At 71.8% G+C, this 54,448-nt stretch carries 56 protein-coding genes and 1 pseudogene (1 of these 57 cut by a window edge); 39 read left to right on the top strand and 18 right to left on the bottom strand.

Features of this window, described 5'->3' with window-relative positions; translation table 11 throughout:
• The 4 genes from Q7L65_RS17310 to Q7L65_RS17295 form a co-directional block, all read right to left on the bottom strand.
• Positions 1 to 2,580, bottom strand: partial view of an HtaA domain-containing protein gene (locus tag Q7L65_RS17310; RefSeq protein WP_304722942.1) — the 5' portion only. 795 nt of this gene lie to the left of the window's left edge; 2,580 of the gene's 3,375 nt are visible here — the first part of the coding sequence; it begins with the start codon at positions 2,578 to 2,580; the stop codon falls past the left edge of the window.
• 100 nt (positions 2,581 to 2,680) lie between these two features.
• Positions 2,681 to 3,175 (bottom strand): hypothetical protein, encoded by a 495-nt coding sequence (locus Q7L65_RS17305; protein ID WP_304722940.1) that lies wholly within the window; start codon positions 3,173 to 3,175, stop codon positions 2,681 to 2,683.
• An 80-nt stretch (positions 3,176 to 3,255) separates the two neighbouring features.
• Positions 3,256 to 3,780 carry an SRPBCC family protein gene (locus Q7L65_RS17300; protein WP_304722938.1) on the bottom strand — a complete coding sequence of 175 codons (525 nt, stop codon included), beginning with the start codon at positions 3,778 to 3,780 and terminating at the stop codon, positions 3,256 to 3,258.
• 50 nt (positions 3,781 to 3,830) lie between these two features.
• Positions 3,831 to 5,288 carry a SpoIIE family protein phosphatase gene (locus Q7L65_RS17295; RefSeq protein ID WP_304722936.1) on the bottom strand — a complete coding sequence of 486 codons (1,458 nt, stop codon included), beginning with the start codon at positions 5,286 to 5,288 and terminating at the stop codon, positions 3,831 to 3,833.
• A 246-nt stretch (positions 5,289 to 5,534) separates the two neighbouring features.
• On the opposite strand from Q7L65_RS17295, the gene Q7L65_RS17290 reads away from it, so the two are divergent.
• The 10 genes from Q7L65_RS17290 to Q7L65_RS17245 are packed head-to-tail and all read left to right on the top strand — an operon-like array spanning position 5,535 to position 10,929.
• Positions 5,535 to 6,293 (top strand): PRC and DUF2382 domain-containing protein, encoded by a 759-nt coding sequence (locus Q7L65_RS17290; protein WP_304722934.1) that lies wholly within the window; start codon positions 5,535 to 5,537, stop codon positions 6,291 to 6,293.
• Between the two features lie 3 nt (positions 6,294 to 6,296).
• Complete coding sequence (locus Q7L65_RS17285) at positions 6,297 to 6,767, top strand: Asp23/Gls24 family envelope stress response protein (protein WP_304722933.1); 471 nt, start codon at positions 6,297 to 6,299, stop codon at positions 6,765 to 6,767.
• A gap of 28 nt (positions 6,768 to 6,795) precedes the next feature.
• On the top strand, positions 6,796 to 7,188 hold the full coding sequence (locus tag Q7L65_RS17280) for a hypothetical protein (RefSeq protein WP_304722932.1): 393 nt from the start codon (positions 6,796 to 6,798) through the stop codon (positions 7,186 to 7,188).
• Complete coding sequence (locus Q7L65_RS17275; RefSeq protein ID WP_304722930.1) at positions 7,185 to 7,775, top strand: hypothetical protein; 591 nt, start codon at positions 7,185 to 7,187, stop codon at positions 7,773 to 7,775. The genes Q7L65_RS17280 and Q7L65_RS17275 overlap by 4 nt, the downstream gene beginning before the upstream one ends.
• Positions 7,775 to 8,377 carry a hypothetical protein gene (locus tag Q7L65_RS17270; protein WP_304722928.1) on the top strand — a complete coding sequence of 201 codons (603 nt, stop codon included), beginning with the start codon at positions 7,775 to 7,777 and terminating at the stop codon, positions 8,375 to 8,377. The genes Q7L65_RS17275 and Q7L65_RS17270 overlap by 1 nt, the downstream gene beginning before the upstream one ends.
• A complete protein-coding gene (locus Q7L65_RS17265; protein ID WP_304722927.1) occupies positions 8,377 to 8,592 on the top strand; it encodes a hypothetical protein in 216 nt (71 codons plus the stop codon). The genes Q7L65_RS17270 and Q7L65_RS17265 overlap by 1 nt, the downstream gene beginning before the upstream one ends.
• Positions 8,592 to 9,554, top strand: coding sequence for a YihY/virulence factor BrkB family protein (locus Q7L65_RS17260; protein ID WP_304722925.1), 963 nt, complete (start codon positions 8,592 to 8,594; stop codon positions 9,552 to 9,554). The genes Q7L65_RS17265 and Q7L65_RS17260 overlap by 1 nt, the downstream gene beginning before the upstream one ends.
• Before the next feature lie 54 nt (positions 9,555 to 9,608).
• Positions 9,609 to 10,040 (top strand): hypothetical protein, encoded by a 432-nt coding sequence (locus tag Q7L65_RS17255; RefSeq protein WP_304722923.1) that lies wholly within the window; start codon positions 9,609 to 9,611, stop codon positions 10,038 to 10,040.
• Positions 10,037 to 10,459, top strand: a complete 423-nt coding sequence (locus Q7L65_RS17250; protein WP_304722921.1) for a phage holin family protein — start codon at positions 10,037 to 10,039, stop codon at positions 10,457 to 10,459. The genes Q7L65_RS17255 and Q7L65_RS17250 overlap by 4 nt, the downstream gene beginning before the upstream one ends.
• Positions 10,423 to 10,929 (top strand): DUF3618 domain-containing protein, encoded by a 507-nt coding sequence (locus Q7L65_RS17245; protein ID WP_304722919.1) that lies wholly within the window; start codon positions 10,423 to 10,425, stop codon positions 10,927 to 10,929. Before Q7L65_RS17250 ends, Q7L65_RS17245 begins: the two co-directional genes overlap by 37 nt.
• A gap of 69 nt (positions 10,930 to 10,998) precedes the next feature.
• Here Q7L65_RS17245 and Q7L65_RS17240 read toward each other — a convergent pair whose 3' ends face one another.
• Positions 10,999 to 12,132, bottom strand: coding sequence for a YbdK family carboxylate-amine ligase (locus Q7L65_RS17240; protein WP_304722917.1), 1,134 nt, complete (start codon positions 12,130 to 12,132; stop codon positions 10,999 to 11,001).
• A 192-nt stretch (positions 12,133 to 12,324) separates the two neighbouring features.
• Here Q7L65_RS17240 and Q7L65_RS17235 point away from each other — a divergent pair, with 192 nt between their 5' ends.
• Positions 12,325 to 13,512: a zinc-dependent alcohol dehydrogenase gene (locus Q7L65_RS17235; protein WP_304722915.1), complete on the top strand. Its 1,188-nt coding sequence runs from the start codon at positions 12,325 to 12,327 to the stop codon at positions 13,510 to 13,512.
• Between the two features lie 8 nt (positions 13,513 to 13,520).
• On the opposite strand, the gene Q7L65_RS17230 is transcribed toward Q7L65_RS17235, so the two are convergent.
• Positions 13,521 to 14,474: a TIGR03557 family F420-dependent LLM class oxidoreductase gene (locus tag Q7L65_RS17230; protein ID WP_370552585.1), complete on the bottom strand. Its 954-nt coding sequence runs from the start codon at positions 14,472 to 14,474 to the stop codon at positions 13,521 to 13,523.
• Here Q7L65_RS17230 and Q7L65_RS17225 point away from each other — a divergent pair.
• Positions 14,470 to 14,667, top strand: a complete 198-nt coding sequence (locus Q7L65_RS17225) for a hypothetical protein (RefSeq protein ID WP_304722912.1) — start codon at positions 14,470 to 14,472, stop codon at positions 14,665 to 14,667. The genes Q7L65_RS17230 and Q7L65_RS17225 overlap by 5 nt on opposite strands.
• 33 nt (positions 14,668 to 14,700) lie before the next feature.
• Entirely contained in the window at positions 14,701 to 15,495 is a 795-nt protein-coding gene (locus tag Q7L65_RS17220) for an SDR family oxidoreductase (RefSeq protein WP_304722908.1), read from the top strand.
• A gap of 31 nt (positions 15,496 to 15,526) precedes the next feature.
• Here Q7L65_RS17220 and Q7L65_RS17215 read toward each other — a convergent pair whose 3' ends face one another.
• Positions 15,527 to 16,942: a DUF2252 domain-containing protein gene (locus Q7L65_RS17215; RefSeq protein WP_304722905.1), complete on the bottom strand. Its 1,416-nt coding sequence runs from the start codon at positions 16,940 to 16,942 to the stop codon at positions 15,527 to 15,529.
• A gap of 152 nt (positions 16,943 to 17,094) precedes the next feature.
• Between Q7L65_RS17215 and Q7L65_RS17210 the strand changes: the two genes are divergently transcribed.
• The 6 genes from Q7L65_RS17210 to Q7L65_RS17185 all read left to right on the top strand — a co-directional run bounded on the left by Q7L65_RS17210 (position 17,095) and on the right by Q7L65_RS17185 (position 24,186).
• Entirely contained in the window at positions 17,095 to 20,124 is a 3,030-nt protein-coding gene (locus Q7L65_RS17210; RefSeq protein ID WP_304722903.1) for a hypothetical protein, read from the top strand.
• Between the two features lie 159 nt (positions 20,125 to 20,283).
• Positions 20,284 to 20,703 carry a YciI family protein gene (locus Q7L65_RS17205; RefSeq protein ID WP_304722901.1) on the top strand — a complete coding sequence of 140 codons (420 nt, stop codon included), beginning with the start codon at positions 20,284 to 20,286 and terminating at the stop codon, positions 20,701 to 20,703.
• Positions 20,700 to 21,929, top strand: a complete 1,230-nt coding sequence (locus tag Q7L65_RS17200) for an RNA polymerase sigma factor (RefSeq protein WP_304722899.1) — start codon at positions 20,700 to 20,702, stop codon at positions 21,927 to 21,929. The genes Q7L65_RS17205 and Q7L65_RS17200 overlap by 4 nt, the downstream gene beginning before the upstream one ends.
• Positions 21,926 to 22,075: a hypothetical protein gene (locus tag Q7L65_RS17195; protein ID WP_304722898.1), complete on the top strand. Its 150-nt coding sequence runs from the start codon at positions 21,926 to 21,928 to the stop codon at positions 22,073 to 22,075. The genes Q7L65_RS17200 and Q7L65_RS17195 overlap by 4 nt, the downstream gene beginning before the upstream one ends.
• Before the next feature lie 90 nt (positions 22,076 to 22,165).
• A complete protein-coding gene (locus Q7L65_RS17190; protein ID WP_304722896.1) occupies positions 22,166 to 23,827 on the top strand; it encodes a SpoIIE family protein phosphatase in 1,662 nt (553 codons plus the stop codon).
• Complete coding sequence (locus Q7L65_RS17185) at positions 23,824 to 24,186, top strand: STAS domain-containing protein (RefSeq protein WP_304722894.1); 363 nt, start codon at positions 23,824 to 23,826, stop codon at positions 24,184 to 24,186. The genes Q7L65_RS17190 and Q7L65_RS17185 overlap by 4 nt, the downstream gene beginning before the upstream one ends.
• A gap of 188 nt (positions 24,187 to 24,374) precedes the next feature.
• On the opposite strand, the gene Q7L65_RS17180 is transcribed toward Q7L65_RS17185, so the two are convergent.
• From Q7L65_RS17180 to Q7L65_RS17160, 5 genes are all read right to left on the bottom strand, one after another.
• The gene (locus Q7L65_RS17180) at positions 24,375 to 25,832 is read right to left on the bottom strand and encodes a flotillin family protein (RefSeq protein WP_304722892.1); all 1,458 of its coding nucleotides are present in this window, start codon (positions 25,830 to 25,832) and stop codon (positions 24,375 to 24,377) included.
• A 51-nt stretch (positions 25,833 to 25,883) separates the two neighbouring features.
• Positions 25,884 to 26,114 carry a hypothetical protein gene (locus Q7L65_RS17175; protein ID WP_304722890.1) on the bottom strand — a complete coding sequence of 77 codons (231 nt, stop codon included), beginning with the start codon at positions 26,112 to 26,114 and terminating at the stop codon, positions 25,884 to 25,886.
• 72 nt (positions 26,115 to 26,186) lie between these two features.
• A complete protein-coding gene (locus tag Q7L65_RS17170; protein WP_304722888.1) occupies positions 26,187 to 27,563 on the bottom strand; it encodes an NAD-dependent succinate-semialdehyde dehydrogenase in 1,377 nt (458 codons plus the stop codon).
• 89 nt (positions 27,564 to 27,652) lie between these two features.
• Positions 27,653 to 28,051, bottom strand: coding sequence for a VOC family protein (locus Q7L65_RS17165; protein ID WP_304722886.1), 399 nt, complete (start codon positions 28,049 to 28,051; stop codon positions 27,653 to 27,655).
• Between the two features lie 72 nt (positions 28,052 to 28,123).
• Positions 28,124 to 28,705, bottom strand: a complete 582-nt coding sequence (locus Q7L65_RS17160; RefSeq protein WP_304722884.1) for a TetR/AcrR family transcriptional regulator — start codon at positions 28,703 to 28,705, stop codon at positions 28,124 to 28,126.
• 215 nt (positions 28,706 to 28,920) lie between these two features.
• Between Q7L65_RS17160 and Q7L65_RS17155 the strand changes: the two genes are divergently transcribed.
• Entirely contained in the window at positions 28,921 to 30,408 is a 1,488-nt protein-coding gene (locus Q7L65_RS17155; protein ID WP_304722882.1) for an MFS transporter, read from the top strand.
• Position 30,409: 1 nt separating this feature from the next.
• Entirely contained in the window at positions 30,410 to 30,898 is a 489-nt protein-coding gene (locus Q7L65_RS17150; protein ID WP_304722880.1) for a universal stress protein, read from the top strand.
• 46 nt (positions 30,899 to 30,944) lie between these two features.
• Here the strand turns inward: Q7L65_RS17150 and Q7L65_RS17145 are convergent, their stop codons facing one another.
• The gene (locus Q7L65_RS17145; protein ID WP_304722879.1) at positions 30,945 to 31,382 is read right to left on the bottom strand and encodes a MarR family winged helix-turn-helix transcriptional regulator; all 438 of its coding nucleotides are present in this window, start codon (positions 31,380 to 31,382) and stop codon (positions 30,945 to 30,947) included.
• A 154-nt stretch (positions 31,383 to 31,536) separates the two neighbouring features.
• Between Q7L65_RS17145 and Q7L65_RS17140 the strand changes: the two genes are divergently transcribed.
• Positions 31,537 to 31,950 carry a DUF1398 family protein gene (locus Q7L65_RS17140; protein WP_304722878.1) on the top strand — a complete coding sequence of 138 codons (414 nt, stop codon included), beginning with the start codon at positions 31,537 to 31,539 and terminating at the stop codon, positions 31,948 to 31,950.
• Between the two features lie 35 nt (positions 31,951 to 31,985).
• Entirely contained in the window at positions 31,986 to 32,492 is a 507-nt protein-coding gene (locus tag Q7L65_RS17135; RefSeq protein ID WP_304722876.1) for a hypothetical protein, read from the top strand.
• Positions 32,493 to 32,589: 97 nt separating this feature from the next.
• Here Q7L65_RS17135 and Q7L65_RS17130 read toward each other — a convergent pair whose 3' ends face one another.
• Complete coding sequence (locus tag Q7L65_RS17130) at positions 32,590 to 33,408, bottom strand: hypothetical protein (protein ID WP_304722875.1); 819 nt, start codon at positions 33,406 to 33,408, stop codon at positions 32,590 to 32,592.
• Between the two features lie 1,119 nt (positions 33,409 to 34,527).
• Positions 34,528 to 35,541, bottom strand: a complete 1,014-nt coding sequence (locus Q7L65_RS17125; protein WP_304722874.1) for a LysR family transcriptional regulator — start codon at positions 35,539 to 35,541, stop codon at positions 34,528 to 34,530.
• A 144-nt stretch (positions 35,542 to 35,685) separates the two neighbouring features.
• Between Q7L65_RS17125 and Q7L65_RS17120 the strand changes: the two genes are divergently transcribed.
• The 5 genes from Q7L65_RS17120 to Q7L65_RS17100 are packed head-to-tail and all read left to right on the top strand — an operon-like array spanning position 35,686 to position 42,460.
• The gene (locus Q7L65_RS17120) at positions 35,686 to 37,467 is read left to right on the top strand and encodes an ABC transporter substrate-binding protein (protein ID WP_304722872.1); all 1,782 of its coding nucleotides are present in this window, start codon (positions 35,686 to 35,688) and stop codon (positions 37,465 to 37,467) included.
• Positions 37,464 to 38,459: an ABC transporter permease gene (locus Q7L65_RS17115; RefSeq protein WP_304722871.1), complete on the top strand. Its 996-nt coding sequence runs from the start codon at positions 37,464 to 37,466 to the stop codon at positions 38,457 to 38,459. The genes Q7L65_RS17120 and Q7L65_RS17115 overlap by 4 nt, the downstream gene beginning before the upstream one ends.
• Entirely contained in the window at positions 38,456 to 39,337 is an 882-nt protein-coding gene (locus Q7L65_RS17110; protein ID WP_304722869.1) for an ABC transporter permease, read from the top strand. The genes Q7L65_RS17115 and Q7L65_RS17110 overlap by 4 nt, the downstream gene beginning before the upstream one ends.
• Complete coding sequence (locus tag Q7L65_RS17105; RefSeq protein WP_304722867.1) at positions 39,334 to 41,016, top strand: ABC transporter ATP-binding protein; 1,683 nt, start codon at positions 39,334 to 39,336, stop codon at positions 41,014 to 41,016. Before Q7L65_RS17110 ends, Q7L65_RS17105 begins: the two co-directional genes overlap by 4 nt.
• Positions 41,017 to 41,074: 58 nt before the next feature.
• Positions 41,075 to 42,460 (top strand): LLM class flavin-dependent oxidoreductase, encoded by a 1,386-nt coding sequence (locus tag Q7L65_RS17100; RefSeq protein WP_304722865.1) that lies wholly within the window; start codon positions 41,075 to 41,077, stop codon positions 42,458 to 42,460.
• Here the strand turns inward: Q7L65_RS17100 and Q7L65_RS17095 are convergent.
• Positions 42,436 to 42,594 (bottom strand): hypothetical protein, encoded by a 159-nt coding sequence (locus Q7L65_RS17095; RefSeq protein WP_304722864.1) that lies wholly within the window; start codon positions 42,592 to 42,594, stop codon positions 42,436 to 42,438. The genes Q7L65_RS17100 and Q7L65_RS17095 overlap by 25 nt on opposite strands.
• 336 nt (positions 42,595 to 42,930) lie before the next feature.
• On the opposite strand from Q7L65_RS17095, the gene Q7L65_RS17090 reads away from it, so the two are divergent.
• The gene (locus Q7L65_RS17090; protein ID WP_304722863.1) at positions 42,931 to 44,157 is read left to right on the top strand and encodes a hypothetical protein; all 1,227 of its coding nucleotides are present in this window, start codon (positions 42,931 to 42,933) and stop codon (positions 44,155 to 44,157) included.
• A gap of 60 nt (positions 44,158 to 44,217) precedes the next feature.
• Here Q7L65_RS17090 and Q7L65_RS17085 read toward each other — a convergent pair whose 3' ends face one another.
• Positions 44,218 to 45,036, bottom strand: a complete 819-nt coding sequence (locus tag Q7L65_RS17085; protein ID WP_304722861.1) for an IclR family transcriptional regulator — start codon at positions 45,034 to 45,036, stop codon at positions 44,218 to 44,220.
• 121 nt (positions 45,037 to 45,157) lie between these two features.
• Between Q7L65_RS17085 and Q7L65_RS17080 the strand changes: the two genes are divergently transcribed.
• The 10 genes from Q7L65_RS17080 to Q7L65_RS17035 all read left to right on the top strand — a co-directional run bounded on the left by Q7L65_RS17080 (position 45,158) and on the right by Q7L65_RS17035 (position 53,872).
• On the top strand, positions 45,158 to 46,021 hold the full coding sequence (locus Q7L65_RS17080) for an ABC transporter permease (RefSeq protein ID WP_304722859.1): 864 nt from the start codon (positions 45,158 to 45,160) through the stop codon (positions 46,019 to 46,021).
• Positions 46,018 to 46,773, top strand: coding sequence for an ABC transporter ATP-binding protein (locus Q7L65_RS17075; protein ID WP_304722858.1), 756 nt, complete (start codon positions 46,018 to 46,020; stop codon positions 46,771 to 46,773). Before Q7L65_RS17080 ends, Q7L65_RS17075 begins: the two co-directional genes overlap by 4 nt.
• On the top strand, positions 46,770 to 47,810 hold the full coding sequence (locus Q7L65_RS17070; protein ID WP_304722857.1) for an aliphatic sulfonate ABC transporter substrate-binding protein: 1,041 nt from the start codon (positions 46,770 to 46,772) through the stop codon (positions 47,808 to 47,810). Before Q7L65_RS17075 ends, Q7L65_RS17070 begins: the two co-directional genes overlap by 4 nt.
• A 23-nt stretch (positions 47,811 to 47,833) precedes the next feature.
• Positions 47,834 to 48,706, top strand: coding sequence for an ABC transporter substrate-binding protein (locus Q7L65_RS17065; RefSeq protein WP_304722856.1), 873 nt, complete (start codon positions 47,834 to 47,836; stop codon positions 48,704 to 48,706).
• Between the two features lie 50 nt (positions 48,707 to 48,756).
• On the top strand, positions 48,757 to 49,692 hold the full coding sequence (locus tag Q7L65_RS17060) for an NAD(P)-dependent oxidoreductase (protein WP_304722855.1): 936 nt from the start codon (positions 48,757 to 48,759) through the stop codon (positions 49,690 to 49,692).
• Between the two features lies 1 nt (position 49,693).
• Positions 49,694 to 50,503, top strand: coding sequence for an SDR family NAD(P)-dependent oxidoreductase (locus Q7L65_RS17055; RefSeq protein WP_304722854.1), 810 nt, complete (start codon positions 49,694 to 49,696; stop codon positions 50,501 to 50,503).
• 153 nt (positions 50,504 to 50,656) lie between these two features.
• On the top strand, positions 50,657 to 50,968 hold the full coding sequence (locus Q7L65_RS17050) for an antibiotic biosynthesis monooxygenase (protein WP_304722853.1): 312 nt from the start codon (positions 50,657 to 50,659) through the stop codon (positions 50,966 to 50,968).
• Positions 50,965 to 51,972 carry an ABC transporter substrate-binding protein gene (locus Q7L65_RS17045; protein ID WP_304722852.1) on the top strand — a complete coding sequence of 336 codons (1,008 nt, stop codon included), beginning with the start codon at positions 50,965 to 50,967 and terminating at the stop codon, positions 51,970 to 51,972. The genes Q7L65_RS17050 and Q7L65_RS17045 overlap by 4 nt, the downstream gene beginning before the upstream one ends.
• Complete coding sequence (locus Q7L65_RS17040) at positions 51,969 to 53,030, top strand: iron ABC transporter permease (RefSeq protein WP_304722850.1); 1,062 nt, start codon at positions 51,969 to 51,971, stop codon at positions 53,028 to 53,030. The genes Q7L65_RS17045 and Q7L65_RS17040 overlap by 4 nt, the downstream gene beginning before the upstream one ends.
• The gene (locus Q7L65_RS17035; protein ID WP_304722848.1) at positions 53,030 to 53,872 is read left to right on the top strand and encodes an ABC transporter ATP-binding protein; all 843 of its coding nucleotides are present in this window, start codon (positions 53,030 to 53,032) and stop codon (positions 53,870 to 53,872) included. The genes Q7L65_RS17040 and Q7L65_RS17035 overlap by 1 nt, the downstream gene beginning before the upstream one ends.
• A gap of 27 nt (positions 53,873 to 53,899) precedes the next feature.
• Here the strand turns inward: Q7L65_RS17035 and Q7L65_RS17030 are convergent.
• Positions 53,900 to 54,448: pseudogene (locus tag Q7L65_RS17030) on the bottom strand (hypothetical protein); the annotation flags it as partial.

Raw genomic sequence — 54,448 nt, 5'->3', positions numbered from 1 at the left:
GAAGGTCGTGTCGAGCTGCGGCGTCGTGTCGCCCGGCACGTGGTAGTCGTGGCCCCAGAAGCGCACGCTGCCGCGCAGTCTCAGCTCGAGCGCGCCGCTGGCCGGGTCGTAGCTGCCGCCGCGGATGCCGAAGCGGACGATCTCCGAGCCGGCGTCGCGGCCGTTGCAGAGCGCGCCCGTCGCGAGCGTGCCGGGGACCTGGCTGGCGCCGTCGGAGACGACGATTCCGCCGCGCGCGACGTTGCCGACGACGTAGCAGCGCCAGCGGTTGGCGAAGCCCCAGTCGAGCTGACCGCCGCCGAACGTCACAGCGGTGCTCACCGGCGGTGAGACGTTCAGCCTCACCGTGCGCGTGAAGACCGTGCTCCACGCATCGGAGCCGGGCGTGATGCGGTTGCGCAGGCGGGCGCGGAACTGCGCGCCGTCCATCTCGACGGAGGCGTTCGGCACGCGCAGGAAGCCGCCGTCGACGTCGAAGTCGCCTGATTCCGGGTCGACGTCGGCCCAGAAGCCGCCGACCTTGCGCTGCCACTGGATCTGCGGTGCCGGGTTGCCGACCGGCATCACCTTCAGCTCGGCGGTCGCGCCGGCTGTGACGGCGACGTCGGAGGGCTGCACGGCGATCGTGGCGGCGGTGTTCACCGTGATCGTCGCGGGCACCGCGACCTGGCCGGCGACGTTGGTGAAGATCGCCCGCACCTGGCGACCGTTGTCGTCGGCGGTGACCGGGAGCGTCAGCGTGCCGGTGGTCGCGTCCGGAATGTCAGTGAAGCGACCGCTGCCGCCGGCGCGCGTCTGCCAGCGCACCGTCGGCGTCGCCGTGCTGCCGTTCCAGCCTCTGCCGGTCGCCGCCGCGGTGAAGCTCGCGGTGCCGCTGTCGACGCCCGCGGCAAGCGGGACGACGACGTCGTCCGGCGCGTCGGTGACGTCCGCCGCGTAGGCGACGCGCGCGTACTTGATCAGCGTGCCGTTGGAGGCGACATAGACGGTGCCGCCGGTGCCGGCGGCGATGCCGACGGGGTTCAGCACGCCTGCGCCGAGCTGGCTGCCGGGCGCGAGCGTTCCGACCGCCCGCGATCTCTCGACCAAGCCGATTCTGTTCGTGGCCGTGTCGACCGCCATGAAGGTGCGGTTCTCGAGGTCGACGGCGCTCGCCAGCACCGTGCCGAGCCCGAGGCTGACGCGCTCGCCGACCTGTCTGATGACGCCGTCCGCGTCGCGCTGGGCGGTGAAGACCTGGCCGTTGTAGTTGGTCAGGTAGAAGCCGCCCTGACCCGGGATCGCCTGCACCGTGGTCGGCTGGTTGAACGTCGCCTGGACCGCGTCCGGGTTGCTGTAGTCGCCGGGCAGGAAGGAGGCGGTCGCGGTCGTGCCGTCGAGCGTCAGGCGCACCGGCCGCGTGCTGGCGGCGGTCACGACGATGTCGCCGAAGCCGTCGACGGCGATCACCGCGCGCGCGTCGGCGTTCATCGCGACGCCTCTGCGGATGTATCTCGTCTGCACCCAGTCGCCGTTGCCGTCACGCTTCCAGCTGACGAGGACGTCGCCGTTGGCGGCGTACAGCGTGCTGCCGTTGAAGACGAGCGTGCTGGCGCCGAAGCCGCCGGGCAGCGTCGTCTGTCTGTAGGTCTGTGTGTCGCCGTCCCACGCGAACGCGTAGGTGTTGCCGGCGGCCGAGTCGAAGACGGTCCCGGTGTTGGGATCGCCGGCCGGTGCCGGGTAGTTCTCGAAGATCGCGTTCGGGCTGGAGCCGAGCGGGGTGCCGACCGGCGCGAGCGTGTCGGGGTCGAGCGCGACGATCCCGGCGCTGCCGCTGACGACCGTGTGCATCAGGTTGTGGCCGTAGTCGTAGAAGAGGCCGTACGTGCGGCGCTCGGGGTCGGGCGTCACGCGCGCGACCTCTCTCAGCGCCAGCGCGCCGTTGCCGACGAGCGGCTCCTCGGTCGCTCTCGGCAGGCCGCCGGGACCCGTGTAGGTCGTCGAGAGCGGATCCATCGTCGTTCCCGCCGGGTAGTTGCCGCTGAACGCCTCGCGGCCCTCGGCGGTCAGCGTCGTGGTCAGCGCTCTCCAGCTCGTTCTGCCGCTGGCGACGGTCAGCGCGTCCGCTCTCAGCGCGACGGTGACGATCGGGATCTCGCCGTAGTCGACCAGCTGACCGCCGACCTCGTCGCGGCTGACGGTCTTGACGATCAGCCGCGCGTCGTCGCCGTCGACGACCAGGCGCGGATCGCTCATCGTCATGTCGAGCGCGCCCTCGTGGCCCGTCCAGTGGACGGAGCCGCCGAACTGCAGCTCGGCTCTGTGCGTGTCGGGGTCGTAGCTGCCCGATCTGAACGGCCAGCGGTAGCCGTCGGCGCCGCCGACGTAGTCGACCCCGCCGGACCAGGTGCCGATCCCCGTGTAGTCACGCCACGACTGCTTCATGCCCCACAGCAGCCCCTCCCCCTCGGTGATCGCCACCGGATCGGCCGCGTCGGCGCGTGCCGCCGCCGTCGCCGAGGCCGCGAAGAGCGCCGCAAGCAGGCAGAAGAAGACGATCAGCGCGTGCCACGCCGATCGCCGGAGGATCTGTCGGAACATCTGTACCTCAGGTGTTAGGGAACCTTTATTAGGTTACCCTAAGTCTGCTTACGCGCCAGCTCAGAGTCGTCTCTTCGCGGATGCTCGGCGTCTCCTGTCGCTACGCCGGCTCGCTCGGATCCTCGTCGGCCGCCAGCCGCAGTGACGAGTCGCGCACCGCGGCGACGTGGCGCTGCTGCAGTGGCAGGACCGCCTCGACCAGTCTCGCCACCTCGGGCAGCTGCGCTCTTCTGTTGAGCGTCCCGAGGATCTCCCAGTGCGCCAGCTCGCCGGCCTCGGCCATGCTGAGGAACTCCAGCCCGTCGAGCGCCTCGGCGTCCTCCAGGTAGGTCCGCATGAACTCGGCGACCTCTCTCTTCGTCTCGCGCGCCTTGTCACGGATCGCGGTCTTGAGCCCGTCGCGCGAGTCGGCGACCTGCTGGCAGCGCTGCTCCGTGTCGGCCGCCTCCGTGCTCATTCTCTGCAGCAACTCCAGCAGCTCCGTCTCCTGCTCTCTTCTGGCCAGCCCGGCGACCTTTCTCGTCGCCTGCTGCGCCGCCTGCGCCAAGCCCAGCACCTCCGCCAGCTTCTCGTCCAGCACGGTCAGCTCAGCCATCGATCCTCCTCAGGGTCGTTGCGGTTCGTCACCGTCGTCGACCGAGCTACCCGCGCATGAGCGCGCTCATGCGAAGGCAGCTAGCCGGCCGGCGGCGCCGGTCTGCTGCTGGCCTCGACGAACGCCTCGGCGTCGCTCTCACGTGCTGGCAGCGTGCCGGTGGGGATCGGCTCGCGTCTCTCCGCCAGTGCCTTCAGCCGCCGCAGCGACTCGCGGTTGCGCAGCCGCACGAGCGGGTCGCTGAGCGGGTTGAGGAAGATGCGGGAGCGCATGTCCGCGGGGTGCTCGTCCATCGTGATGCGGGTCCGTTTGCGGTCGAGCTGCGTCATTCTGAGCGTCACCCAGGCAACGGTCAGCGGCCGTGCCTTCACGCGCAGTCTCAGCAGCCGCGGCGGCTCGCACTCGACGGCCTCGGAATGGTCCTTCAGCCGCAGCGGGCCGATCCCGACGGTGTGGTCGAAGGCGGTTCCGGGGTTCGGCCAACCGCGGTCCGCGCGGCGGATCGCGCGCGAGCCGACGACCCAGCGCGCATAGGAGCGTGGGTCGGCCAGCACGCCGAAGACGGCTTCGGGCGCGGCATCGACGTCGATCTCGTTGTGAGCCATGACCCACAACTGCCCGCTCGACGTGGCGGCGACTCATTCCCGGCGCAACGTCAGTCGACGGCGAGGACGAGCAGTGTGGCGTCGTCCTGTAATGGCTGGGTCCACGAGTCGGTCACTGCCTGAAGGATCGCCATCGCGGTCGCTGCGGCAGTGGGAGCGGCTGCACCGGCGACGGCGTCGCGGACGCCGTCGAGGCCGAAGGTCCCGCCGTCTCTGACGATGCGCTCGGTGATTCCGTCAGTGAGCAGGATCAGTCGCTCGCCCGGGTCGAGCTGGACCACGCTCGTGTCGTAGCGCGGTGCGGCCGCGGTACTGCCGAGCGGTGGGTGACTCGGGCCCGCGAGCGCGGTGAAGGCGCCGTCGGCGCTGACGAGCTGACCCGGCGGGTGGCCGCAGTTGATCCATGCGAGCGTCGCCGTCGGAGCGTGCCAGCGCGCGAGGATCGCGGTGACGTAGAAGTCGGGGTTGCCGAGCGTGCGCACGACGTCGTCCATCGCGGTCGCGGCGCCGACGAGGTCCTGGCCGCTGCGACGTGCGGCGCGCAGCGCCCCGAGCGCGGCGGCGCTGAGGCCGGCGGCGGTCGCGCCGTTGCCGGCGGCGTCGGCGATCACCAGCCATGAGCCGTCGCGGTTCTCGACGAAGTCGAACCAGTCGCCGCCGACGTCGTAGGTCGGCAGCAGCCCGCCGGCGATCTGCGCGCCGGTGACGCGCGCGATGCGCGGCGGCAGCAGGTGGTGCTGCACCTCGGCGGCGGCGCTCGTGGGCTTGCGCCGGCGGGCCGCCTCGATGTGGTCGGTGTAGTCGTTGACCAGCTCCAGCGCCGCGGCGCCCTGCTTGGCGATGTCCTCCAGCCCGACGACCGGTTGCCCGACGCAGAGCAGCAGTCCCAGCACGCGACCACGCAGCCACAGCGGCTCGGCGACGCAGCGCGGCAACTGCTGCGCGAGGCGCTCGTAGAACTGCGGCAGTCCTTCGGGAACGATCTCGGGACCGAGCGCGGGCGGGGCCTCGAGTCGCTCGGGAAAGTCTTCTGAGCCGGCGAGACGAACCAGCTCGGAGCCGTCGATGTCGACGACGTAGAGCGCGACGGCGACGCCGGCCGTCCGGCGTGCCTCGGCGACGAGCTGGTCGGCGATCAGATGCGGCGGGACCTCGTCGAGGACGTGGGTGACCTCGAGCGCGAGCGGGCTCACACGGCCGAGGCGGCCGGGCGGTTGAAACGGCAGCGTCGCGACCGTCCGCGGCGGGACGGTCGGCGTTGGGATGGCTGCATCCTCTTGACGCTGCGCGAGCGCGTCGGCGAGGTCCTTGCGCGTGGGGAAGTGCCGATAGAGCGTCGAGCGGCTGACCTCGGCGGCTGCGGCGACCTGCGCCATGCTCGCGCGCCGATCCCCGGCCAAGCTCGCGGCCGCTACGAGGATCCGCTCCCGCCGGGCGACGGCGTCGGCCCGCAGCGGCGGTTGCTCGTGATCGTCCGGATGCGGCGGACTCTGCTCGTTCGAGGCCACGTCACGGAACCTATCCGACGCGCTGCTCCTTCGTGCCGCAGGTTTGGCGATCCGTCTCTCCATGCGTCCCGTATAGCTGCCCGCTTGAGTTCATCTGAGACACCCGCCCAGCGTATCGTCCCTCATTTTGTCCCAAATGCTGGCACATGCCCGGTCAGAAATGCAGTTTCTGCTCCATTTCACCGGGTACTTGGGACACACAGGCTGTGGAAGCAGCATGCACATGTCCCACGTAGAGGAGCAGAGATGACGGGCATCACAGACAGCTATGACGTCGCCGGCCGCACGTTGCTCGATCGCGACGGCGACAAGCTCGGCAAGGTCGACGAGGTCTACACCGACAGCCAGGGCGGCCAGCCGGAGTGGGCGCTGGTGCAGTCGGGGCTGTTCGGCACGAAGAAGACCTTCGTCCCGCTGAATGGCGCAGAGCCCGACGGCGAGGACCTGCGCGTGCCGATCGACAAGTCGCAGATGAAGGACGCCCCGCACGTCGACGCCGGCGACGAGCTGAGCGAGGCGGAGGAGCGTCAGCTGTTCGAGCACTACGGCGTCGCCTACGGACCGTCCACGACGGCCGCCACCGGCGACACCTCCGGCCAGACCACCGGCCACGACACCTCCGGCCAGACCACCGACGACGCGATGACGCGCTCTGAAGAGGAGCTGCGCGTCGGCACGCGCGAGGTCGAGCGCGGACGGGTGCGCCTGCGCAAGTACGTCGTCACCGAGCAGGTCACGAAGACCGTGCCGGTGAGCCACGAGGAGGTGCGGATCGAGCGCGAGCCGATCACCGACCAGAACGCCGGCGCCGCGACGGACGGCCCCGAGATCTCCGAGGAGGAGCACGAGGTCGTGCTGCACGCCGAGGAACCGGTCGTCGACAAGACGGTCGTGGCGAAGGAGCGGGTGCGGCTCGGCACGGAGACCGTCACCGGCGAGGAGGAGATCTCCGAAGAGGTCCGCAGCGAGCGGATCGAGACCGACGGCGCGGACGAGCGGCGCTAGACGATGTCCGCCACCCCGCAGGACCAGAAGACGCAGTCTGGCGTCAGCGGCGCGGCGCTCGCACGCAGCGGCTCTGACGATTCGCCGCTGGCGTCTGAGCAGGGCTCGACGTCGATCGCGGAGGGCGTCGTCACGAAGGTCGCCGGGATCGCCACGCGCGAGGTGCCGGGCGTCTATGCGCTGGGCGGCGGCGCCGCCCGCGCGCTCGGTTCGGTGACGCAGCGCGTCGGCATCGGCGACGAGCGCACGCAGGGGGTGTCGGTCGAGGTCGGCGAGCGCGAGGCCGCGGTCGACCTGACGCTCGTGGTCGAGTACGGCGAGTCGATCCCGCAGATCGCGGAGCAGATCCGCTCCAACGTCAAGAAGCGGATCGAGGGGATCACGGGCCTGACGGTGACGGAGGTCAACATCGCCGTCAACGACCTGCACTTCCCCGGCGACGAGCAGCCCGACGAGCCGGCGCGGGTCGCCTGAGGTGACGGCCCCGGCCGCAACCGTGCCCATGGCGGGCTCCCTGCCGCGGACGACCACGCCGACGCTGCCAGTGCCCGCGGGCGCGGGCGCGGCGGCGCCGCGGCTCGCGCTCGCGCAGCTCGCGAGCGCCGCCGCCGTCCGCACGCCCGGCGTCGTCTCGCTGCGGCGCTCCGCTCACGTCACGGAGGAACACGGCGTGCGCGTCGGCGGCGTGCGCGTGATCGCCGAGGGCGGCGGTCGCTACGAGGTCGCGGTCGCGCTGGTCGCCGCCCCGGTGGCGCTGCATGCGCTGGCCACTCGGGTGCGCGAGCGGATCCGCCGTGCCGCGACCGTCGCGGGGCTCGCCGATCGGCTCGGGTCGATCGCCGTCGCGATCGTCGACGTCGTCGAGGTCGCCTCCGAGCAGGAGCCGACGAGATGATGATCCTGCTGCAACTGCTCGCGCGGCTCGTCGCGTTCCTGCTGCTGCTCGCGCTCGCGCTCGCCGGTCTCGCCGTCGCGGTCTTCTCGATCCAGGACACCCACACGGGACTGAGCATCGAAGGACTCGCGCATGACGCCCGGCTGCCGCAGCTGCGCGACACCGTCGGCGACTTCCTCGCGAGCGTCGAACGCGGCGGCCCGGTCGCCGTCGTCGCGGCGCTGTGCGGGCTCGGCGCGATCGTGCTCGGGCTGCTGCTGGTGCTCGGCGTCGTCGGTTCGCGCCGGGAGCGGCTGATCGTGCTCGACGACGGCGCCCAGGCGGGACGGACGGCCGCGAAGCGGCGTCCGCTCGCGCAGGTCGCCACGGCGCTGAGCGAGCAGGTGCGCGGCGTGACGTCGGTTCGTGCACGCGCCCATGCCGGGCGCCGTCGCAGCACCGTGGGCGTGCGCATCGATCGCGCCGCGACTGCCGACGCGCAGCAGATCGGAGCCGACGTGCGACAAGCGCTGTCGTCGCTGACGGACGTCGGTGTGCGCGCACGTGTGGAGACGCGCCGCGGCGGACCGCGATCGCGAGTGGCGTGATGGTCCGCCAGCGGATCCGCACCGACTCCGCCCGGCTCGGGCTGCTGGGCCGACTCGTGCTCGTGCTCGCCGCGCTCGCGCTCGTCTGGTACGGGCTGATGCTCGTGCTGCTCGCGCTGAAGGTGGCGCCCGCCACGGTCGAGTCGATCAGCGGCTACCGCTCGATCTTCGACGAGCTCGCGGCGCTCGAGTCGCCGCACGGCACCGCCGCGCGTGCGATCGTCGCAGGCGCCGGCGTGGCGGCGTTCCTGCTGTTCGGCTATCTCGCGCTCGCGCAGATCCCCCGCCCTCGCCTCGCGCGCACGGACGTGGTGCTCGACGACGCGCCGTCCGGCTCGCTGACCGTCGAGCCGCGCGCGATCGAACGCGTCGCCGAAGCCGCCGCGGCCGGCAACACGGCCGTCAGCGCCGCCGCGGGCCGCTGGGGCACCGACGACCTCGCCGTCTCGGTCCACGTCGCGCGCGCTCGCGACGTACCCGGAGTGCTTGCCGACGTCCGCAGTCGCGTCCACGCGGCGCTGACCACCCACGACCTGCCGGACCTGCCCGTGAACGTCACGCTCGGCGGCTTCGACCGCCAGAGCCGAAGGGAGCTCGACTGATGATCAGAACCAAGCACCTCGCCGCCGCACTCGCGTTCTCCTTCGTGGCGGCGTGGATCGGCTTCGGATTCGGCCAGGCGGTGCTCTGTCTGCTCGCCGCCGCCGTCCTCTACACGGCCGTCGCGGTGCGCGCGGGGGAGATCGACCTCGCCGGCCTGCAGGCGCGCATCGTCGAGCGGCAGCCGCCCACCCCAGCGAAGCGGAAGGTGATGTGATGAACGCCGACGCGCGCCGTGCGGACTACGCGCCGGTCGGAACCGACGGCAAGACGGGCCTGTTCGCGACGCTCAAGCGGACGCTCACCGAGTTCAGCGAGGACAACCTCAGCGACTGGGCAGCCGCGCTGACCTATTACGGGCTGTTGTCGCTGTTCCCCGCGTTGATCGCGCTCGTCTCGATCGTCGGGCTGGTCGGCGACCCGGCGTCGACGACGAGAACGCTGACGGACATCGTCACGAGAATCGGGCCCAGCTCGGCCGCCGACACGTTCTCCGGGCCGATCAGATCGATCACGTCGCACAGAAGCGCGGCGGGGATCCTCTTCTTCGTCGGGCTCGGAACGGCGCTGTGGTCGGCGTCGGGCTACATCGGCGCGTTCATGCGCGCCGCCAACATCGTCTACGAGACGCCCGAGGGCCGGCCGATCTGGAAGCTGCGCCCGCTGCAGATCCTCGTCACACTCGTGATGGTGATCCTGCTGGCGCTCGTCGCGCTGGCGATCGTGATGACCGGACCGATCGTCTCGGCCGTCGCGGAGCCGTTGGGCATCGGCTCGACCGCCGTCACGATCTGGGACATCGCGAAGTGGCCGGCGCTGCTGGCCGTGATGATCCTGATGTTCGCGGTCCTGTACTACGCGGCCCCGAACGTGAAGCTGCCCGGCTTCAAGGTCGTCACGCCCGGCGCGCTGCTGGCGATCGTCGTGTGGCTGATCGCCTCGGCGCTGTTCGCGCTCTACGTCGCGAACTTCAGCTCCTACGACAAGACCTACGGGACGCTCGGCGGCTTCGTCTGCCTGCTCGTCTGGTTCTGGATCACGAACGTCGCGCTGCTGCTCGGTCTCGAGCTGAACGCCGAGCGCGAACGCAGCCGCGAGCTCGACGCGGGCGTCCACGGCGCCGAGAAGGAGATCCAGCTCGAGCCGCGCTCGGAGCCGAAGGTCCAGAGAACCACCTGAGCGTGCGTCAGCAGGACGCACGCGACGTCGTCAAATCCCCTCGAAGGAGACCGCATGTCGCACGACGGCATCAAGGAGAGAGCGCAGGACGCGCAGCAGCAGGTCAAGCAGACCGCGCAGACGAGAGTGCGTGAGCAGGTCGACACGCGCTCGACGCAGGCCGGCGAGCAGGTCTCGGCGACTGCGCAGGCCCTGCGCACGACGAGCAGATCGCTGCACGAAGAGGGCCAGGACGCGCCCGCCAAGGCGGCCGATCAGCTCGCCGGCTACGCCGAGCGGATCGGTGACTACCTGACCAAGACCGACGGAGAGCAACTGCTGCATGACGCCGAGGAGTTCGGTCGTAGACAGCCGCTGGCGGCGATCGGCTTCGGCCTCGTCGTCGGGATCGCGGCGTCGCGGCTGCTGAAGGCGTCGAGCCGCAACCGCTACGAGAGCCGGCAGACGCCCGCGCTGCCCGGGGACCGTGTGTGGGTCGCGCCATGAGCGACGGCATCCCCCGCCAGGCGCGCGACGAGTCGATCGGCGAGCTGCTGAAGGACCTCACCGACGAGACCAGCACGCTGGTGCGACAGGAGCTCGCGCTCGCAAGAGCGGAGCTGACGCAGAAGGGCAAGGCAGCAGGCAAGGGCGCCGGCATGTTGGGTGCGGCGGGCGTGGTGGCGTTGCTGATGCTCGGGACGCTGACGGCCTGCGTCGTCGCGTTGTTGAGCACGGCCGTCGACCACGTCTGGCTGGCCGCGCTGATCGTGACCGTCGTCTACGCCGCTGTCGCGGCAGTGCTGGCGCTGGCTGGTCGCAGAGCGTTGAAGGACGCGGTGCCGCCGGCACCGGAGGAGACCATCGAGAGCGTGAAGGAGGACGTCGCATGGGTCAAGACCCAGACGAGATCCGCGCGGGCATAGACCGGACGCGCGAGCGCATGGGCGAGACGATCGACGCACTCGGCCACAAGGCCGACGTCAAGGCGCGCGCCAAGGACAACGTCAGCGGAAAGGTCGACAGCGTGAAGGAGAAGCTCGGACTGCCCGCCAAGCGCGCCGGCGAGATGACGCCGGACGCCGAGGAGGTCAAGCAGCAGGCGCGCAAGGCGGTCGGTGTCGCGCAGGAGAACCCGCTCGGCCTCGTCGTCGGCGCGGCCGCGCTCGGCTTCCTCGCCGGCATGCTGATCCCCAGCTCACGCGTCGAGGACGAGAAGCTCGGACCGGTCGCCGACCAGATCAAGGACCAGGCGAAGGAGACCGGTCACGACGCGCTCGAGCACGGCAGAGCGATCGCGCAGTCCGTCGCCGAGACCGTCAGAGACGAAGCACAGGACCACGGCCAACAGCTCGCCGACAGCACCAAGGACCGCGCCGGGTCGGTCACCACCTAGAAGGCTCGCCCCCGAGGAGTTGGCCGTGACGGACGCTGTCACGGCCGCCTCCGGGCGCGACCCCCAGACTCAGGCAGCGGCGTTCGGCGCGCCGGCGGCGGTCAGCGCGGTCGTCTCGCGCAGCAGCGCGCCCATCCCGCCGATCGCGTGCGCGCGGCGCTGCCGGCCGGCGCCGCCGCCGCGCTCCAGCAGTCCGCGCAGCGACTCCAGCTCGTCGGTGCAGCCAAGCTCACGGGCGTGGCCGCCGACGGTCGCGAGCAGCTCTTCGAGCAGCGCCGGCACCGGGTTCAGCCGGCCCTCGGCATCCGGCAGCTTGGCGTCGAGGCCGTAGCGCGCGGCGCGGAAGACGCCCTCGTCCAGCAGCTCGCCGGGCGGGTCCGTCTCGCGCGCGGTCGCGTCGCGTTCGGTCTCGTGGCGCGCAAGACAGTGCACGAGCGCGACGAGGCCGGCGAGGTCCTCCAGCGACGTCTGCGTGTCGAGCGCGCGGATCTCGACGGTGCCCAGCCGCGGATGCGGGCGCAGCTTCCACCAGAACCACGTGTAGTCGGGCACGTCCGCGGCGCGCGCGAGCAGCGCGCTGGCCGAGCAGAAGTCCTCGAAGTCGCGCATCGCGCGCGGGACGCCCGAGCGCGGCCAGCCGCGCATCGTGACCTCGCGCGCGGACGCCAGCCCCGTGTCGCGGCCATGACGAAACGGCGAGTTGGCGCCGAGCGCCTGCAGCAGCGGCAGATGCCGGCGCAGACCGTTGAAGGCGCGGATCGCGGTCTCGGCGTCGGGCATCCCGACATGCACGTGCAGCCCGCTGACCGGCGTCGCAACCGCGTCGCCGAGCAGGTTGCGGATCCGCTCGTAGCGCTCCTTGTCGGTCGTCTCCGCCTCGCCCTCGACGGCCGAGGGGTGCGTGCCGGCGCCGAGCAGCCCGGCGCCGGTCGCCACGACCGCGCTGCGCAGCCCGCCGAGCGTCCCGACCGCCTCCGACGCCGTGCGGCAGACGTCGGTGATCAGCTCGACCTGACAGGCGTGCAGCTCGCGCTCGACCGTGCCGTCGACCGGCCCGAGCCGCTCGATCACCGCCGCCGAGGCGTTGACCTGCTCGCCCGTCACCGGATCGACGAGGAACAGCTCCTCCTCGACCCCGAGCGTGAACGGGTCGCCCACGCCGAAGCGGCTCTGCTGGCCGATCTCGTCCACCCCGTCGCTCACGTCGCGCTCGTGCGGAGGTGGGCCGTTGCGGTGATGACGACGCCGATGCGCATGCGCGGCAGGCTGCCCGATCGGCGCGCTGGGAGAACGCGATCCGTGCCGCCGCGTCGCCGCATCGGCACCGCCGGATTCCGACGCACTGCGCCGGGTAGCGATAGCGCGTCACAGTTCCCCGAGGAAAGCGAGTCAGCGATGAAGGCGGTTGCCTGGCACGGCACCCACGACGTGCGCGTCGACACGGTGCCCGATCCGACGATCGAGCAGCCCACCGACGCGATCGTGAGAATCACGTCGACGGCGATCTGCGGCTCCGACCTGCACCTCTACGAGGTACTCGGCGCGTTCATCGACGAGGGCGACGTGCTCGGTCACGAGCCGATGGGGATCGTCGAGGAGGTCGGCTCCGAGGTCACCCACATCAGAGCGGGCGATCGTGTCGTGATCCCGTTCAACGTCTCCTGCGGCCACTGCTTCATGTGCGGCCACGGGCTGCAGTCGCAGTGCGAGACGACACAGGTGCACGAGTACGGCACCGGCGCCGCCCTGCTGGGCTACACGAAGCTGTACGGCCAGGTGCCCGGCGGCCAGGCCGAGCTCCTGCGCGTGCCGCAGGCGCAGTACGGGCCGATCAAGGTCCCGGACGGGCCTTCGGACGACCGCTTCCTCTACCTCTCCGACGTGCTCCCGACCGCGTGGCAGGCGGTCGAGTACGCGAACGTGCCGCAGGACGGGAGCGTGCTCGTGCTCGGCCTCGGTCCGATCGGCGAGATGTGCACCCGCATCGCCCAGCAGCGCGGCGCCGGCCAGGTGCTCGCGGTCGACCTCGTTCCCGAGCGGATCGAGCGCGCCCGCGCGCACGGCGTCGTCGTGCTCGACCTCGAGCAGGAGGGCGACGACCTCGCCGACAGAGTGCGCGAGCTGACCGGCGGGCGCGGTCCGGACTCGGTCATCGACGCGGTCGGGATGGAGGCGCACGGTGCGCCGATCGGCAAGCTCGCGCACCGGCTCGCGGGGCTGCTCCCGGACGCGGCCGCGCGGAAGCTGATGACGACCGCCGGGATCGACCGCCTCAGCGCGCTGCACAGCGCGATCGAGATCGTCCGCCGCGGCGGCACGATCTCGCTCTCCGGCGTCTACGGCGGCGCGGTCAGCCCGATGCCGCTGCTGCAGCTGTTCGACAAGCAGATCACGATCAGACAGGGCCAGGCGAACGTGCGCCGCTGGATCGACGACCTGATGCCACTGCTGAGCGAGGACGGCGACCCGCTCGGCGTCGAGCAGTACGCGACCCACCACCTCCCGCTCGACGCCGCCCCGCACGCCTACGAGATCTTCCAGAAGAAGGAGGACGGCTGCTTCAAGGTCGTGCTGCGACCTTGAAGCGCGCCCTACCGGAAGCGGGGCAGCACCTCGGCCGCCCACGTCTCGAAGAAGGCGTCCTGCAGCGGCCCGACCTGCTGCACGTACAGCTCGTCGACACCCGCGTCGGCATATGCCTGCAACGCCGCGACGTGCTCGTCGAGGTCGGGGCCGCAGGGGGTCGGCGAGTCGGCGATCAGCTGCTCGCTGACCAGTTCGCAGGCCTGCTCGAAGTGCGCCGGAGTCGGCAGCACCTGCGCCAGCTCGCCCGGCAGCGCCTCGTTGGGCCAGAGGCGATGAAGGGTCTTCACGGCCTCGGCCTTGTCGGGGCCGAAGCAGACCTTCGTGCCGGCCTGCACCGGTCCTCTCCCCCCTTCGCGGCGGTACTGCGAGATCAGCGCTCTGTCGGGACTGGTCGTCGCGAAGCCGTCGCCGACGCGAGCCGCCAACGTAGCGGCCTTCGGCCCGAACGCCGAGACGATCACCGGCGGCGGCGTCGCGGGCAGGTCGTAGACCCGCGCGTGCTCGACGGTGTAGTGGGTGCCGTCGTGGTGGACGACGCCGCCGTCCCACAGCGCGCGCATCACCGCGATCGCCTCCTCCAGCATCTCGATCCGCTCGTCGGCACCTGGCCAGCGGTCGCCGTAGATGTGCTCGTTGAGCGCCTCGCCGCTGCCGACGCCGAGCGTGAAGCGCCCGTCCAGCAGCAGCGCGCTGGTCGCCGCGGCCTGCGCGATCACGGCCGGATGGATCCGCATCGTCGGGCACGTGACGCCGGTCCCGAGCGGCAGGTCCGTCGCCTGGGCGATCGCGCCGATCGTCGACCAGACGAACGGACTGTGACCCTGCGCGTCGATCCACGGGTGGTAATGGTCGGAGATCCAGAGGCTGGAGAACCCCGCCTGCTCGGCGCGGATCGCCTGCGCCACGAGGTCTCTGGGCCCGAACTCTTCGCTGGAGAGGAAGCAACCGATTCTCATGATCCGATCCGTTACCCGCCGGATCGCGTTGCTAACGGGCCGGCTCGGCGCCAAGCGCGTCGGCCACGACGGCGAGGTCGCGCACGAACGTCGCGCGCGCCGCGTCGCGCGCGTCGGTGCCGCGGTCGCGCGTGACGCGCACGTCGCGGCCGAGCGCGTGGTCGTGCCACGCGTCGAAGGACAGCCGCGTTCATGACCGATCAGTACGGAACCGTGCTAACTTGACCGAATGGTACAAAACGAGCCGTTCACCTCACCCTCTGCAGACCGCGGCGAACTGGCCGGGCGGCGCGTCGTGCTGACCGGCGGATCGCGCGGGATCGGGGCCGGAATCGCCCGTCGTCTGCTCGCCGCCGGCGCCGACGTGCTCACGACCGCGCGGACCGCGCCCGCGCCCGACGCGCTGCCCGACGGCTTGCGCTTCGTCGCCGGCGACGTCAGCAGCGCGACCGGCATCCAGGCGATCGCCGACGCCGCGCTGGAGCAGCTCGGCGGGGTCGACGTGATCGTCAACAACGCCGGCGCCTCGCACACGTTCCCGGCCGGCTCGCTGACGATCCCGGACGGCGACTGGCAGAGCGCGCTCGACGTCAACCTGCTCGCCGCCGTGCGGCTGAACGCCGCGCTGCTGCCGCAGATGGTCGAGCGCGGCAGCGGCGCGATCGTCAACATCTCCTCCAGCGCCGCGTTCGAGGTGCCGGCCCCGCTGCTGCACTACGGTGCCGCGAAGGCTGCGCTGACCGCGTACTCGAAGGGCCTCGCGAGCGAGTTCGCACCGCAGGGGATCCGCGTCAACACGATCACGCCGGGCCACGTGGAGAGCCCCGGCGCGGACAAGGTCCGCGACGACCTCGCGACCGCCTTCGGCATCGAGGTCGCCGCGATCCACGCGACCGTGCCGATCGGCCGCATCGGACGCCCCGAGGACATCGCCGAGGCGGTCGCCTACCTCGTCTCCGACCGCGCCTCCTACGTCACCGGCGCGAACCTCGTCATCGACGGCGGCGAGCAGCGCCGCCCCTGACGTCCGATCGCCGAGCCGTGCCCACCGCCGCTCAGACGCCGACCTGCGCGACGATCGTCCCGGCGTCGACCGCGGCCTGCACCTCCTCGTAGTCGCGCTCGTTCTGGTCCGCGTACGCCTCGGCGAACACGGCGAGCGCTCTGTCGAAGCTGTCGCCGCGGCCCATGTAGTGGGCGATCGGGGCGGCGTCTCCCGCTCGCGCGTGCGCACGCGCGAGCGTCTGGCCGCAGATCTTGGCGTACTCCGCGAGCGCTCTCACGTTCATCAGGTCGACGAGCGCCGAGCCCTTCGCGTCCCACAGCTGCCGCACGTAGTAGTCGCGCTCGACACCGTCGGGACCGGTCGTGCGCAGCCATCCGAGCGTGATGTCGGTCGCGGCCTGCGTCAGGCGCTGCCCCTCGACGACGCGCTGGCCGTGGTTCTCGAACTCGCTGGCGCCGAGGAACGGCTCGAGCACCGACGCCTCGGCCTCCTTCAGCTGCAGGAACAGCGGGTCGGTGCCCGCGCGGCCGATCAGCAGCGCGATCCAGGCGCGCGTACCGACGCTGCCGACGCCGACGACCTTGCGCGCGGAGTCGACGTAGCGAAACCGTTCGAGCAGACGACGGCGGTCGTTGCCGAGCGTGCTGCGGTAGTGCTGCAGCATCGCGTGAACGATCTCGTCGAGCTGCCCGTGCTGCTCGGGCCCGAACAGCTCGCGGGTCGGCACGACGACCGGCGGATCGCTGCGGATCCGGTAGTCGCCGTCGACGAACTCGGTCAGCTTCGCCAGCGCCCGCACGCTGTCTTTCGAGCGCGCCTTGGCGATGTTCCTCTGCGCCCGCTTCATCTGCTTGGCCGACGCGGCTGCGGCGAACTGCTGGACGAGGTCGTCGACCGAGATGCGCGAGTACCAGAGGTCGAGGTCGGGCGCCGTCGCGTAGCGGGACATCGATTCGCGATAGGCGCGCGTCGCCGTGAGGTTGACGGCCTCGCGCTGGTGCGCGTCGAAGCCGCGGTCGCGACCGGCGACGGCGAAGCTCGTGACGAGCCGCTTGAGATCCCACTCGAACGGCCCGGGCAGCGTCTCGTCGAAGTCGTTGATGTCGAAGACGAGGCTGCGGTCGGGGGCGGCGTAGGCGCCGAAGTTCGACAGGTGCGCGTCCCCGCACAGCTGGGTGTCCAGCGTCGTGCGCGGCTGGCCGGCGAGGTCGGAGGCCATCAGGAAGGCGGCGCCGCGATAGAACGTGAAGGCCGATGCGAGCATCCGGCCGTAGCGGATCGGGACCAGCTCGGGCACGCGCGTCTGCGCCTGCTGCTGCAGCAGCTCGACCGGCCCGGTCCGGCCCGCGGGCGCGCTCCAGGCGGCGTGCGAGCGCCGCGGCAGCTCGGCCCGCGCGGCGCGCCCGCGCGCGGCGCGCTCGGCGAGGCCGGGGTGTTCGACTGCCGCCTTCGTGGTCGTGACCATGGTCGACCCTTCCTTCCGGACGCTGGTTTGCCGCGTTGCACTCAACGCTGTTCTGGCCGATCTGGCATCGCCCGGACGGGGTGAACCGGCGCAGGTCGATCAATGGTCCAGAGCGGCGAGATCGCGATCTGAACAGTGTACGGTTACGGACGATGCTCCCGCTCAGCCGCACATTCCCCCGCTCCGCCCGCGGAGCCGCGAGCGTCGGCCGCCGGCCGACGACGTCCCTCGCCTTCGCCCTCTTCGTCGCGCTCGGACTCGGCCTGACGCTCGTGCTCGCGCTCGGCACCGGCCCGGCCGCGGCCGCGAGGCCGGCCGCCGCGATCGTGCGCGTGACCAACGACAGCGCACAGTCCCCGATCCGGGTGACCGTCGCCGCGCGGGTCCAGGACAGACTGCGCGTGCGGCTCAACGGGCGGCGCGTGGACGGCGTCTTCGTGCAGGCCAGTCCCGGCACGCGGGTCGGTCTGCTCGGAGCCAACGACGGCGCCCGCGTCGGCGAGAACCGCCTGCGCGTGCGGGTCGCGCGCCACCACGGCGCGGCCGTGTCGGCGAGCCGCAGCGTCTCGCTGCCGGGCGACGCACCGGTCGCCGGCGCCGGCCACGACCAGCGCGTGTTCGGGCGCGCGCCGGTGCAGCTGAGCGCGCGTTCCTCGCGTGCGAGCAGAGACGGGCACCAGTTGGCATACCGCTGGCGGGTGGTGGGCGCGCCGCACGGCGCGCGGCCGCGACTGCGCGGCGCCGACACCGCGACACCGCGGCTTCTGGGCGACCGCCACGGCCGCTATGCGCTGCATCTCACCGTCACCCAGCACCGCGGCGCGGCGGTTGGCGCGGACGGCGGCAGCGGCACCGGCAGCGCGGCGACCCCGGACCGCGGCCGTGACGCCGACACCGTCACGATCGACGTCGTTCCGAACGATCCGCCCGTCGGCGTCCAGGCCGACACGCTCGCCAACGCGGCCGGCGACATCGTGATCGCCGGCAGAAAGGTCGACAGAACGGGCGGCGGCAGAGACAACCCGATCTCCTACGCGGTGCTGGACCGCGCCACGCGCGCCCCGCAGGCGTCCGGAGCGGTCGCCAAGTCGGCCGACGGCCTCAAGACGATCCAGAACGCGATCAGAGACAACCCGACCGCCGACTCGCTCGTGATCGTCAACAGCACCGCCGGGATCGACGCCGCGCAGCAGTCGCAGTTCGAGGACCTGATCGGGTCGATCGGCGGCGGCCCGCTCGACGACGACGCCAGATTCGCGGTGACGCGCGGGCAGCCGTTCTCGGTCGTCGGCGTCCCGACCGCGCCGGCCGGCTCGCTGCAGTCGACGTTCTTCAGCGCGACCGCGCTCGCCTCCGCCGCCGGCAAGCCGGACGGCGACCTGTCCGGCCTGCTGCAGTTCAACGCCGGCATCGCCGAGTACGGCTTCGTGCTGCGCGACTACGTCAGCTTCTCGACCGACGCGACGACGGGGGCGATCGTCGTCGGCGGCACGAGATACACGAGCAGCCTGGGCGCCGGCAAGAGCGGCTTCCACGTGCTCTCGCTCGACAGCCGCACGCTCGGCCCGACCTCCCTCGACAGCAGCCGTACCCCCGACAGAGACGAACAGGTCTTCGAGACCAACAGCGGCGACGCGACCAGCGACGCCGCGGCGCTGCGGGAGATGACCAACTGGCTCAACGTGCGCAGCGCGCCCGAGCCGCGGTTCGGCAACGGCAGCCCCCTCGTGATCATCCAGTCGATCGGCAGACCGAGACTGCAGACGGAGTTCTGGGGGATAATCGGCGACCGCATCAGAAGCCTCGGCGGGACGATGCAGACGTTCAACACGCTCGACGGCAGCGGCGGCTACGCGCTCGTCGGCCGCGGGCCGACGAGACTCGACCGCCTGCCGGTCGTGGAGGCGGCCGAGACGAGCACGCAGACGTCGCCGAGAGAGCCGGCGAGACTCGTCGGCATGCTCTCGCGCGGTCGCGACGGCGCCTTCTCGGCGACGCTCGCCGACCCCAACGGGACCGTCAACGCCGAGCTGATGCAGGTCGTCTACCAGCCGTCGAGAGCGTTCACCCCGTTCGAGGGCAGACAGCAGCTCGCCAACGCCTGGGCGGCCGAGCAGCTGAGACTGATCGTCAAGACCGACGTGCGCGCGAACTACACGCGCAATTACACGTCCGACTGGGGTGACATCGGCTCCAGACTCGACCGACTCGACGTCCCGAGAAGCGTCACCACGTTCACCGACGCCGACCTCGAGGCCGTCAAGAGAGTGCTCGCCCCCGAGATCGCCCGGGTGATCGAGGTCAAGACGTTCGTCGCCAACCTGCAGTCGCCCGGCGACACGGCGTTCGCGTCCTACCTCGACCTGCAGAGAATCAGCGAGAAGATCCAGGCGGCGGTGCATCCGCCCGACGTCACGAACCGCACCAACGCCGCGAAGGTCTTCCAGTACGGCTTCCTCGCGGTCTCCAAGCTCGTCCCGGGGAACCCCGGCGGCGCCGCGGGCCTGCTCGCGAGCGCGTTCGAGTGGGTCTCCAAGCAGACCGGCCCGGAGGGATCGGCGCTGCTCGGCCCGCTGCAGACGAGAACGACGGAGCTGCAGACGGACCTGCTCGCCAAGTACGAAGCCGCGCGCGCCGGACTGCGCCTGATCGGCCTGATCGTCGTCAGCGACCCCGACAAGCTCGCGACGGTCGCGGACAAGTCGACGAGCGATCCGACCTGGGTCTGGCCCGAGCAGGACACGCTCGTGCGCACGGCGATGCGCAAGGGCGCCAAGCGCTACTTCTACTCGCAGCTGCTGCCGCTCGCGTTCGTCCAGTACCACTTGACCGGACCGGTGCGCGCGAACGACTGGTACTGCAGACGCAGCTCGACCGGCTACCAGGCGCACGTCTTCGAGAGCGAGCCCGACAGCGGCCAGTACGTCGCGATCGACCGCTACCGCGAAGGCCCGTTCCGCGCCGACACCTCGGCGCGCGCGCTCGGCCAGGCCGACGTGACCGGCCGCTTCGCCTCCAGCCCCGACGCGGCCAAGCCGCCGCCCGCGAGCCTCATGGACCCGCTCTTCAAGCCCCTGGACCGCGACCCCGCAACCGACAACCTCGGCATCGACAAGCCGACCTTCTTCGAGCGCTTCTTCACCACGCGCGAGGAGCCGGTGCCCTTCAGCTACTACTGCTGAGTGCTCGGGGCCGGCGGCGCCCAACGCGTCGGTCATCGCAGGAGCGAGCGGCTGCTGCGCCAGCTGATCTGGATGATTTGATGTCGAGAAGCGCTGATCGGCTCCGCTCACCAGGCGAAGGGCCACGAGAGACGCGGCCCACCACACAGGGAGACCACGATGCCCAAGTACCTGCTTCTCAAGCGCTACCGCGGCGGCCCGGAGCCGCACCACCCCTTCCCCCCGATGGACCAGTGGGCCCCCGAGGACGTCGAGGCGCACATGGCGTTCCTGCGACACGTCAACGAGTTGCTGGAGCAGAACGGCGAGCTCGTCGGCGCGCAGGCCCTGACGCCGTCGCGCACGTTCGTGCGCTACGGCGGCCCGGACGCCGCGCCGGTCACGACCGACGGCCCGCTGCCCGAGACCAGCGACCTGATCGCGGGCTGGACGATGGTCGACGTCGAGTCGTACGAGCGCGCGGTCGAGATCGCGGCGCACATCTCCTCCGAGCCCGGCCCGGGCGGCGGGCCGATGTACGAGTGGATCGACGTGCGGGAGGTCATGTGGGAACGCCCGCGGACGACTGATCCGGCGTGAGCCAGGAGCGGACCTCGCGGCTGGACGGGGGCGCGCTGCGCACGGTCGGGCGGGATCTCATTCCGCGGGTGCTCGCGACCCTCGTCAGGCGCGGCGAGGACTTCTACGCCGCCGAGGACGCGCTGCAGGAGGCGCTGCTCGAGGCGCTGCGGACCTGGCCCGAGCACCCGCCGCAGGACCAACGCGCGTGGCTGGCTGCGGTCGCGACCCGGCGGCTCGTCGACGCACGCCGCAGCGAGACCGCCCGTCAGCGCCGCGAGGAGACGATCCACGCGCAGCCGGCACCGCCGCCCACCGCCGCCGAGGTGGGCGACGACACGCTCTTTCTGTTGTTCTGCTGCTGCAACCCCGACCTCGCCCCCGCCTCGCAGGTGGCGCTGACGCTGCGCGCCGTCGGCGGCCTCACGACGCGTGAGATCGCCGACGCGTTCTACGTGCCGGAGGCGACGATGGCGCAGCGGATCAGCCGCGCCAAGCGCACGCTGAGAGGCCGCCGGCTGGACCGGCCCGGCGACCTCGCCGTCGTGCTGCGCGTGCTCTACCTCGTGTACACGACCGGCCACGCGGGCCGCGTCGACCTCGCCGCCGAGGCGATCCGGCTCGCGCGCCAGCTCACGCTCGCGACCGAGGAGCCGGAGGCGCGCGGGCTGCTCGCGCTGATGCTGCTCAACCACGCCCGCCTCCCGGCGCGACGCGACGCAGAGGGCCGCATCGTCACGCTCGACCGCCAGGATCGCGGCCTGTGGGACACGCGTGAGATCGCCGAAGGCGTGCGCGTGCTGCAGTCGGCGCTGGCGCTCGAGCGTCCCGGCCGGTACCAGATCGAGGCCGCAATCGCTGCCCTGCACGACGACGCGGCGAGCGCCGAGGAGACCGACTGGCCGCAGATCCTCGCCTGGTACGACGACCTCGTCGCGCTCACCGACGACCCGGTGCGCCAGGACCCCGCCGCGGTGCTCGGGCGCGCGGTCGCGGTCGGCCACGCCCTCGGCGCCGCCGCCGGGCTGCGCGAGAGCGACCGGCTGCGCGAGGTGCTCGGCGAGCGTCACCGCTGGCACGCCGTCCGCGGCCACCTTCACGAGCTGAGCGGCGACCTCCCCGCCGCAGGCGAGGCGTACGCGAATGCCGCACGCCTCGCCACCGACGTCGCCGAGCGCGACCACCTCGTCCGCCAGGCCGCCCGCGCGCGGGCGGCGGCGCCCGCCGAGCGCCCGCCTCCGACGTGACGCCGGACGCGGGCGCGATCGGATCGTTACGCGCGGCGCGTCAGGCGCGAGACGACGCGCGCGGCGACGCCGGCGACACCGGCGACAGCGTCCAGGCGGTCGTGCTCGCCTGCGAGACGGGGCTGGCGATGCCCGGCGGCGGCTGACGGCACGTCCCCCGGTCGACGCGATTCGCGGCACACTAGGTGTCGCCGCGACCGATTCGCGGTAGCTGTGTGCGGATGGAGGCCAGCCCGATGCCCGAGCCGATCGAAGATGACCTTGCAGCCGCGTTGACCCGCGGTCGCTTGCGCGCTCAGCCGGTCGAGCTTCACGGCCTGCCCGACGACGCGCACGCGCGGCTGGAGAAGCTGCACCGGATCGCCGACGCCGCCCTCGCGTACCTCCCCCAGGAGGAGCTGTTGGTCGAGCTGCTGGAGCGTGTCAGCGAGATCCTCGACTCCGACACCGCCGCGATCCTGCTGCTGGACCGGGACGACGGCCTGCTGCGCGCCCGTGCCGCAAAGGGGATCGAAGAAGAGGTCGAGCAGGGCGTGACGATCCCGCTCGGCAAGGGGTTCGCCGGCCGGATCGCCGCCGAGCGCCGGCCGATCGTGATCGATGACGTCGACCACGCCGACATCCTCAACCCGATCCTGCGCGAGAAGGGGATCCGCTCGCTGCTCGGCGTGCCGCTGCTGGTCGAGGGCAACGTCCTCGGCGTGCTCCATGTCGGGAGCCTCCGGCCGCGCCGCTTCACCGCTGACGAGACCGACCTGCTGCAGCTCGCCGCCGACCGCGCAGCGCTCGCGATCGAGCACGCCGCCCTCTACGAGCAGCGCCGGCTGGCCGAGGCCCTGCAGCGCCAGCTGCTGCCCGATCTGCGCACGGTGCCGGGTACCGAGCTCGCGAGCCGCTACCTGCCGGCCAGCAGAGAGACGCTCGGCGGGGACTGGTATGACGCCTTCCCGCTGCCCGGCGGGCGCGTCGCGGTCGCGGTCGGCGACGTCGTCGGCCACGGCGTCGCCGCGGCCGCGGTGATGGCCCAGCTGCGCACGGCGCTGCGCGCGTACGCCGCCGACGGCTACGGGCCGGCGTCGGTCGTCGAACGGATGAATCGCTTGATGTGGCAGCTCGGCCCGCACGAGATGACGACGCTCTCCTACCTCGTGCTCGATCCCGAGGCGGCGACGTTCGAGCACGTCAGCGCGGGCCATCCGCCCCCGCTCGTGATCGACGTCGAGCATGGCGCGGACTTCCTCGACGTCGTTCCCAACCTGCCGCTCGCCGTCGGTGCTGGGTCGCGCTTCCACAGCACCGTTCACCCGTACCGTCTCGGCACCACGTTCCTGCTCTACACCGACGGCCTCGTCGAGCGCCGCGGCGAGCTGATCGACGAGGGCCTCGCACGGCTGCGCGCCGCCGCTGGAAGAGAGTGCGCGGTCGAGCCGCTCTGCCGGCAGGTCGAGACGGCGCTCGTCGCCGAGCAGCGCTCCGACGACGTCGCCATGATCGCCATCCGCATCCCGCCTCCGACGGCGGTGTTGAGCGGCCGTTGGCCGGCCGACCGCCGCATGCTCGCCGAGATCCGCATGCAACTGCGCGCCTGGCTGCGCGCGCACGGCGCCGGCGAGGACGAAAGCTACGACATCACCGTCGCATGCCAGGAGGCATGCGCGAACGCGATCGAGCATGCCTACAGCCCCGGCTCCCACAGCTTCGAGCTGACGGCGACCTGCGACGACGGCCTCGTGGAGGTGTGCGTGCGCGACGACGGCAGCTGGCGGCCGCCGCGCGGCGAGCACCGCGGCCGCGGGACGCTGCTGATGCGGCGGCTGACGGACACGCTCGAGATCGAGCACGGCGACGACGGAACAGTCGTCACGCTGACACGCAGACTGAGGGGAGGTCGAGCGTGACGCCATTGGCGCGGATCGACACAGAGCACGACGACGAGCATCCGCTGGTCGCGATCGAAGGCGAGATCGACGCGTCCAACACGGTCGAGATCGGCGAGGCCCTGCGCGCCGCCGTCAGCAACCGCAGCACGACGCTCGTCGTCGACCTGACCGAGGTCGGATACGTCGACAGCGCCGGCGTCAACCTGCTGTTCGCGCTCGGTGCCGAGCTGCGCGACCGCCAGCAGCGACTCCACCTCGTCGTCGAGCCCGGCACCTCGATCGCGCGCGTGTTCGAGATCGCCGGTCTGACGGGCGCTGAACGAACCCACCCGACGCGCACCGACGCGCTCGCGGACGCCCGCGGGACGCCCGCCTAGATCCGTACGGCCTCTGTCGCGCGGCTCGTGCCCACGGTCGCGCGAGCGTCGCCGGCGGTCACCTGCCGCCGGCGGCTGGCTCGAGTCCGAATCTGACCGTGACCGCGCCGCCGTCCGCTGGCTGCACGGTCGCCGTCGCGCCACCTGCGCCGTGGGCGGCGAGGCGGTGTCGTGACGGCTACGGCTGACTACGCCTCCGGAGCGTCCGCGGAATCCAGCGCCTCCGGAGCAGCCGTGTTGGTCGTCGTCGGCGGCGTCTCGCCGGACAGGCCGGCGAAGACGCTCTTCGCCATCGGCAGCACGGCGGTCGCGGTCCCGAGCGTCGTCATGATCGCCTTCTGGACGCCTTCCGCGCCGTCGAGCACGGTGAACGACTCGACGTTGGAGAACGGCGCAGCGGCGGCCGCGACGATCGCGGGGAGGTTCTCGGCGATCTGCTGCGCGATGACGCCCTCGGCATCCTCCGCGAGCGCCTTCTGGCGCGCTTCGATGCCGGCGGCCTCGGCGAGCCCGCGCTCCTTGACGCCGTCGGCCTCGGCCAGCGCCTTGGCTCTGATCGCGGACGCCTCGCCGTCGCCGAGCTTGCGGAAGGCCGCCGAGGTGGCGTCGGCGTCCAGCGAGGTCGCCGTCGCTCTCGCTCTCGCGTCCAGCTCCAACGCGGTCGCAGCGGCGGTCGCGCGCGCGACCTCGGTCTGGCGATCGGCGTCGGCGAGCGTGACGAGCCGGTACGCCTCGGCGTCGGCCGGCTTGCGCACCTGCGTCTGCAGCTGCTGCTCGGCGAGCGCGGCCTCCAGCTCGGCGGCCGCGGTGTCCGCTCTGACGACGGCCTGGCGGGCGGTCGCCTGCGCCAGCGGCCCGGCCTGCTCGGCCTCCGCTCTGGCTCTCTCGGTCTCGGCCTGGGCTCTCGCCTGGCGGACCTCGGACTCCTTGCGGGCCTCGGCGGCGAGCGCCTGCGCCTCCTGCTCTCTCTCGACCGCCTCGCGGTCGCGGTCGGCCTCGGCGATGCGGGCGCGCGAGGCGACGGCGGCGGCGTGCGGCTTGCCGAGGTTGGCGATGTAGCCAGCCGAGCCGTCCTCGCTCGGAACGTCGCGGATCTGCTTGAGCTGCAGCGAGTCGATGTGCAGCCCGAGCTTCTGCATCTCGACCGCGGTCGCCTCGCGGACCTGCTCGGTCAGGACGTCGCGGCCTCTGATCAGCTCCTCGACGCTCAGGCCCGCGACGATCGTGCGCAGGTGTCCGTGCGCCATCTCCTTGATCGTCTCGTTCATCTCCTCGTCGCTCTTGCCGAGGAAGCGCCGGCCCGCGTTGACGATGCTGGCGCGGTCGTCACCGACCTTGAAGACGACGACGGCCTCGACCAGCACGGGGATCGCCTCCGCGGAGACGCACAGGACGCCCGTCTCGTCCTCGTACTCGGAGCTGCCGAGGTCGACGCGGCGGGTGTCGAGCGGCAGCTTGTGGCCGCGCTGCAGGAACGGGACGATGAACGCGCCCTTGCCGGTCACGACCTTGAAGTCCTGCGTCTCCTTGACGGCAGGCGCGTCGCTGTCGCTGGCCGCGGCGGCGGCCTTGCTGTTGTCGACCTTGGCGCCCAAGCCGGTGATGAGCAGGGCCTCGTTCGGTCCGGGAACGCTGTACAGGAACATGGGGTGAGCGTGCGTCCTTGCTGGTGGGTTGGCGGGGGCCGGGATCGACGCTCAGACCGCGTCTGGCATCGCGGTGACGAAGACGGTTCGGGAGGCCTCGTGCGGGCGGTAGTCGACGACGGCGCAGCGCGCGCCGACGGGGATGACCTCCTCCCCGTCGTACGGCTTGGCGTAGAACGCCTCGACGCCGCCGCGAATGGCGAGCATCACTTCGCCGACCGCCCCCGGCCGGACCGTCCCGGTGACGGTGCCGACCATCCCCGTCATGGAGTCGTCATCCATACGCTGCGACCCTAAGCGAAATGCCGCCTGTGCGCCAGACCTTCCTGTCACCCATCCGCTCGCCTCAGCAGCTCACCCGCCGGTGCGGATCAGCTTCTTGTTGACGAACTCGTCGGCGCCGAAGCGGCCCAGCTCGCGACCGAAGCCGGATCCCTTCACCCCGCCGAACGGCAGCTCGGCGCCGTCGGCGTCGACGACGTTGACGAAGACCATGCCGGCCTCGATCTGGTCGGCGACCCGCTCGGCCTGCGCCGCGTCGCTGGAGAAGACGTAGGAGCCGAGGCCGTATGGCGTGTCGTTGGCGAGCCGGACGGCCTCCTCCTCGGACGCGGCGCGGTAGACCTGCGCGACCGGCCCGAAAAACTCCTCGCTGTAGGCGGGGTTGTCCGGCGCGATGTCGGCGAGCACGGTCGCGCTGAAGTACGCGCCGTCGCGACCGCCGCCGGCGACCAGGCGGGCGCCGCTCGCCAGCGCCTGCTCGACCTGCTGCTCGAGCCGTTCTGCGGCGGCGGTCGAGGAGAGCGGGCCGAGCGTGGTGTCCTCACGCGAGGGGTCGCTCGGCTCGATCGCGGTCATCGACGCGGTCAGCTTGTCGAGGAACTCGTCGTAATGCCGGTCGAGCACGATGAAGCGCTTGGCCGCGTTGCAGGCCTGCCCGCCGTTGCCCATGCGCGCGGCGACCGCCGCCGCGACGACCGGGTCGAGGTCGTCGTTCTCGAGCACGAGGAACGGGTCGGAGCCGCCCAGCTCGAGCACCACCTTCTTGAGATGGCGCCCGGCGATCGCGGCGACGGCGGCGCCGGCGCGGCCCGAGCCGGTCAGCGAGACGCCCTGCAGGAGCGGGTCGCCGATGATCCGTTCGACCTGCTCGTTGCTCGCGTAGATGTTGACGTACGCGTCCGCGGGCAGGCCGGCGTCGTGGAAGATCTGCTCCATCGCGGCGGCCGACTCCGGGCACTGCGGCGCGTGCTTGAGCAGGATCGTGTTGCCGATCAGCAGGTTCGGGCCGGCGAAGCGGGCGACCTGGTAGTACGGGAAGTTCCACGGCATGATCCCGAGCAGCAGCCCGACCGGGGTGCGGCGCACGAGCGCCGAGCCTTCGCCGTCGAGCAGCCTGATCGGCTCGTCCGCGAGCAGCTCGCTCGCCCGGTCGGCGTAGTACGCGTAGATCGCGGCGCTGAAGTCGACCTCGCCGAGCGCCTCCTCGATCGGCTTGCCCATCTCGCGCACGATGATCTCGGCCAGCTCCCGCCGGCGCTCCGTGTGCAGTTCGCCGACGCGGCGCACGACCGCGGCGCGCTGCTCCGGCGACGTCCCTCTCCCCCACTCGGCGCCGGCTGCGGCAGCGCGGCCGATCGCGTCCGTCAGGGCCTCATCGCCGATCAGGTCATAGGTCTTGATCGTCGCGCCCGTGGCGGGGTCGACGACGGCATACGACGGTGCGGTCATGGTGCCTCTCTCCTCTGTTCAGAACGTCATCGACATCATGATCCATGCGAACGGCGCCGACCTCGAGAAGGTCGGCAGAACGCGGAGTCTCAGCCCGCGCCTTTGCAGACCGCTTCGACGTTGTAGCCGTCCGGGTCGAGCACGAAGGCGCCGTAGTAGTGCTCGGAGTACTGCGGCCGCAGCCCCGGAGCGCCGTTGTCGGTGCCGCCGGCGGCGAGCGCCGCGGCGTGGAAGGCGTCGACCTGGTCGCGGCGCTCGGCGGCGAACGCGACGTGCAGGCCCGGTGCGATCGTCATCGCCGGCCGCGTCGAGATCCCGAACGGAAAGAGGCCGCCAGCGCCGAACTCGATCTCCTCGTCCGGGGCTTCCTTGCCGTCCGCGCGCTCGGCGAACCCCAACGGCGCGAGCACGACCGCGTAGAAGAGACGGCTGCGCTCCACGTCGGAGACGCCGATCGCGATGTGATCGATCCGCGGCACGTGAGGCATCGCCGAGCGCTCAGCGGGCATGGCGACCAGTTACCCGCGATCGGTGTCGCGCAGACCTCCGCCGTGAGCCGCTCAGGCGCGCGCGCTCGGCGGCACGAGGCCTTCGAGCGTCAGCGTCAGCACTCGATTGGCCGCGACCGCGCGGCCCGCGGCGCCCTGCGACTTCTCCATCGCGCCGCGCGTCATCAGCAGCACGAGGAAGACGTCGTCGAGCGACGTGTCGCGGCGCAGCTTGCCGGCCGCCTTGGCGTCGCAGAGCGGGCGCTTCAGCAGCTCGGCGACGCGCTGGCGGCTGCGGTCCAGCTGGGAGTCCACGCAGGCGTCTTCGCGCGCGAGGTGGCCGAACGCGTAGAGCGGGACAACGCCCTCGACGAGGCTGCGCAGCAGTACGAAGAAGGCGTCGGGGTCGTCGGCGTGCTCTGCCGCGATCCGCTCGATCCGCTCGACGTGCTCGCCGAGGATCTCCGCCGCGAGCGCGGTGCGGTCGGGAAAGTTGCGGTAGACGGTCGCCTGCCCGACGCCCGCGCGGCGCGCCACCTGGCACATCGTGACGTCCGCCGTCTCGGCGAACAGCTGACGCGCGGCGTCGAGGATCGCCTCGCGATTGCGCCTGGCGTCCTTGCGCACCTGCTCTCTCGGAACCGTGACGGCCATCCGCCGAGTGTACAAACCGGAGAAGGCTCTCCGAATGCGTGACGTCGCTCACGCCTTCCCGGGTCATCACGGCGACCACCTTCACCTGCTATTCATCACGCGGTGCATTCGCGACGATCCGGAGTGCGCTGTCCACATACCTCGATCTCAGGCCCCGAGATGAAGAGAAACGACATGAACGTCCTGCCCGCAACGACGCTGGGCGGTGGTTGCTGATGCGCCAAGGTCCTCTCGCAGGCCGCTATGCCGCGGTCGCGTCGATGGTCATGTTCGCGCTGATCCCGTACCTGGCGCTGTCAGCAGCGCTCGAGCCGCTGACGCCGATCATCTCCAAACAGCTGCACATGAGCGCGCAGACGATGAGCCTCAGCGCCGGCATGGCCAACGCCGCCTACGCCGTCGGCACGGTGCTCGCGGTCCAGTTCGCCCAGCACCTGCCGCAGCGCCGGATGCTGCTCAGCTACGCCGTGCTGCTCGTGATCGGGTCGGTGCTCACGGCGGCCGCGCAGAACGCGGCGATGTTCATCACCGGCCACATCATCCAGGGCCTCTGCACCAGCCTGCTGCTGATCGCCGCGGTGCCGCCGCTCGCGATCGGCTACCCGAAGGAGAAGCTGCGCGACACGGCCGTGATCATGAACATGTGCATCTTCGGCGCGGTCGCGCTCGGCCCGCTGATCGGCGGGCTGCAGGCGCAGTCCGACGGCTGGCGCCCGCTGTTCTGGATCGTCTCGGGGATATCGCTCGCGGCGCTGGTCCTGGCCGTGCTGACGTTCGAGGACTCGCCGGCCGCCAATCCCGACTCGCCGCGCGACCTGCCCGCGATCGGGCTGGCCGCGGTCGGCTGCGTCGCCGCCTTCTTCGGCGCCTCGATGCTCACGACGCACGCGTTCGTCGACGTCACGACGCTGCTGCCGCTGATCGGCGGCCTGGCGGCGATCGTGATCCTGATCGTCTACCAGTGCCTCGCGCCGAACCCGCTGCTGACGATCCGCTCGATGCTGACGAGCACGATGCCAGTCGCCGGAATCGTCGTCGCGCTGTTCGCGGCCGCCGCGTCGGTCTCGGCGTCGGCGCTGACGGCGGCGCTGCTGGTCGGGCAGTACAGCCCGCTGCACATCGGGCTGCTGTACCTGCCGGAGCTCGGCGGCGCGGTGCTGACGGCAGTCGCGCTCGGACTCGTGATCACGCGCAAGCAGATGCACTACCTGCCGCTCGTCGGCATGCTGTTCCTCGCCGCCGGCATCGCGGTCTTCCTGATCAAGGTGCCGTCCAGCGAGGGGCTCACGCTGCTCGGCTCGGGCCTGACCGGCATCGGCCTCGGCGCGACGGTCGCGCCCGCGCTGTTCGTCGCCGGTTTCTCGCTGCCGTCCGCCAACCTCCAGCGCGTGTTCGCGATCATCGAACTGCTGCGCGCGGTCGCGGCGTTCATGATCGCGCCGATCTTCGCCCACCTCGCCACCACGGTCGGCGGCGACGTCGTCAGCGGCACCACGACCGCGCTCTGGATCGGCCTCGGCCTCGCGGTCGGCGGCGCTGTCCTCGGCGTCGGGATCTACGCGCTCGGCGGCGCGCGCCCGCAGCAGCCCGACCTCGACCGCTTCCTCGCCGGGATGGAGCCGGCGTGGTACTCGCCGCCGCTGCTGGCGAAGATCCGCCGCGGCGTGCCGGCAGCACCCCCCGCAACCGAAAGCGTGAGCTGACATGACCTCGACTGACGCAGACGCGACGACGACCGCCGCCGGGCCGCTCGACCCCGGCCCGGTCCTGTTCGCCTACGACGGCTGCGAGCTGGCGGGCTGCGCGATCGAGCAGGCCGGCAAGCAGCTCGCGAGCGGGCGCGACGCGCTCGTCCTGTGCGTGTGGCAGCCGGCCGACGTCGGATTCGTGCCCGTCGGCGAGCAGCACTTCGACGCCGCGAACGCCGCCGAGGTCCACCAGGCCGCGCACGAGACCGCCGCGCAGGGAGCGGCGCTCGCGGAGAAGGCGGGCTTCCGCGCGCAGATCCTCACCGAGGAGGCGGCGCCGACCTGGAAGGGCATCGTCAAGGTCGCGCAGGAGCGGAACGCGAGCCTGATAGTGCTCGGCGCCCACCGCCACGGTCCGCTCGCGGGCCATTTCGTCGGGAGCGTCGCCTCCGCCGTGCTGGCCCACTCGGAGACCTCCGTGCTGATCGTGCATCAGCGGGCCTGAGGCTCGCCGCAAGCCCTGGGAGCAGGGACGACCTTCGTCGACGGCGTCAGTCGGCGCCGTCGACGAGGGCGCGCAGCACGCGACGAGTGGTCGCGACGTCGGCGCCGTCGAGGACTCTGGCGAGCCTGCGGTGCCAGCGCTGCGCCTGCGCGGTGATCGCAGCGAGCGCCTGGCGCCCCTCCGGGGTCAGACGGATCAGCAGCGAGCGCTGGTGGTAGGGATTGGGCTCGGCGGTGAGCAGTCCTTCGTCGCGCAGCTCGTCAGCGACGCGCTGGACCGCCTGGCGGCTGATGCCGAGACGGTGCGCGATGCGCGGGACGGTCCAGTCACCCGCGCTGGCGACGCTCAGCAACTGCCAACGGGCCTGCGTCTGCCCGGACTGCGCCGCGATCCGGTCGCCGTGGCGCCGCATCGCGCCAGCCGCCTCGAACAGGTCGGCGATCAGCAGCGGAATTTCCTCTCTGGCGTCGTCGCGGGCAGGCATGGCGTGGGAGATGACAATAACGGTCGACTCCGACAGCCGCCTGACAATATGACAGCAATATGTCGACTTGACAATTTATTGTCGTTTTGGGAATCTGCTCCCGTTCCTGCTCGGCCGCCCACCGGTCGAGCGATCTCCAACCCGGAGCACCACGATGAGCACTGCCATCACGACCGTCGAAGCCGCGTTGCAGCGCGGCGCCGCCATCCGACCCGCCGTCGGCGGCTTCCCCCACCTCGCAGCCTCGCTGCGGGAGGCGGGCGTCAGCCGCTGCCACGTCGTCGTGCCGTCCAACGCGTTCGTCTACTTCACGACCGACGGACCGGTGGTGATGCAGCACGAGCCGATCGCCAGCGGTATCGCCGACGTGGCCCCGTTCGACGAGCCCGCGCTCGTCGCCGCGATCCGCACCGACCAGGCCGGCGAGTCGGCCTTCCCCGACTTCATCGCGGCGATCTGGGCTGCCGGCGTCCTCACGTACGACGTCGACCTCACCGCCAGCACCTGCACTTACCACGGCGCCGACGGCGCCAGCTACGTCGAGCGCTTCGAACTCGTCGCCATCTGACCCCGTCCGATCACCACCGACTGGAGGCCTTCGCCATGACCGTCCTGCTGATCCTGCTCGTGCTCGTCCCCTGGTCGATCTCACGCCAGATGCGCGTGCACGAGGTCACCACCGCCGGCCTCGTCAAACTGCCGCTGATCTTCGCCGCGATCGGCGTGCTCGGCTTCGGCACCGGCGACCTCGCCGACAGCACCGACGCCGCCGCCTATCTCGCCGTCAGCGCGGTCATCTCGATCGCGATCGGGCTCTGGCGCGGCGCCGCGATCCCGATCTGGCGCGACCAAGCGGGCACCCTGCTCTCCCAGGGCAACCGCACCACGCTCGCGCTCTGGGCACTGCTGATCGGCATCAAGATCGCGATGGGCACCGTCGCCTCGATCACCGGCATCTTCCCCGGCGAGCACCCCGGCGACATCTTCCTCTTCATCGCCCTCTCCTTCGCCGCCCAGAACCTCCTCGTCCACCGCGCGATCTGCAGGCGGCCGCGCTGGAGCAGTTCGGCTACCAGTCGGAGTCCGGCCCCTGGCGCAACTTCCACCTGACCGCGGCGGAGTGGACGCTGCTGGTCCGCAACGGCGCGCTCAGCCAACGCCACGGCAACGCCGCCGCCGACGCTCGACCGCACCGGTGCGCCGGGCGTCAGTCGATGCGCGGCGCGCGGAACTTCTGCGCGAGGTTCGGGTCGCCGTTGGGGTCCTGGATCAGGTTGGCGGCGATCGTGACGCCGGCGAGTCTCGCGCCCCTGGGTGGGCGCGGCAGGCAGAGGTCGTGCATGTTGTCGGCGTTGGCCGCGCTTCTGTGGTCGTGCAGATCGGCGACGTCGAGCGGCGCGATCGCAACGCTCTTGCCGTTCGGCCGGCGATACAGCGCGCGGTAGGAGGAGACGACGGCGGCGCCGACCTCCTCGCCGGTCGGGTACGCCGTCAGCCCGTTGGACCACATCACGCGCACGAACGTTCTGCCGGTCTCGCAGCGGTTGCGATCGCCGCGGTAGAGCGCCGGCGTGAGCGTCCAGGCGTCGACGACGTACGGACCGCCGGACAGCGGCTCGACGTCAGCCTGCTTCAACGACGGGAACGCCTTCCACGCGTTCGCGCCGGGAGCCTTGCCCTGCAGCGCGCCGACGATTCCGATCGCGACCGGCGTCGGGCCGTTCACGGAGTCACCGAAGTCACCGATCAGGTTGACCGTCTGCGCCTCGTCGCGCTCGTCCGGCGGGAACTGCAGCGCGCAGGTCGGCGTCGCAGTGGTCCCGTCGCTGCGCACGATCTGGAAGTCCGTCGTCTGGATCGACGCGCGGCGGACGAACCAGTCGAAGGTGACGGGGATGTTGTCCAGGCCGCTCGCGCCCGACGGGCAGCCGACCGCGTCGTCGGTGCCCCACGAGGCGCTCAGGATCTTCGGCTTCGGCCGCGGGTTCGTGGCGGTCTCGGTCGCAGCCGCGGTCGTGGCGGACACGCCCACGAGAGCGGCGACGGCGACGACGGCGAGGGCATGGAGACGACGCTTCGGAGACCGCTCGGAGGCACGCATCGGGGCAGCGTAGTCGGTTCACATTCCGACGTGAGGAGATCGGCCGCTCGGGCTAGTCTGCGAGGACATGACGCCTCCGCAATCGCTCTGGCCCCGGCTGGCAGACCTGCCGTTGATCGTCGAGTCGTGCGAGTACGAGCGACTGCACGCCGTCCTCGCCCAGGAATCCGAGCGGGTGACGACGCATGTGCGGCTCGTCGGCGCCGGCGCTGACGGGCTCGGCGAGGACGTCTCGATCCACGAGGAGGACGGCACGTCGCTGCACGAGGCGCGGCCCGCGCTGCCGCTCGCGGGCGAGTGGACGCTCGCCGGCTTCTGCGACCACCTCGCGACGCTCGATCCGTGGCCCAGACCGCCGGAGTGGGAATGGGCCCGCAGCTACCGCAACTGGGCGTTCGAGTCGGCGGCGCTCGACCTCGCGCTGCGCCAGGCCGGCCGCGCTCTGCACGACGTGCTCGGCCTGCAGCCGCGGCCGGTGCGTTTCGTCAACTCGCTGGGCCTCGGCGAGCAGCCCGCGATCGAGCCCGTGCGGCGGCGGCTCACCCGCTCGCCGGGCGTGCGCTTCAAGCTCGACGCGGAGGCGACGTGGTCCGCCGCGCTTGTCGACGAGGTCGCCGCCACCGGCGCGGTCGACACGATCGACTTCAAGGGCCAGTACGGCATCGAGGTGAAGGATCCGCAGGCGCTCGGCGAGCTGTACGAGCGCGTGCTCGTCGCGTTCCCGGACGCCTACCTGGAGGATCCCCACGACTTGCCCGAGATCACGCGGCGGCTGCGCGACCACGCCGAGCGCATCTCCTACGACGCGCCGATCCACAGCGCCGACGACATCGGCGCGACACCGCTGCCAGGACGGGTCGTGAACGTCAAGCCGTCGCGCATCGGCGGCCTGCGCGCGCTGTTGGAGGTCTACGCCCGCTGCACGCGCGAGCAGCGCCCGATGTACGGCGGCGGCATGGGCGAGCTGGGCGTCGGCCGCGGGCAGATCGAGCTGCTCGCTTCGTTGTTCCACGCCGACGCACCCAACGACGTCGCCCCGAGCGCCTACAACGAGGACGACCCGACCGGCGAGCTGCCCGCGAGTCCGCTGTCGCCGCGCCCCGCCGCCACCGGCTTTCGCTGGGCGGCGTCGCCCGCAGCTTCGTCGCGCGCGCGTTCGGCTTCGTAGCCGCGCGCACGCGCGACGAAGATCTCGCGCAGGTCGCGCGCCGCCGGCGACGCCGCGCTCGAGCGGGGGCGCTGGATCACCAGCAGCACGCTGGTGTCGCTGTCGGCGAGCGGACGCCACGTGATCTCGCCGCTGCGCTCGAGCGGATCGCCGATGACGCTGAAGTCGGCCAGCACCGTGACGCCGAGCCCCTGCGCGACCATCAGCTTGCCCAGCTCCGCGCCGTCGGTCGCATACGGGAACGCCGGCACGCGACCCGCCAGCAGGCGATGCACGAAGCGGTGCATCGTGTAGCCCGAGCGCATCACGATCAGCGGCTGCTCGAGCAGCTCCGCGCTGTGGATCTCGGCGCGCGCCGCGAGCGGGCTGTCCGGTCGCATGCAGAGGACGGGCCGCCCGCGCACGAGCACGGACGTGTCCAGCTCCGGCGGCAGGTCGTCGCCCTCCAGGTAGCTGACGAGGCCGAGATCGACTCCGCCGTCGAGGATCAGGCGCTGGATCACCTCCTGCTGCGTGCCGATCAGCTCGACCTGCGTCGCCGGATGCCGCTCGCGAAAGGCCCTGATCGCCGGTGCCAGCAGCGGCGTGCTGGCGCTGTTGACGGCCCCGACGCGGACGGTGCGGGCGCTGCTGTGGTGATCGCCGGCCGTACGGCGCAGTCGGTCGACGGCCTCCAGCACGGAGATCATGTGCGGCAGCAACTCGCGGCCCTCGTCGCTGATCTTCGCGCCCGAACGGCGGCGGTCGAGGATCTCGACGCCGAGCTCGCGCTCGAGGTTGCGGATCGTCTCGCTGAGCGCCGGCTGCGAGATGTGCAGTTCCTCGGCGGCGCGACGGAACGATCCCAGCCGCGTCACCGCGGCGATGTACTCGAGTTGCTCGATTCGCATGAGTCAAGTGAAAAGCCGTGAAAGTCGACCGGGTTGGTAGGGAAACCCTATCAACCCCTCGCGAATGCCGATTTGACGCTGATCGAAACGTCGCTGATGCTCCCTCGCCTTCGCAGGTCCTTCACCTCAGAGGTCAACGCACGCATGAACTCCCCACGTCAGACACCGCGCACCGGCTCCGCAGCGAGCGGGTCCGCGCACCAGACCGGCACCCGCGCGCGGCCACGCGCGCCGCGCCGGCGGACCGCAGTCGCCGGCCTCGCCGCCGGCGCGCTCGCGCTCGCCACGCTGCTGTCGGCCTGCGGCGGTGACGGAGGCGGCGGCGCGACGACGAGCGGATCCGGCGACACGGCCGGCGGCAGCGCGACGGTCGCGAACGGCACGCCGGCCAGTGGTGGCACGATCACCTACGCGCACGTGCAGGAGGTCCCCTGCCTCGACCCCGCCAGCGGCGGCTGGGTGCAGCAGGCGCTGATCGCGCGTCAGTACCTCGACTCACTCGTCTCGCTGGAGCCGGGCGGGAGACTCGTGCCGTGGCTGGCGACGTCGTGGAGCGTCTCGCCCGACGGGCTCAGATACACGCTCCAGCTCAAGAGAGGGGTCAGATTCACCGACGGCTCGCCGTTCGACGCCGACGCCGTGAAGGCCAACATCGCGCACTGGTTCGACCCGAGAACCGGCAGCGGGGCGCTGACCTACTTCGGCGGGCTGTTCGACGCGAGATCGACGCGAGTGGTCGACCCGTACACGGTCGCGATCACGCTCAACGCGCCGTACTCGCCGCTGCTGACGGTGCTGTCGCAGTCCTACTTCGGCATGCAGTCCCCCAGAGCGCTCGCGCGCGGCCTGGCGGACAACTGCGAGTCGCCGGTCGGGACCGGTCCCTTCGTCGTGGAGAAGTGGAACCACGGCCAGGACGTGACGATGGTCAGAAACCCGGGCTACAACTCGGCACCCGAGAACGCCAGACACCAGGGCCCGGCGTACGTCGACGGGTTGGTGTGGAAGTTCCTGCCCGACCCGACCGCCCGCTTCGGCGCGCTCGAGACCGGTCAGGTCGACGCGATCTACGACGTCCCGACAGTCGACTGGGACGGTGCCAGAGCCGACTTCGAGCTGCAGCAGGTGATCACCCCCGGCGCGCCGGTGCGACTCGCGCTCAACACGATCAGACCGCCGTTCGACGAGCTGAAGGTGCGCCAGGCCTTCCTCTACGCCGGCAACGCCAGAGCGGCCGCCGAGAGCGCCTTCAACGGCGTCGTGCCGTGGGCCGGCAACCCGGCGCTGAGCAGCAGCACGCCCGACTACGACGCGGCGCTGGCCGACGCCTACCCGCTCGACCTCGACAGCGCCAACAGACTGCTCGACGAGGCCGGCTGGACGCAGAGAGACAGCGACGGCTTCCGCACCAAGGGCGGCAGACGCCTCACCGTGAGACTGGTCTACGGCGCCGGCGCGATCATCAACCAGGAGGGCGCGACGCTGCTGCAGAACCTCCAGCAGCAGGTCAAGGAGGCCGGCTTCGACGTCGTGCTGGAGCCCAAGACGCAGGCCGAGATCTTCAGCGGCAGATACTCGACGCCGGACGCCTACAACGCCTACCCGAGCTACTGGACCGCGCCGACCCCCGGCGTGCTGCTGATCAACTACCGCCAGTCGACGCCGGACAGCCCCAACCCCTGGAACACGTCGTTCTTCAACGACCCGCAGCTGGACAGCACGGCCAGAGCGGCCAACGCGACGCTCGACCCGGCCAGACAGAGAGCGCTCTACGAGAGAGCCCAGAGAATCGTCGCCGACAACGCGGTCGCGCTCGGGCTCTACCCGCAGACGACCTCGCTGGCGATCGACAGAAGACTGCAGGGCGTCTGGATCGAGCCCTCGCAGGGCGAGCCCGTCTTCGGTGACGCCCACTTCGCCAGATGAGCACCGTCTCGCTGACGTCCGCGGCCGCCGGGCGCGGCGGCCGCTGGTCCCGTCGCCTGCGCACGGCGGCGGGACGGCTGGCGGGCGTCGTCGGCGTGCTGCTGGCGGTGGCGACGCTCGCGTTCCTGATCCAGCAGCTGATGCCGGGCGACCCGGCGACGCTGATCCTCAACCAGTCCAGCGGCAGCGTCTCGGCCAACCCCGATCCCGCCGCGCTCGCGGCGCTGAACGCCCAGTACGGCTTCCACGACCCGCTGCTGTCGCGCTACGCGAGCTTCATCGGGGACGTGGTGCGCGGCGACCTCGGCACCTCCTACCAGCTGCATCGCCCGGTCACCGAGATCATCTTCGAGCAGGCCGGCCCGACGTTCGTGCTGACGCTCGCAGCGCTCGTGATCGGCTGGATCCTCGCGCTCGCGCTGACGCTGGCGACGGCGCGGCGCGGACGGCTGCGCTCGTCGCTCGGCTCCGGCTTCGAGGTGCTCGCGGTCGGCCTGCCGCAGTACTGGCTCGGGATCGTCCTGCTGGTCGTCTTCGCGATCCAGCTGCAGTGGTTCCCCGTCGAGGGCGGCGAGGGCCTGATCGGGCTCGTGCTGCCCGCGCTGACGCTGGGGATCCCGCTCGCCGGCTTCCTCGGCCAGGTCACGCGCGACACGTTCGCGAAGGTGCTCGACGAGCCGTTCGTGACGTCGGCCCGCGCGCGCGGGATGGGCGACCTCGAGGTGCGCGTGCGCCACGTCCTGCGCCACGCGGTGCTGCCGGCGATCACGCTCTCGGGCTGGGCGCTGGGCACGCTCTTCTCCAGCGCCGTGATCGTCGAGACGGTCTTCTCGCGGCGCGGCCTCGGGCAGGTGATCGTGACCGCGGTCAACGCTCGCGACCTGCCGGTCGTGACCGGCGTCGTGCTGCTCGTCGCGTTCGTCTACGTGATCGCCAACCTGCTCGTCGACCTGGCGTACACGATCGTCGACCCGCGGATGCGCGCGCAATGAGCAGCACGATCGAAGCCGCCGAGGCCGTCCCCGCGCTGGTCGAGGGCGCAGCGCGGCCGGCGTCGCGGCGCCTGCCGCGCCCGACGTTGGTGCTGTCGCTCCTGATCGTCGCGTTCTTCGTCGTGGCGGCGCTCGTCCCGGCGCTGCTGACGAGCCGCAGTCCGGTCGCGATCGACCTCGCCGACGCGCTCAGAGCGCCGTCGCTGTCGCACCCGATGGGCACCGACCAGTCCGGCCGCGACGTCTACACGCGCGTCGTCTACGGCGCGCGTCAGTCGCTGCTGATCGGCCTCGGCGCGACGGCGATCGGGCTCAGCCTGGCGCTGCTGCTCGGCACGCTCGCCGGGCTCGGTCCCAGGCTCGTGGACGGGGTCGTCAACCGCTTCCTCGAGGTCGCCTTCGCGTTCCCGGTCCTGCTGCTGGCGCTGCTGCTGGTCGCCGTCTTCGGCGCGAGCGTCTCGACGGAGATCGTCGCGGTCGGGGTCGGCATCGCGCCCGGCTACGCGCGGATGGTCCGCGGACAGGTGCTCGCCGTGAAGGGGTCGGGCTACGTCGAGGCCGCGCACGCGCTCGGCCACTCGTTCGGCCGCGTGACGCGCCGCCACATCCTGCCCAACGCGCTGCGGCCGCTCGTCGTCGTCGGGACGATGGGCGTCGGCCAGTCGATCGTGTGGGCGTCCGGTCTCGCCTTCCTCGGCCTCGGCGTCGCGCCGCCCGCGTCGGAGTGGGGCGCGATGCTCGACGCCGGCCGCAGCTACGTCACGCACGCGTGGTGGCTGGAGGTGATGCCGGGCCTGGCGATCGTCGCGTTCACGATGGCCGTCACGACGATCGGCCGCTATGTCCAGCTGCGCCTCGAAGGAGGGCTCGATCGATGAGCGCCGAGGACGTGACGCGGCGCGACCTGCTGCGCGTCGAGAACCTGCGTGTCGGCTTCGGCGACCGCAGGGCGCCGGTCGAGGTCGTCAGAGGCATCTCGTTCGCGCTCGCGCCGGGGAGCTGCCTGGCGATCGTCGGCGAGTCGGGCTCGGGCAAGAGCGTGACGGCGCGCTCGCTCGTCGGGCTGACCGGCGGACGCTCGCAGGTCGCCGCCGACCGGATCGAGCTCGACGGCCGCGATCTGCTGAGGCTGCGCGATCGGCAGTGGCGCGCGGTCCGCGGCGCCGAGGTCGGGTTCGTGCTGCAGGACGCGCTCGTCTCGCTGGACCAGCTGCGCCCGGTCGGGCGCGAGATCGCCGAGCCGCTGCGGCTGCACCGCTGGGGCACGCGCGAGCAGCGCCGGGCGAGAGTCGTGGAGCTGCTGAGACAGGTCGGCGTGCCGGAGCCCGAGCTGCGCGCGCGCCAGCTGCCGCACGAGCTGTCGGGCGGCCTGCGCCAGCGTGCGCTGATCGCCTCCGCGATCGCCCTGGACCCGAAGCTGATCGTCGCCGACGAGCCGACGACCGCGCTCGACGTGACGATCCAGGCGCAGGTGCTGGAGCTGCTGGCGCAGACCAAGCAGCGCGGCAGCGGCCTGATCCTGATCAGCCACGACCTCGCGGTCGTCGCCCAGATGGCCGACCACGTGGCGGTGATGCGAGCCGGCGAGATCGTCGAGCACGGCCCCGCGCGGGAGGTGCTGCGCAGCCCACGCCACGCCTACACGCAGGCGCTGCTCGACGCGATCCCGTCGATGCACTCGAAGGGCACGCGCCTGGCACCCGGCCGTGGGCCGCATCCGGCGCTGGGGGTGCGCTCGCGCCCGCTGCGGTCCGGGACCGTTCCCGTGCTGAGAGCCGAGGGGCTCGTCAAGCGCTATCGCGGCCCCGACGGCGTCACGCGCACCGTCGTCGACGACGTCTCGTTCGAGCTGTCCGCCGGCGAGACGCTCGGGATCGTCGGCGAGTCCGGCTCGGGCAAGACGACGGCCGCGCGGATCGCGCTCGCGCTCGTCGAGCCGGACGCCGGCAGCGTGCTGCTCGACGGGCGGCCGTGGAGCGGCGTGCGCGAGCGCGACCGACGCGACCGCCGCCGCCAGATCACCGTCGTCTACCAGGATCCGCTCAGCTCGTTCGACCCGCGCTGGACGGTCGAGCGGATCGTCGACGACGCGCTGTCGCCGTCGGCCTTCCCGAGCCGCGAACTGCGGCGCGCCCGCGTCGGCGAGCTGTTGGAGCAGGTCGGCCTGCCGCAGGAGCACCGCGCGCGCCGGCCGCTGCAGCTGTCCGGCGGTCAGCGCCAGCGGGTCGCGATCGCGCGTGCGATCGCGCCCGATCCGGCGGTGATCGTCTGCGACGAGCCGGTCTCCGCGCTCGACGTCTCGATCCAGGCGCAGGTGCTCGACCTGCTCGCCGACCTCCAGACCGCGCTCGGCGTCAGCTACCTGTTCATCTCCCACGACCTCGGCGTGATCCACCACATGAGCGACCGCGTGCTCGTCCTCAACGACGGCAGGGTCGTCGAGCAGGGCAGCGCCGACGAGGTCTTCCTGCGCCCGCGCGAGCCGTACACGCGGCGCCTCGTCGCCTCGCTGCCGACGCTCGAGCGCCCCCAGCTCAGGGCGGTCGCGCGGCCGTAGCCGCCGCGACCGCCGCAGCACCCTCCCCCACTCGAACCAGCCTCCACAGGAGCCCGCGATGTCTCGCCAGATCCTCGTCAACGCCTTTGCCATGAACACCCCGACGCACCTCGTCTCGGGCACGTGGCGCGATCCCGACAGCCAGTCCTGGCGCTACAAGGACCTCGCCTTCTGGACCGACCTCGTGCAGCACCTCGAACGCGGCCTCTTCGACGGTCTCTTCATCGCCGACGTGCTCGGCATCTACGACGTCTACGGCGGCGGCCCGGAGGCCGCCCTGCGCGGCGGCGTGCAGGTGCCGGTCAACGATCCGCTGCTGCTCGTCTCCGCGATGGCGCACGTGACCGAGCACCTCGGCTTCGGCGTCACCGCGTCGACCACGTTCGACCACCCGTACACGCTCGCGCGCCGCTTCTCGACGCTCGACCACCTGACGAGAGGTCGGATCGGCTGGAACGTCGTGACCTCCTACCTCAACAGCGGCGCGCGCAACATCGGGCTCGACAGACAGCTCGGCCACGACGAGCGCTACGACGTCGCCGACGAGTACCTCGAGGTCGCGTACAAGCTGTGGGAGGGCTCGTGGGAGGACGACGCGGTCGTGCGCGACCTCGACCGCCACGTCTTCGCCGATCCCGCCAAGATCCACCCGATCGGCCACGAGGGCAAGCACTTCAGAGTGCCCGGCATCCACCTCGCCGAGCCCTCCCCGCAGCGCACGCCGGTGCTCTACCAGGCGGGCGCGTCGGGCCGCGGCCGCGCGTTCGCCGGCCAGCACGCCGAGGCCGTCTTCCTGGCCGTGCCGACGGAGGCGATCGGCGCCGCGCGCGTTGCCGACATCCGCGCGAGAGCCGTCGCGGCCGGGCGCGACGCACGCGACGTGAAGGTCTTCAGCAGCTACACGGTCGTCGTGGCGGAGACCGACGCGGAGGCGCACCGCAAGCACGACCTCTACCGCAGCTACCTGGAGCCGGAGGCCACGCTCGCGCTGTGGTCGGGCTGGACCGGCTTCGACATGGCCAGCTACGACCCCGACGAGCCGCTCAGACTGGTCCCCAGCGACGCGGTCCACTCGACCGCCGAGCTGCTCGGCAACGGCGACTGGACCGTGCGCGACCTGGTCGAGCAGGCGGCCGGGCTGCGGCCCGGCGGGGCGTTCGCGGTCGGCTCGCCGGCGACCGTCGCGGACAGAATCCAGGAGTGGGTCGAGGCGATCGACGCCGACGGCCTCAACCTCTGCAACGTCATCACGCCGGGCTCCTACGTCGACTTCGTCGACCTCGTCGTGCCGGAGCTTCAGCGCCGCGGCGTCTACCGCACCTCCTACGACGAGGGGACGCTGCGCCGGAAGCTGTTCGGACGCGGCGACCGCCTCCCCGACACCCACCCGGCGGCACGCCACCGCGCGGATGTCTCGCGTCAGAGCGCGGTGCCCGCCAGGTAGTGGCGCTTGACGGCCTGCGGCGTGAGCGCCTGGTCGTAGACCGCGACCTCGTCGACGTCACCGCCGACGATCACCGGGTAGGAGGGCGGCAGCACGACCTTCAGCTTGTTCGCCCAGTCGACGTCGTTGGCCATGTTGAAGGCCCAGACGTCGAGCTGGTTGGGGTTTGTCCCCGTGCTCGGGTCGAGGTAGTTGGTGACTCTGTTGGCCGACGCGTACGTGACGAGCGGGTCGGCGACGCCGAAGCTCGTGTAGGTTGCGACCGGTGGCGTCGCTGAACGGCGCCGATCCGTCGAGCCGCCAGAGCGCGCGCGGATACTGGTGCATCAAGCCGATCCACGACGTCATCGCGTTGAACTCGGCATCGCTGAGCGCGCGGTTCCAGACGACGCCGTCGTTCAATTGCAAGGCGGCGGTGCGACTGGCGAGTTCCGCTCCAGGCTGATGCGCGAAGCCGTATCCTCGGCCGCATGGACGTGGGTGGCGAGGGCGCATCGGATGAGGTGACGTTGTTCCTCGACGGCGACGAGCTGTACGTCACTGGCGAAGTCGGTGCCGTTGACCTGGTGCTGGCGGAGCTGCTCGGCCCGGACACCTCCCCGCGACGACGCTCTGTGACGAGGATCGCCGAGGCCGGGGCCGTCGCCACCTCCGTTGCGGCCGCGCGCACGTTGACCGAGGACCTCTACCGACTGACGCCGGAGAGCTTGGCGAAGCTCGCCGAGGTCGGACACGAGTTCGGCGCCGACAAGCTGCTCAAGGGAAACGCTCGCCACATCAACAGCAAGTTTGCCGGTGAGTTGTCGTTCCAGGGCGTCTCGATGGGAGCGGAGCAGGCGCTCGCGATGCAGACCGCAGCAGTCTCCTTGGCGCTGCGCTCGGCCATCGCCGACGTTCAAGCGGCCGTCGAGGCCGTCGACCAGAAGGTCTCGGACGTTCAGAAGCGGGTCAGGGCGCGCGAGGTCGGCGAGGTCGTCGGGACGTACCGGTACCTGCAGCAGGTCGTGGACGCGACGCAAGCGCGCGGCCGGCTGCTGGAGGCCGACTGGGACCAGGTTGCCGGCGCCCGGCGTGACCTGGAGATCGCCCTCGAGGCGCTCCGGGCGTACGTGACCGATTCGATCAACGACATCGATTCAGCGGACTCGCTTCCCAAGCGCGAGGCGGCCGTCGATCGGATCGCGAGCCCCAAGGGGGTCGCGGGGAGCCTCAGACTCATCCTGATCGCTGAGCAAGCGCTCCATCTCCTCGAGTACCTGCGGCTGGAGCGGATCCGGGCGACGGACCCCGAGCACGTGGCGTCGGCCTTGGCCGAGGCGAGACGTGCGCTGGCCGACCAGCGCGAACGTGACGCGGCGCTGGTTCGTACGGCAGCCGAGCGGATCGAAGCAGCCAAGCGGATCGATCCGCTCGAGGTTCACCGGCTCTTCTCGATTCGCGACATGCAGAGGTCATCGACGCAGGCGCTGAACGCACTCGAATCGTTCGCGACCGTCTCTCGGGCGGAGTTGCCGGAGCTCGACCGGAGGGTGCGCCGACCAGCGCTGTCTGAGACCGGCGCCGAGGTCAAGCGCCAGACCATCAGTGCGAAGGACGGCGTGGTCGACGCATCGCGCGTCGTGGGTCAGGCGACCTCACGTGGTGCGAGACAGGCGTCGGAAGCGATTCGCCGGAAGACCAGAGACCTCTTCGGCTGATGCGTCCGGCGCTCGTCGCCGCGCGGCAGGATCACGCCGAGTCCAGGATTCCGAGACCGCTCAGCGCCGGGGCGCCATGGCCGGACCCGCATCGAGCGCTGAGGCCATGCTCGCCATCGAGATCGGCAGATGCCGCAGGCTGCGGGCGCAGCGCTGCACGTCGGCCGCGAGCGTCTCGATCCGGTCGTCCGTGACGCGCGAGGCAGGACCCTCGAGGCTCACGACCGTCGTGGCGGTGTGGTCGACGCCGAGGATCGGAGCGGCGAGCGCACGGATCCCGGTCGCGTGGTCGTCGTCGTACGCCCACCTTCTGTAGCTGACCGCGCGGATCTCGTTGACGAGCGCCGTCGTCGGCTCGCCGAAGAGCGCCACGCTCTCCCGCACGGGCTCGGGCGAGTAGGCCAGGAGCGCGTGCCCGGCCGCCGAGTCGAGCAGACCGAGACGCTCCCCGACCTGACGCTCGATGCGCAGAGCGCTGAGCGGCGGCGACGCGATCATCACGAGGGCGGACCGTCCGTCGCGCACCACGAAGGTCGCCGTCTCCCCCGTGCGCAGCGAGAGGTCCGTGATCGCGTCGGACGCTTCGCCGAGTCCGCCGTGGGCCAGTGACGACCGCGCCAGACGCATCAGCAGCGGCCCCGGCACGAAGCGTTCGTCATCCGCGTCCCGGCAGAGGATGTCGCCGTCGCACAGCGTCTGGATGAGGCGATGGGCGGTGCTCACGCTCAACTCGGCGTTCCGCGCGAGCTCGGTCAGCGTCAGGCCGTCGTGGTTGTCGACGAGCGACGCCATCAAGGCGATCGCGCGACGGACCGATTGGACGCCTCTCGCGGAGGAGGCGCCGTCCGTCGCTTCGGGTGGGGCGGTCGGAGCGGTCATTTGCACGTCGCAGTATCGCAGAACGGGAGACAGCCCCGCGGATTTCCATTTTGCGCTTCCATTCTATGGAAGCGCTGCTACTATCCTCCCACCTGACGACACGACAAAGTCGATCGTATTTATGAAGATTCAATCTGAGTCCCTCGCACCTCCGTCCGCCGCCCGCACCAGGGCGCCGGTCGCGACCGGCGCGCCGCGCAGACGGCACAGGCGGCGGTTTCGCGTCCCCGCCGGCATCCAGCGCCTCGCGGGGCCGCTGCTGCTGCTGCTCGCCTGGCAGGCCGGTTCGAGCCTCGGGGCGATCGACCCGCAAACGCTCGCGTCGCCGTCCGCCGTCATCTCCGCATCGTGGGCGCTGATCGAGAGCGGCGAGCTGCCGAAGCACCTGTGGGTCTCGCTCGGCCGCGCGATGCTCGGGCTCGCGATCGGGGTCGCCGTCGGCACGGTCGCCGCGCTGGTCTCCGGGCTCTCCCGGATCGGCGAGAACATGGTCGACGGGCCGATGCAGATGTTCCGCACGATGCCCGTCACGGCCACGATCCCGTTGCTGATCGTGTGGTTCGGCATCGGCGAGACGCCGAAGATCGCGATGGTCGCGATCGCGACGACCTTCCCGATCTACCTCAATCTCCTGGGCGGCATCCGTGCCGTCGACCGTCGCCTCGTCGAGGCGATGCAGACCTTCGGGCTGGGACAGGCGGCCCTCATCCGCCACGTCGTGCTGCCGTCGGCGCTGCCGTCGTTCCTGGTCGGGCTGCGCTACTCGCTCGGCATCGCCTGGGTCGTGCTGGTGATCAGCGAGCAGATCAACGCGACCTCCGGGATCGGCTACCTGATGATCGACGCGCAGCAGTACTTCCGCACCGACGTGATCGTCGTCGGCCTGATCGTGTACAGCCTGCTCGGGCTCGCCTCCGACGTCATCGTGCGCGTGATCGAGCGGCGGGCGCTCGACTGGCGAGCGTCGCTGGGGACGGACAGATGACCGCCGTGACGAGCACCGGCAGCGGCGCGCGTGTGCACGGACTCCAGCGGAGCTTCGGCGACCGGCGCGTGCTCGCGGGCGTCGACCTCGAGATCGCGCCGCGCGAGTTCGTCGCGCTGCTGGGCGCCAGCGGCTCGGGCAAGAGCACCCTGCTGCGGATCCTCGCGTCGATCGACCGCGAGGCCACAGGCGACCTGGAGCTGCCGCAGCGGCGCTCCGTCGTCTTCCAGGACTCGCGTCTGCTGCCGTGGAAGCGCGTCGTCGACAACGTCCGCATCGGCATCTCCGCCGACGACGGGCGTCGGCGCGCCGTCGCCGCGCTGGAGGAGGTCGGTCTGAGCGAGCACCTCTCCGCATGGCCGCGGACGCTCTCCGGCGGGGAGGCGCAGCGCGTCGCGCTCGCCCGTGCCGTCGTGCGCGAACCGGAGCTGCTGCTGCTCGACGAGCCGTTCGGCGCGCTCGACGCGCTGACGCGAATCCGGATGCACAGACTGCTGCTGGAGCTCTTCGACCGCCACGGGCCGGCGACGCTCCTGGTCACGCACGACGTCGACGAGGCGCTGCTGCTCGCCGATCGCGTGCTCGTCCTGCGCGACGGGCGCCTCGCGTTCGACGCGCCGGTCGAGATCCCGCGGCCGCGGCCGCGCGACCATCCGCACTTCGCCGAGCTCCGCGACCGGCTGCTGAAGCAGCTCGGGGTCTTCGACACGGATCTGCTCGGTCCCACCAACCTCAACAACGAGACGACATGAACCGACGAATCCTGGCACCGCTGCTCGTCCTGCTCGCGATCACAGGGCTCTTTGCCGCCGGCTGCGGCGACGACGACAGCGGCGGCGCGGCGACGACCGCCACGACCGCCACGACCGCGGCGGCATCGGGCGCCGCCGACCTCGACGGCGTCAAGCTGCGCGTCGCCCAGGTCGGCAAGTCGCTGTCGCCGATCCTCGAGTACGCGGGCGAGGACGACACACCGTACGAGCTCGAGTGGAGCTCCTTCGACGCGGCGCCGCCGGTCATCCAGGCGCTGCAGGGCGACGCCGCCGACATCGGCATCTCCAGCGACCTCGGCGTCATCAGCGCGGTCGGCAACGGCTCGCCGATCAAGGCGGTCGCGGCGACGGAGGTGCCCGGAGTCGGTCAGCAGATCCTCGTGCCGAGAGGCTCCTCGATCAGATCGATCGCCGATCTGAGAGGCAAGAAGATCGCGGTCTTCAGAGGCTCCGCGGGCGAGGGCTTCCTCGCGCAGGCGCTCAAGAACGAGGGCCTCTCCGCGGACGACGTCGAGATCACGAACCTGCCGCCGGCGCAGGCCGCCGCCGCCTTCAACTCGGGCAACGTCGACGCCTGGGCCATCTGGGAGCCGATGGCGACCTCGACGGTGCTCACCGCCGGTGCCGAGAAGATCGCCGACGGCAGCGAGTTCTGGCGCACGCGCTCGTTCATCGACGCGAACCCGAAGGCGCTCGACGACGAGCAGCGCTCCGCGGCGATCGCCGACTTCCTCGAGCGCTTCGCGCGCTCGACGAGATATCTCGCGGCCAACAGAGCGGGCTGGGCGAGAAAGTTCGCCGAGGTCAACAGAATCGACCAGGCCGTCGCCGATCAGGCCGCGGAGGCTCTCTCGATGGAGCTGATCCCGGTTGACGGCGAGACCGCGGCCAAGCTGCGCGAGTCGCAGGACCTCTACCTCGAGGTCGGCGCGATCAGAAGAACCATCGACCCGGACGAGCTGCTCGTCCCGACCTTCACCGACAACATCAACGCCGGCCTCGCCGGCGGCAACTAGTCCCGGACCAAAGGAGCAGATCAATGACGCTCGTCACTTCCCGCACCAAGATCGCCATCCTCCCGTCGGCGCCCGTCTTCACTCTGCCGGAGCAGGTCGCCGAGGAGGAGGGCCTGTTCGAGCGCGAGGGCCTCGACACCGTCGTCACCGACGACTGGCACTGGCAGCCGCAGGGCAAGCACGGCTGGGAGGCGATGTTCGACCGTTTCCGCGAGCACGGCGCCCACACGTACAACATGTGCGAATGGGGCGTGATCAACCAGATCGAGCAGGGCGTGGAGAGAAACGCGAAGATCGCGTACCTGCGCCCGGCCGTCACCGCCCAGGCGATCGTCAGCTATCGCCCTGAGATCCAAGAGCCGCACGACCTCGTCGACCAGCCCGTCGGGGTGGCGAAGTTCACCGGCCAGCACTACACGACGCTGCAGCTGCTCGAAGGCGGGCTGCGGCGCGAGCAGATCGACCTCCGCTATCCCAAGAGCATGGACGACATCCTCTCCGGGGCGCGCGAGGGCGACCTCGCCGCGGTGACCGTCATGGAGCCGTTCCTGAGCCTCGCGCTCAAGGAGGGCGCGCACATCGTCGCGCTGACCTTCTACCGCGGCGGGCAGATCTTCGGCTCCGCGGTGCCGGACGCGGCGCGCTCGGCGTACGTCCGAGCGGTCAACGGCGCCGTCGACCTGATCAACGCCGACCGCGACAGATATCGCGCTCACGTCGCCAAGCAGACCGGCGGGCGCCTCGCGCCCGAGGAGCTGAGCCTCGCGTTCCACCGCTACTCGCACGCGAAGCCGTTCGATCTCAAGCGCTTCGAGGAGACGTACAGCTGGATGCAGTCGTGGGACCTCGCGGACGGCCAGAACACCTACGAGTCGATCGTGGCGCCGATCATCTGAGGCGCTGCGATCCGGGAGCCTCCTCGGGGGCTCCCGGACCGTCCTCTGCCATGACTCTGATCTGGAACCAAGTCGGCCCGGCCGCGCGTGAGGCGATCGAACGCGCCGCCCCCGACGTCGAAGTCCTCGACATCCCGCTGGACCCGGAGGCCGCTCCCGGCCGCCCGGCCGACGTGCTGTTCGCACGACCCCGCCCTGACCTGCCGCGCGCGGCGCTCTCCTCGATCGACGTCAGCTGGGCCGACGGCGTGCCGTGGGTGCACAGCCTCAGCGTCGGGATCGATCAGTACCCGCCCGGCCTGCTCGCCGAGCGCGTCGTCACCGTGCCGCGCGGCGTCTGGAGCGGCGCGGTGGCCGAGTACGTGCTGGCCGCGATCCTGAGCGCGGAGAAGCGCATGCCGTGGATCTACTCCGGCGCGCACGTCCCGCTCTTCACGCTCGGACTCCTGCGTGACGCGACGGTCGGCATCGTCGGCTTCGGCGACATCGGCCAAGCCGTCGCGCGGCTGCTGGCGCCGCTGGGCTCGAATGTCGTGGCGACACGCCGCTGCGGCGAGCGCTCGCCGCTCGCGGGCGTCTCGATCGTGCCGCTGGACCGCCTCTTCGCGCAGTCGGATCACATCGTCCTCACCGTTCCGACGACGTCGGAGACGATCGGTCTCATCGGCGACTCGGTCCTCGCGGAGGTCAAGCCGGGCGCCCACCTGATCAACGTCGCGCGCGGCTCGGTCGTCGACGACGCGGCATTGCTCCGCGCGCTCGACGACGGGCGGCTGAGCGCGGCGACGCTCGACGTGACCGAGCCCGAGCCACTGCCCGATGACCATCCGCTGCGGCAGCGCGAAGCCGTGCGGATCAGCCCGCACGTCTCCGGCGCCGCCAGGGGTCTGGAGCACCGCGCCTTCGAGGCCTTCACCGACAACGTCCGCCGCTTTCTCAGCAGAGAGCCGCTGCAGGGCGTCGCCGACATCGACAAGGGGTACTGAGATGGATCCGACGTCCTGGTCGCTGCTGCGGCAGTTCGGACTGGAGGGCAAGGTCGCGCTCGTGACCGGGGGAGGAAGCGGGATCGGACTCGGGATCGCTCGCGTCTTCGCGAGCGCCGGGGCGCGCGTCGCGCTGCTGGGCCGCTCCGCGGAGCGGCTGGCAGACGCGGTCGCCGACCTGCCCGGCGAGGCGCTCGCCGTCCCAGCCGACGTGCGCGACCCCGCGGCGGTCGAACGGGCCGTGGCCGCGGTCCGCGAGCGGTGGGACGCGATCGACGTGCTCGTCAACAACGCGGGTGGCGCCTTCTCCGACGACTACCGCCACGGTCCGCTGCTGGAGGTCGAGCCCCAGAACTTCACCAACGCGCTCGCCACGAACCTCGTCGGCGCGCACGTCGTCGCGCGCGCGACCGTGCCGGCGATGCTCGAGCGCGGCGGCGCGGTCGTGAACATCGCGTCCGTCGCCGGCCGTCAGGGGGCGACCCCGTTCCCCGGACTCGGCTTCCACGCGGCGGGCAAGGCGGGGCTGATCCGCCTCACCAGCGTCATGGCGGCCGAATGGGCGCCGCGCGTCCGCGTCAACGCGATCGCGCCCGGCTACGTCGCGACCGCACGACTGGAAGCCGGCATCGACGCCGGGAACCGCGCGAGCACGGTCGCCCGCACCGCCCTGAGGCGCGCGGGAACGCCCCACGACATCGGCGCGGCGGCGCTCTTCCTCGCCTCTGACGCAGCCGGCTGGATCACCGGCGTGACGCTCGACGTCGACGGCGGCCTCCTCGGCGCCGGCACGGGGCAGGCCGCTTCCTGAAGAGGCGGCGGCCTTCGTCGCTGGCGAACGCCGTCGCGCGCCGCTGCGCGAACTGCGGGACGATTTTGCGACACATGCATTAGGCTTCCCTAACTCAGTGTGGCGATGGCGGCGACGCGGCGCTGCACGATTCGAACAGCAATCACAGGAGGCATGGCGATGATCGTCGTCATGAACGTGGTCCACGTCACCGATGGCCGTCACGCGGAGTTCGAGGCGGCGTTCCGTCGCCGCGAGCGCCACCTGCACGAGCAGGAGGGCTTCGCCGGGTTCGAACTGCTGCGCCGCGACGAGAGCGACGAGTACGCGGTCGTCACGCGCTGGGAGTCTCACGCCGCGTTCGAGACGTGGGTCGGCAGCGACGCCTTCTTCGCCAGCCACGCCGAGCGCGACCACACGCTGACCGAGCGCGTCGAGATGCGCACGTACGAGGTCGTCCCCGTCGACGACGAGGTGGCGGCGTGAGCGTGCGGGCACGGCGGCTCGCGCCGCTGCGCGCACTGACGCTCGTCTGCGCCGCGCTGGGCGCGGCCGCGCTCGCCGCAGCTCTGCTCGCCGCCGCGCCCGCCGCGCGCGCCGACGACGCCGAGCGCGTCGTCGCCTTCACCCCCTTCACCGCGAACATCGTCGCCGAACTGGGCGTCGAGCCGGTCGCGATCGGCCGCCCGCCGGTCGAGAGATACCTGTCGAGCAAGCTCGACGGCGTCCCACGGATCCCGCTGTCGCATCCCAACGGCGCGAACCTCGAGCAGCTGCTCGCGCTGCGCCCCGACCTCGTCCTCTCCTCCCCCACGTGGGAGGCCGGCACGCCCTCGATCCAGCGGCTCGGGATCAAGGTCTACGACCAGTTCGACCCGCAGCGGATCGTCGACGTGCCGCGCTCGATCCGCTACATCGCCGACGTGCTCGACAAGCAGCAGGAGGGTGCCGAGGTCGCCAGACGGATGGCCGACGAGATCCGCTCCGCCACGCGCGGGATCAGAGCGCGCCGGAGCGTGCTGGTCGTGCTCGGCCTGTCGCGCTACACCGTCGCGCTGCTGGAGAGAACGTGGGGCGCCGACGTGCTCATGCGCGCCGGCGCCACGCTCGCGACCAGAGGGCTGAAGCCGCTCGCCGACCAGGGCGCGGCGCAGAACGCGGCCAACATCTCCAACGAGGAGGTGCTGCGGCTCGACCCCGACATCATCGTCGTCGTCCCGCACGGCGCGGCCGCCGACATCGAGACGATCGCGCGCTACTACCGCGGCTACCGGCCCTGGCGGATGACGAAGGCCGCCAGAAGCGGCCGCATCTACGTCCCCACCGACGATCAGCTGCTGCAGGCGACCGCCGATCCGGCCCGCACGATCCGCGAGGTGCGCAGAACGATCCTCAGAAACTGGCCGGCGCCGACGAGAACGAGCAGACGAAGAGCGCAGACGCGCAGAGCGAGAGCAAGAGCGAAGCGGCGGGCGGCGCGGCGACGATGAGCTGCCCGGCGATGGCGGACGGCGCGGCCGCGCCGTCCGCGCAGGCGCCGGCGCGCCGGCGCGCGCGGCCGCTGGCGCGCCGCACGGCGGTCGCGGTCGCGGTCATCGCCGCGCTGCTGGCCGCGGTCTGCGCGTCGCTGGCGCTCGGCACGCTGAAGCTGCCGCTGCGCGACGTGATCGACGTGCTGCTCGGCCGCGACGGCGCCGACCCGCTCGCGCGCGAGGTGATCCTGCAGTTGCGCCTGCCGCGCACCGCCGCGGCGATCCTCGTCGGCGCCGCGCTCGGCGTCGCCGGCGCGCTGCTGCAGGGGGCGCTCGGCAATCCGCTCGCCTCGCCCGACGTGATCGGCGTGACCGGCGGCGCCGCCTTCGGCGCGATGCTGGTGATCCTGCTCGTGCCGGGGCGGGTCGCGCTGCTGCCGCTGGCCGCGATGGGCTGCGGCCTGATCGCCGTCGCGCTCGCGGTCGCGATCGCCTGGACCGGCGTCAATCGCGGCTCGATCAGCCGGCTGATCCTCGCCGGCATCGCCGTCGGGGCGATCTTCACGGCCGGCACCGGGATGCTGATGGCGCTCTATCCCAGCCGCGTCCCGTCCGCGGTGATGTGGCTGACCGGCGGCCTCACCTCCGACGGCTGGACGACGATCCGCGCGGTCGCGCCGTACGTCGTCGCCGGCCTCGTGCTCGCGGTCATGTTCGTGCGGCCGCTGAATCGGCTCGCGCTCGGTGACGACGTCGCCGCCTCGCTCGGAACGCACCCGCGGCTGGTGCGGCTGGGAGCGATCGCCGTCGCCGCCGTGCTGGCGGCCGGCAGCGCGGCGCTCGCCGGGCTGCTGACGTTCGTCGGGATCGTCGTGCCGCACGCGGTGCGGATGATGGGCGGCACGCACGGGCACGCCTACGTGATCCCGGTCTCGGCGCTCGCCGGCGCCGCGCTGGTGACCGCCGGCGACGTCGTCGCGCGCACGATCAAGGCGCCGATCGAACTGCCGGTCGGGCCGATCATGGTCGCGATCGGCGTGCCGCTGTTCCTCTGGCTGATGCGGAAGAACGTCTGATGCCGGGGGCTCCGCCGCGGGTCGTCGCCCGCGGCGCGACCGCGCCGCTGCTGGAGGCGCGCGGCATCCGCGTCGAGATCGCCGGCACGCCGATCCTCCACGGTGCCGACCTGACCGCACAGCCCGGCCGCCTGGTCGCGGTCGTCGGGCCCAACGGCGCCGGCAAATCGACGCTCGCGCGTGTCGTCGCGGGCCTGCAGCGCCGCAGCGGCGGCAGCGTCCGCTGGCACGGCGAGGAGCTGCGCCGGCTGCACGGCCGGCGGCTCGCGCGGCTGCGCGCCTTCGTGCCGCAACGCCCGCGCGTGCCGGAGGGGATCGTCGTCCGCGAAGCCGTGCTGATCGGCCGCTCGCCGCACTTCGGGCCGCTGCAGCGGCTCTCGCACGGCGACCGCGACGCCTGCGAGCGAGCGATGGAGCGAGCCGGCGTGCTCGCCTTCGCCGAGCGGCCGCTGACGACGCTCTCCGGCGGCGAACTGCAGCGCGTCCAGGTCGCCGTGGGACTGGCGCAGGAGACGCCGCTGCTGATCGCCGACGAGCCGACCTCCGCGCTCGACCTCGGTGCCGCGGCCGCGATGGCGCAGTTGCTGCGCGACCTCGCCGACGACGGCCTGGCGATCGTGCTCGTCGTCCACGACCTCGCGCTCGCCGCCGCGGTCGCCGACGAGGTCGTCGTGCTCTCGCACGGTCGCGCGGTCGCCAGCGGCACGCCCGAGCAGGTGCTCGTGCCCGCCCGCCTGCGCGAGGTCTGGCAGGTCGACGCCGATCTCGAGCAGACGACCGCCGGGCGCACCGCGCTGCACGTGACGTGGCTCAGATCCCGCCGCGAGGCGCCGCGCGCGTGAGCGGCCGGCCCGTCGCGGGGCGAGCGCTCACAGCAGCGGGGTCGGCGGCGGCTCGCCGCTCAGCGCCTCGCGCACCATCCCCGCGCTGACGATCGCAGCGAACGCGACCGCGATCAGCAGCGGGCGCAGCGGCGCGTCGAGGCCACCGGCGCGCTCGCTCGCGACGACGGTGCGCCCCGCTGTCGCGGGCGCCTGCGCGACGATCGGCCGCCCGCCCGCGAGGTCGATCAGCTGGCCCGCCACCGTGGTCCCGGCAGGCGGTGGCGCGGCGGGCGGCGTCTGCCGCTCGCGCGCGGACTTCGATGCGGCATCCGTCGCCGGCCTGCGCGGAGCGGTCGTCGCCGCCGGGCCGTGTCCGGCGCCGGCCGGCGCCGCCGCTCTCGGCGCCGTGCGGGCGGCGCGTCTGCGCTCAGGCGGCGACGCAGGCGACCCTGACGACGCGGGTGGCGCGGCGGCGCCATCCCCACGACTGCCGTCCGTGCGACCCGCGCCCCCGTCGCGCACCGCTTGCGCGGCCCCGCCCCGGCCCGCGCCGCCCGCGCCGCCCGCTGCCCCGCCCGCGCCCGCCGCTCCCCC

The sequence above is a fragment of the Conexibacter sp. CPCC 206217 genome (assembly GCF_030646165.1).
Classification (GTDB): Bacteria; Actinomycetota; Thermoleophilia; order Solirubrobacterales; family Solirubrobacteraceae; genus Conexibacter.
Note: the sequence above shows the minus strand (reverse complement) of the source record. Positions and strands in the feature narration are given on the sequence as shown.

Bases quoted from the DNA above. Each gene is read 5' to 3' on its own strand.
- Q7L65_RS17165 (WP_304722886.1), bottom strand. From the start codon at position 28,051: ATGCCTCACGTGCCGCGGATCGATCACATCGCGATCGGCGTCTCCGAC.
- Q7L65_RS17065 (WP_304722856.1), top strand. From the start codon at position 47,834: ATGACGCTCGTCACTTCCCGCACCAAGATCGCCATCCTCCCGTCGGCG.
- Q7L65_RS17270 (WP_304722928.1), top strand. From the start codon at position 7,775: ATGGTCCGCCAGCGGATCCGCACCGACTCCGCCCGGCTCGGGCTGCTG.
- Q7L65_RS17210 (WP_304722903.1), top strand. From the start codon at position 17,095: ATGCTCCCGCTCAGCCGCACATTCCCCCGCTCCGCCCGCGGAGCCGCG.
- Q7L65_RS17285 (WP_304722933.1), top strand. From the start codon at position 6,297: ATGTCCGCCACCCCGCAGGACCAGAAGACGCAGTCTGGCGTCAGCGGC.
- Q7L65_RS17080 (WP_304722859.1), top strand. From the start codon at position 45,158: ATGAAGATTCAATCTGAGTCCCTCGCACCTCCGTCCGCCGCCCGCACC.
- Q7L65_RS17275 (WP_304722930.1), top strand. From the start codon at position 7,185: ATGATGATCCTGCTGCAACTGCTCGCGCGGCTCGTCGCGTTCCTGCTG.
- Q7L65_RS17100 (WP_304722865.1), top strand. From the start codon at position 41,075: ATGTCTCGCCAGATCCTCGTCAACGCCTTTGCCATGAACACCCCGACG.
- Q7L65_RS17280 (WP_304722932.1), top strand. From the start codon at position 6,796: ATGGCGGGCTCCCTGCCGCGGACGACCACGCCGACGCTGCCAGTGCCC.
- Q7L65_RS17290 (WP_304722934.1), top strand. From the start codon at position 5,535: ATGACGGGCATCACAGACAGCTATGACGTCGCCGGCCGCACGTTGCTC.
- Q7L65_RS17035 (WP_304722848.1), top strand. From the start codon at position 53,030: ATGCCGGGGGCTCCGCCGCGGGTCGTCGCCCGCGGCGCGACCGCGCCG.
- Q7L65_RS17160 (WP_304722884.1), bottom strand. From the start codon at position 28,705: ATGGCCGTCACGGTTCCGAGAGAGCAGGTGCGCAAGGACGCCAGGCGC.
- Q7L65_RS17305 (WP_304722940.1), bottom strand. From the start codon at position 3,175: ATGGCTGAGCTGACCGTGCTGGACGAGAAGCTGGCGGAGGTGCTGGGC.
- Q7L65_RS17135 (WP_304722876.1), top strand. From the start codon at position 31,986: ATGACCGTCCTGCTGATCCTGCTCGTGCTCGTCCCCTGGTCGATCTCA.
- Q7L65_RS17060 (WP_304722855.1), top strand. From the start codon at position 48,757: ATGACTCTGATCTGGAACCAAGTCGGCCCGGCCGCGCGTGAGGCGATC.
- Q7L65_RS17050 (WP_304722853.1), top strand. From the start codon at position 50,657: ATGGCGATGATCGTCGTCATGAACGTGGTCCACGTCACCGATGGCCGT.
- Q7L65_RS17095 (WP_304722864.1), bottom strand. From the start codon at position 42,594: ATGGCCAACGACGTCGACTGGGCGAACAAGCTGAAGGTCGTGCTGCCG.
- Q7L65_RS17115 (WP_304722871.1), top strand. From the start codon at position 37,464: ATGAGCACCGTCTCGCTGACGTCCGCGGCCGCCGGGCGCGGCGGCCGC.
- Q7L65_RS17175 (WP_304722890.1), bottom strand. From the start codon at position 26,114: ATGGATGACGACTCCATGACGGGGATGGTCGGCACCGTCACCGGGACG.
- Q7L65_RS17125 (WP_304722874.1), bottom strand. From the start codon at position 35,541: ATGCGAATCGAGCAACTCGAGTACATCGCCGCGGTGACGCGGCTGGGA.
- Q7L65_RS17120 (WP_304722872.1), top strand. From the start codon at position 35,686: ATGAACTCCCCACGTCAGACACCGCGCACCGGCTCCGCAGCGAGCGGG.
- Q7L65_RS17085 (WP_304722861.1), bottom strand. From the start codon at position 45,036: ATGACCGCTCCGACCGCCCCACCCGAAGCGACGGACGGCGCCTCCTCC.
- Q7L65_RS17155 (WP_304722882.1), top strand. From the start codon at position 28,921: ATGCGCCAAGGTCCTCTCGCAGGCCGCTATGCCGCGGTCGCGTCGATG.
- Q7L65_RS17105 (WP_304722867.1), top strand. From the start codon at position 39,334: ATGAGCGCCGAGGACGTGACGCGGCGCGACCTGCTGCGCGTCGAGAAC.
- Q7L65_RS17255 (WP_304722923.1), top strand. From the start codon at position 9,609: ATGTCGCACGACGGCATCAAGGAGAGAGCGCAGGACGCGCAGCAGCAG.
- Q7L65_RS17205 (WP_304722901.1), top strand. From the start codon at position 20,284: ATGCCCAAGTACCTGCTTCTCAAGCGCTACCGCGGCGGCCCGGAGCCG.
- Q7L65_RS17260 (WP_304722925.1), top strand. From the start codon at position 8,592: ATGAACGCCGACGCGCGCCGTGCGGACTACGCGCCGGTCGGAACCGAC.
- Q7L65_RS17090 (WP_304722863.1), top strand. From the start codon at position 42,931: ATGGACGTGGGTGGCGAGGGCGCATCGGATGAGGTGACGTTGTTCCTC.
- Q7L65_RS17170 (WP_304722888.1), bottom strand. From the start codon at position 27,563: ATGACCGCACCGTCGTATGCCGTCGTCGACCCCGCCACGGGCGCGACG.
- Q7L65_RS17250 (WP_304722921.1), top strand. From the start codon at position 10,037: ATGAGCGACGGCATCCCCCGCCAGGCGCGCGACGAGTCGATCGGCGAG.
- Q7L65_RS17070 (WP_304722857.1), top strand. From the start codon at position 46,770: ATGAACCGACGAATCCTGGCACCGCTGCTCGTCCTGCTCGCGATCACA.
- Q7L65_RS17110 (WP_304722869.1), top strand. From the start codon at position 38,456: ATGAGCAGCACGATCGAAGCCGCCGAGGCCGTCCCCGCGCTGGTCGAG.
- Q7L65_RS17140 (WP_304722878.1), top strand. From the start codon at position 31,537: ATGAGCACTGCCATCACGACCGTCGAAGCCGCGTTGCAGCGCGGCGCC.
- Q7L65_RS17215 (WP_304722905.1), bottom strand. From the start codon at position 16,942: ATGGTCACGACCACGAAGGCGGCAGTCGAACACCCCGGCCTCGCCGAG.
- Q7L65_RS17055 (WP_304722854.1), top strand. From the start codon at position 49,694: ATGGATCCGACGTCCTGGTCGCTGCTGCGGCAGTTCGGACTGGAGGGC.
- Q7L65_RS17150 (WP_304722880.1), top strand. From the start codon at position 30,410: ATGACCTCGACTGACGCAGACGCGACGACGACCGCCGCCGGGCCGCTC.
- Q7L65_RS17225 (WP_304722912.1), top strand. From the start codon at position 14,470: ATGATCCGATCCGTTACCCGCCGGATCGCGTTGCTAACGGGCCGGCTC.
- Q7L65_RS17180 (WP_304722892.1), bottom strand. From the start codon at position 25,832: ATGTTCCTGTACAGCGTTCCCGGACCGAACGAGGCCCTGCTCATCACC.
- Q7L65_RS17220 (WP_304722908.1), top strand. From the start codon at position 14,701: ATGGTACAAAACGAGCCGTTCACCTCACCCTCTGCAGACCGCGGCGAA.
- Q7L65_RS17245 (WP_304722919.1), top strand. From the start codon at position 10,423: ATGGGTCAAGACCCAGACGAGATCCGCGCGGGCATAGACCGGACGCGC.
- Q7L65_RS17075 (WP_304722858.1), top strand. From the start codon at position 46,018: ATGACCGCCGTGACGAGCACCGGCAGCGGCGCGCGTGTGCACGGACTC.
- Q7L65_RS17145 (WP_304722879.1), bottom strand. From the start codon at position 31,382: ATGCCTGCCCGCGACGACGCCAGAGAGGAAATTCCGCTGCTGATCGCC.
- Q7L65_RS17300 (WP_304722938.1), bottom strand. From the start codon at position 3,780: ATGGCTCACAACGAGATCGACGTCGATGCCGCGCCCGAAGCCGTCTTC.
- Q7L65_RS17190 (WP_304722896.1), top strand. From the start codon at position 22,166: ATGCCCGAGCCGATCGAAGATGACCTTGCAGCCGCGTTGACCCGCGGT.
- Q7L65_RS17265 (WP_304722927.1), top strand. From the start codon at position 8,377: ATGATCAGAACCAAGCACCTCGCCGCCGCACTCGCGTTCTCCTTCGTG.
- Q7L65_RS17040 (WP_304722850.1), top strand. From the start codon at position 51,969: ATGAGCTGCCCGGCGATGGCGGACGGCGCGGCCGCGCCGTCCGCGCAG.
- Q7L65_RS17235 (WP_304722915.1), top strand. From the start codon at position 12,325: ATGAAGGCGGTTGCCTGGCACGGCACCCACGACGTGCGCGTCGACACG.